This window comes from Burkholderia sp. Bp8992, assembly GCF_003853705.1.
Taxonomy (GTDB): domain Bacteria; phylum Pseudomonadota; class Gammaproteobacteria; order Burkholderiales; family Burkholderiaceae; genus Burkholderia.
This window is the reverse complement of the sequence record NZ_QTQI01000003.1, coordinates 172,325-228,831: the sequence shown is the minus strand read 5'-3', so window position 1 is coordinate 228,831 and position 56,507 is coordinate 172,325. Positions and strand designations below refer to the sequence as shown.

At 65.7% G+C, this 56,507-nt stretch carries 54 protein-coding genes and 1 pseudogene (1 of these 55 cut by a window edge); 27 read left to right on the top strand and 28 right to left on the bottom strand.

The window, feature by feature from the left end; all coding sequences use genetic code 11:
• Positions 1–223: 223 nt before the first annotated feature.
• From DIE03_RS06155 to DIE03_RS06145, 3 genes are all read right to left on the bottom strand, one after another.
• The gene (locus DIE03_RS06155; protein ID WP_124448494.1) at positions 224–961 is read right to left on the bottom strand and encodes a response regulator transcription factor; all 738 of its coding nucleotides are present in this window, start codon (positions 959–961) and stop codon (positions 224–226) included.
• 208 nt (positions 962–1,169) lie between these two features.
• A complete protein-coding gene (locus tag DIE03_RS38150; protein ID WP_185658111.1) occupies positions 1,170–1,484 on the bottom strand; it encodes a hypothetical protein in 315 nt (104 codons plus the stop codon).
• 59 nt (positions 1,485–1,543) lie between these two features.
• The gene (locus DIE03_RS06145; protein WP_034192021.1) at positions 1,544–1,732 is read right to left on the bottom strand and encodes a hypothetical protein; all 189 of its coding nucleotides are present in this window, start codon (positions 1,730–1,732) and stop codon (positions 1,544–1,546) included.
• Positions 1,733–1,885: 153 nt separating this feature from the next.
• On the opposite strand from DIE03_RS06145, the gene DIE03_RS06140 reads away from it, so the two are divergent.
• From DIE03_RS06140 to uvrA, 9 genes are all read left to right on the top strand, one after another.
• A complete protein-coding gene (locus DIE03_RS06140; RefSeq protein ID WP_124448490.1) occupies positions 1,886–2,101 on the top strand; it encodes a DUF3820 family protein in 216 nt (71 codons plus the stop codon).
• 96 nt (positions 2,102–2,197) lie between these two features.
• On the top strand, positions 2,198–2,707 hold the full coding sequence (locus DIE03_RS06135; protein ID WP_124448488.1) for a DUF1269 domain-containing protein: 510 nt from the start codon (positions 2,198–2,200) through the stop codon (positions 2,705–2,707).
• A 230-nt stretch (positions 2,708–2,937) separates the two neighbouring features.
• Positions 2,938–3,453, top strand: coding sequence for a hypothetical protein (locus tag DIE03_RS06130; RefSeq protein WP_124448486.1), 516 nt, complete (start codon positions 2,938–2,940; stop codon positions 3,451–3,453).
• A 310-nt stretch (positions 3,454–3,763) separates the two neighbouring features.
• Positions 3,764–4,912: a c-type cytochrome gene (locus DIE03_RS06125; protein WP_124448484.1), complete on the top strand. Its 1,149-nt coding sequence runs from the start codon at positions 3,764–3,766 to the stop codon at positions 4,910–4,912.
• Between the two features lie 13 nt (positions 4,913–4,925).
• Positions 4,926–6,683: a cytochrome c oxidase subunit I gene (ctaD, locus tag DIE03_RS06120; protein WP_124448482.1), complete on the top strand. Its 1,758-nt coding sequence runs from the start codon at positions 4,926–4,928 to the stop codon at positions 6,681–6,683.
• Positions 6,680–7,291, top strand: coding sequence for a cytochrome c oxidase subunit 3 (locus DIE03_RS06115; protein WP_124448480.1), 612 nt, complete (start codon positions 6,680–6,682; stop codon positions 7,289–7,291). The genes ctaD and DIE03_RS06115 overlap by 4 nt, the downstream gene beginning before the upstream one ends.
• A complete protein-coding gene (locus DIE03_RS06110) occupies positions 7,288–7,995 on the top strand; it encodes a heme-copper oxidase subunit III family protein (RefSeq protein ID WP_124448478.1) in 708 nt (235 codons plus the stop codon). The genes DIE03_RS06115 and DIE03_RS06110 overlap by 4 nt, the downstream gene beginning before the upstream one ends.
• Positions 7,996–8,003: 8 nt before the next feature.
• Positions 8,004–8,345, top strand: a complete 342-nt coding sequence (locus DIE03_RS06105) for a cytochrome C oxidase subunit IV family protein (protein WP_124448477.1) — start codon at positions 8,004–8,006, stop codon at positions 8,343–8,345.
• Between the two features lie 204 nt (positions 8,346–8,549).
• Positions 8,550–14,444 carry an excinuclease ABC subunit UvrA gene (gene uvrA / locus DIE03_RS06095; RefSeq protein WP_124448475.1) on the top strand — a complete coding sequence of 1,965 codons (5,895 nt, stop codon included), beginning with the start codon at positions 8,550–8,552 and terminating at the stop codon, positions 14,442–14,444.
• A gap of 79 nt (positions 14,445–14,523) precedes the next feature.
• Here the strand turns inward: uvrA and DIE03_RS06090 are convergent, their stop codons facing one another.
• Together DIE03_RS06090 and DIE03_RS38965 are read right to left on the bottom strand one after the other, a co-directional pair.
• Positions 14,524–15,258, bottom strand: a complete 735-nt coding sequence (locus DIE03_RS06090) for an ABC transporter substrate-binding protein (RefSeq protein ID WP_124448473.1) — start codon at positions 15,256–15,258, stop codon at positions 14,524–14,526.
• Positions 15,259–15,363: 105 nt separating this feature from the next.
• Positions 15,364–15,450: pseudogene (locus DIE03_RS38965) on the bottom strand (cupin); the annotation flags it as partial.
• A gap of 187 nt (positions 15,451–15,637) precedes the next feature.
• On the opposite strand from DIE03_RS38965, the gene DIE03_RS06080 reads away from it, so the two are divergent.
• From DIE03_RS06080 to DIE03_RS06070, 3 genes are all read left to right on the top strand, one after another.
• Entirely contained in the window at positions 15,638–15,868 is a 231-nt protein-coding gene (locus tag DIE03_RS06080; RefSeq protein ID WP_124448471.1) for a hypothetical protein, read from the top strand.
• Between the two features lie 290 nt (positions 15,869–16,158).
• Complete coding sequence (locus tag DIE03_RS06075; protein ID WP_124448469.1) at positions 16,159–17,121, top strand: chromate resistance protein ChrB domain-containing protein; 963 nt, start codon at positions 16,159–16,161, stop codon at positions 17,119–17,121.
• A 20-nt stretch (positions 17,122–17,141) separates the two neighbouring features.
• Positions 17,142–18,314, top strand: a complete 1,173-nt coding sequence (locus DIE03_RS06070; protein WP_124448467.1) for a chromate transporter — start codon at positions 17,142–17,144, stop codon at positions 18,312–18,314.
• Positions 18,315–18,395: 81 nt separating this feature from the next.
• Here DIE03_RS06070 and DIE03_RS06065 read toward each other — a convergent pair whose 3' ends face one another.
• The 4 genes from DIE03_RS06065 to DIE03_RS06050 all read right to left on the bottom strand — a co-directional run bounded on the left by DIE03_RS06065 (position 18,396) and on the right by DIE03_RS06050 (position 21,380).
• Positions 18,396–18,965, bottom strand: coding sequence for a YdeI family protein (locus tag DIE03_RS06065; RefSeq protein WP_124448465.1), 570 nt, complete (start codon positions 18,963–18,965; stop codon positions 18,396–18,398).
• Positions 18,966–19,240: 275 nt separating this feature from the next.
• Positions 19,241–19,837 (bottom strand): NADPH-dependent F420 reductase, encoded by a 597-nt coding sequence (locus DIE03_RS06060; protein ID WP_124448463.1) that lies wholly within the window; start codon positions 19,835–19,837, stop codon positions 19,241–19,243.
• A 27-nt stretch (positions 19,838–19,864) separates the two neighbouring features.
• A complete protein-coding gene (locus tag DIE03_RS06055; protein WP_124448461.1) occupies positions 19,865–20,632 on the bottom strand; it encodes an SDR family NAD(P)-dependent oxidoreductase in 768 nt (255 codons plus the stop codon).
• Positions 20,633–20,645: 13 nt separating this feature from the next.
• On the bottom strand, positions 20,646–21,380 hold the full coding sequence (locus tag DIE03_RS06050; RefSeq protein WP_124448459.1) for an SDR family NAD(P)-dependent oxidoreductase: 735 nt from the start codon (positions 21,378–21,380) through the stop codon (positions 20,646–20,648).
• A 106-nt stretch (positions 21,381–21,486) separates the two neighbouring features.
• Between DIE03_RS06050 and DIE03_RS06045 the strand changes: the two genes are divergently transcribed.
• Both DIE03_RS06045 and DIE03_RS06040 read left to right on the top strand, forming a co-directional pair.
• Positions 21,487–22,410: a LysR family transcriptional regulator gene (locus DIE03_RS06045; RefSeq protein WP_124448457.1), complete on the top strand. Its 924-nt coding sequence runs from the start codon at positions 21,487–21,489 to the stop codon at positions 22,408–22,410.
• Between the two features lie 154 nt (positions 22,411–22,564).
• A complete protein-coding gene (locus tag DIE03_RS06040; RefSeq protein WP_124448455.1) occupies positions 22,565–22,891 on the top strand; it encodes an EthD family reductase in 327 nt (108 codons plus the stop codon).
• Positions 22,892–23,110: 219 nt separating this feature from the next.
• Here DIE03_RS06040 and DIE03_RS06035 read toward each other — a convergent pair whose 3' ends face one another.
• Positions 23,111–23,419, bottom strand: a complete 309-nt coding sequence (locus DIE03_RS06035; protein ID WP_124448453.1) for a hypothetical protein — start codon at positions 23,417–23,419, stop codon at positions 23,111–23,113.
• Between the two features lie 442 nt (positions 23,420–23,861).
• Complete coding sequence (locus DIE03_RS06030) at positions 23,862–24,755, bottom strand: LysR family transcriptional regulator (RefSeq protein ID WP_124448451.1); 894 nt, start codon at positions 24,753–24,755, stop codon at positions 23,862–23,864.
• 107 nt (positions 24,756–24,862) lie between these two features.
• Here DIE03_RS06030 and DIE03_RS06025 point away from each other — a divergent pair, with 107 nt between their 5' ends.
• The 5 genes from DIE03_RS06025 to DIE03_RS06005 all read left to right on the top strand — a co-directional run bounded on the left by DIE03_RS06025 (position 24,863) and on the right by DIE03_RS06005 (position 29,962).
• Entirely contained in the window at positions 24,863–25,471 is a 609-nt protein-coding gene (locus tag DIE03_RS06025; protein WP_124448449.1) for a short chain dehydrogenase, read from the top strand.
• A 202-nt stretch (positions 25,472–25,673) separates the two neighbouring features.
• Entirely contained in the window at positions 25,674–26,111 is a 438-nt protein-coding gene (locus tag DIE03_RS06020; RefSeq protein ID WP_124448447.1) for a tol-pal system YbgF family protein, read from the top strand.
• Positions 26,112–26,150: 39 nt separating this feature from the next.
• Positions 26,151–26,600 (top strand): GNAT family N-acetyltransferase, encoded by a 450-nt coding sequence (locus DIE03_RS06015; protein WP_124448445.1) that lies wholly within the window; start codon positions 26,151–26,153, stop codon positions 26,598–26,600.
• Positions 26,601–26,711: 111 nt separating this feature from the next.
• Entirely contained in the window at positions 26,712–28,127 is a 1,416-nt protein-coding gene (locus tag DIE03_RS06010) for an HD domain-containing phosphohydrolase (RefSeq protein WP_124448443.1), read from the top strand.
• Between the two features lie 65 nt (positions 28,128–28,192).
• A complete protein-coding gene (locus DIE03_RS06005; protein WP_124448847.1) occupies positions 28,193–29,962 on the top strand; it encodes a histidine kinase in 1,770 nt (589 codons plus the stop codon).
• Between the two features lie 55 nt (positions 29,963–30,017).
• Here the strand turns inward: DIE03_RS06005 and DIE03_RS06000 are convergent, their stop codons facing one another.
• The 3 genes from DIE03_RS06000 to DIE03_RS05990 all read right to left on the bottom strand — a co-directional run bounded on the left by DIE03_RS06000 (position 30,018) and on the right by DIE03_RS05990 (position 34,282).
• Positions 30,018–31,124 carry a PHB depolymerase family esterase gene (locus tag DIE03_RS06000; RefSeq protein ID WP_124448845.1) on the bottom strand — a complete coding sequence of 369 codons (1,107 nt, stop codon included), beginning with the start codon at positions 31,122–31,124 and terminating at the stop codon, positions 30,018–30,020.
• Positions 31,125–31,368: 244 nt separating this feature from the next.
• On the bottom strand, positions 31,369–33,075 hold the full coding sequence (locus DIE03_RS05995) for a cobaltochelatase CobT-related protein (RefSeq protein WP_124448441.1): 1,707 nt from the start codon (positions 33,073–33,075) through the stop codon (positions 31,369–31,371).
• Positions 33,076–33,079: 4 nt separating this feature from the next.
• Positions 33,080–34,282, bottom strand: a complete 1,203-nt coding sequence (locus tag DIE03_RS05990) for an AAA family ATPase (RefSeq protein WP_124448439.1) — start codon at positions 34,280–34,282, stop codon at positions 33,080–33,082.
• A gap of 237 nt (positions 34,283–34,519) precedes the next feature.
• On the opposite strand from DIE03_RS05990, the gene DIE03_RS05985 reads away from it, so the two are divergent.
• Both DIE03_RS05985 and DIE03_RS05980 read left to right on the top strand, forming a co-directional pair.
• A complete protein-coding gene (locus tag DIE03_RS05985; RefSeq protein WP_124448437.1) occupies positions 34,520–35,044 on the top strand; it encodes a GNAT family N-acetyltransferase in 525 nt (174 codons plus the stop codon).
• Positions 35,045–35,107: 63 nt separating this feature from the next.
• A complete protein-coding gene (locus DIE03_RS05980) occupies positions 35,108–35,983 on the top strand; it encodes a S9 family peptidase (RefSeq protein ID WP_260434809.1) in 876 nt (291 codons plus the stop codon).
• Positions 35,984–36,288: 305 nt separating this feature from the next.
• On the opposite strand, the gene DIE03_RS05975 is transcribed toward DIE03_RS05980, so the two are convergent.
• The 4 genes from DIE03_RS05975 to DIE03_RS05960 all read right to left on the bottom strand — a co-directional run bounded on the left by DIE03_RS05975 (position 36,289) and on the right by DIE03_RS05960 (position 38,997).
• On the bottom strand, positions 36,289–37,485 hold the full coding sequence (locus DIE03_RS05975) for an MFS transporter (protein WP_124448435.1): 1,197 nt from the start codon (positions 37,483–37,485) through the stop codon (positions 36,289–36,291).
• Positions 37,431–37,724, bottom strand: a complete 294-nt coding sequence (locus tag DIE03_RS05970; protein ID WP_124448434.1) for a tautomerase family protein — start codon at positions 37,722–37,724, stop codon at positions 37,431–37,433. The genes DIE03_RS05975 and DIE03_RS05970 overlap by 55 nt, the downstream gene beginning before the upstream one ends.
• A 64-nt stretch (positions 37,725–37,788) precedes the next feature.
• On the bottom strand, positions 37,789–38,526 hold the full coding sequence (locus tag DIE03_RS05965; RefSeq protein ID WP_124448432.1) for an SDR family oxidoreductase: 738 nt from the start codon (positions 38,524–38,526) through the stop codon (positions 37,789–37,791).
• Positions 38,527–38,586: 60 nt separating this feature from the next.
• Complete coding sequence (locus tag DIE03_RS05960; RefSeq protein ID WP_124448430.1) at positions 38,587–38,997, bottom strand: cupin domain-containing protein; 411 nt, start codon at positions 38,995–38,997, stop codon at positions 38,587–38,589.
• Positions 38,998–39,104: 107 nt separating this feature from the next.
• On the opposite strand from DIE03_RS05960, the gene DIE03_RS05955 reads away from it, so the two are divergent.
• Complete coding sequence (locus DIE03_RS05955) at positions 39,105–40,010, top strand: LysR family transcriptional regulator (protein ID WP_124448428.1); 906 nt, start codon at positions 39,105–39,107, stop codon at positions 40,008–40,010.
• A 344-nt stretch (positions 40,011–40,354) separates the two neighbouring features.
• Positions 40,355–40,867 (top strand): chloramphenicol phosphotransferase CPT family protein, encoded by a 513-nt coding sequence (locus DIE03_RS05950; RefSeq protein WP_124448426.1) that lies wholly within the window; start codon positions 40,355–40,357, stop codon positions 40,865–40,867.
• A 69-nt stretch (positions 40,868–40,936) separates the two neighbouring features.
• Here the strand turns inward: DIE03_RS05950 and DIE03_RS05945 are convergent, their stop codons facing one another.
• Positions 40,937–42,190, bottom strand: coding sequence for an acetyl-CoA carboxylase biotin carboxylase subunit family protein (locus tag DIE03_RS05945; RefSeq protein ID WP_124448424.1), 1,254 nt, complete (start codon positions 42,188–42,190; stop codon positions 40,937–40,939).
• 37 nt (positions 42,191–42,227) lie between these two features.
• Entirely contained in the window at positions 42,228–43,172 is a 945-nt protein-coding gene (locus tag DIE03_RS05940; RefSeq protein WP_124448422.1) for a hypothetical protein, read from the bottom strand.
• A 165-nt stretch (positions 43,173–43,337) separates the two neighbouring features.
• Between DIE03_RS05940 and DIE03_RS05935 the strand changes: the two genes are divergently transcribed.
• A complete protein-coding gene (locus tag DIE03_RS05935) occupies positions 43,338–44,213 on the top strand; it encodes a LysR family transcriptional regulator (protein ID WP_124448420.1) in 876 nt (291 codons plus the stop codon).
• Here the strand turns inward: DIE03_RS05935 and DIE03_RS05930 are convergent.
• A complete protein-coding gene (locus DIE03_RS05930) occupies positions 44,210–45,478 on the bottom strand; it encodes an ATP-grasp domain-containing protein (protein WP_124448418.1) in 1,269 nt (422 codons plus the stop codon). The two genes, DIE03_RS05935 and DIE03_RS05930, sit on opposite strands and share 4 nt — an antisense overlap.
• A gap of 52 nt (positions 45,479–45,530) precedes the next feature.
• Positions 45,531–46,964: an MFS transporter gene (locus DIE03_RS05925; protein WP_124448416.1), complete on the bottom strand. Its 1,434-nt coding sequence runs from the start codon at positions 46,962–46,964 to the stop codon at positions 45,531–45,533.
• A gap of 447 nt (positions 46,965–47,411) precedes the next feature.
• Between DIE03_RS05925 and DIE03_RS05920 the strand changes: the two genes are divergently transcribed.
• Both DIE03_RS05920 and DIE03_RS05915 read left to right on the top strand, forming a co-directional pair.
• Positions 47,412–48,533: a TauD/TfdA family dioxygenase gene (locus DIE03_RS05920; protein WP_124448414.1), complete on the top strand. Its 1,122-nt coding sequence runs from the start codon at positions 47,412–47,414 to the stop codon at positions 48,531–48,533.
• Positions 48,534–48,626: 93 nt separating this feature from the next.
• Positions 48,627–49,565, top strand: coding sequence for an ABC transporter substrate-binding protein (locus tag DIE03_RS05915; protein ID WP_124448412.1), 939 nt, complete (start codon positions 48,627–48,629; stop codon positions 49,563–49,565).
• Between the two features lie 19 nt (positions 49,566–49,584).
• On the opposite strand, the gene DIE03_RS38665 is transcribed toward DIE03_RS05915, so the two are convergent.
• From DIE03_RS38665 to DIE03_RS05885, 6 genes are all read right to left on the bottom strand, one after another.
• Positions 49,585–50,475: an AidA/PixA family protein gene (locus DIE03_RS38665; protein ID WP_124448410.1), complete on the bottom strand. Its 891-nt coding sequence runs from the start codon at positions 50,473–50,475 to the stop codon at positions 49,585–49,587.
• Between the two features lie 65 nt (positions 50,476–50,540).
• Positions 50,541–51,044 carry an inclusion body family protein gene (locus DIE03_RS05905; protein WP_124448408.1) on the bottom strand — a complete coding sequence of 168 codons (504 nt, stop codon included), beginning with the start codon at positions 51,042–51,044 and terminating at the stop codon, positions 50,541–50,543.
• Between the two features lie 302 nt (positions 51,045–51,346).
• Complete coding sequence (locus DIE03_RS05900) at positions 51,347–51,730, bottom strand: GtrA family protein (RefSeq protein WP_124448406.1); 384 nt, start codon at positions 51,728–51,730, stop codon at positions 51,347–51,349.
• Positions 51,731–51,745: 15 nt separating this feature from the next.
• Positions 51,746–52,789: a glycosyltransferase family 2 protein gene (locus DIE03_RS05895; protein ID WP_124448405.1), complete on the bottom strand. Its 1,044-nt coding sequence runs from the start codon at positions 52,787–52,789 to the stop codon at positions 51,746–51,748.
• Between the two features lie 24 nt (positions 52,790–52,813).
• Entirely contained in the window at positions 52,814–54,193 is a 1,380-nt protein-coding gene (locus DIE03_RS05890) for a glycosyltransferase family 87 protein (protein WP_124448403.1), read from the bottom strand.
• Positions 54,190–55,428 carry a glycosyltransferase family 87 protein gene (locus DIE03_RS05885; RefSeq protein ID WP_124448401.1) on the bottom strand — a complete coding sequence of 413 codons (1,239 nt, stop codon included), beginning with the start codon at positions 55,426–55,428 and terminating at the stop codon, positions 54,190–54,192. Before DIE03_RS05885 ends, DIE03_RS05890 begins: the two co-directional genes overlap by 4 nt.
• Before the next feature lie 1,049 nt (positions 55,429–56,477).
• Here DIE03_RS05885 and DIE03_RS05880 point away from each other — a divergent pair.
• On the top strand, positions 56,478–56,507 hold the beginning of the coding sequence (locus DIE03_RS05880) for a Flp family type IVb pilin (protein WP_124448399.1). The gene runs 162 nt beyond the window's last position; 30 of the gene's 192 nt are visible here — the first part of the coding sequence; it begins with the start codon at positions 56,478–56,480; its stop codon lies off the right edge, out of view.

The window sequence follows — 56,507 nt, the reverse complement described above, 5'->3', positions numbered from 1 at the left end:
GGCGGCGAGCGCACGCCGATTGAACGGGCAGCCAAATCGACATCGACATCGGATTTCCGGATAGAAACAGAGGAGACCGTAATTTCTAAAGGACGGATGCGACTGGAGGCGACGGCGTCTTCGCACCGGGCGTGCCCGGATTTTCCGGGCAGGAGCAGATGCCTGGCCCCGTATGGGGCGATGCCTCGTGCCGTCGACGCGCCCTACGACATGCGACGCATGCTCAAGCCCGGTCTTCGACCAGCATGCCGGCGTCGCACGGCATGTCGACCGATGCCTTGATCTGATCCAGTCGGTAACCCAGCGTATAGATGGCCGACAGACGCAAGCCGTTCTCGACGCCGAGCTTCAATTTTTGCCGGATGCGATAGATATGCGTATCGAGCGAACGCGACTCCGTCCCGAGTTCGCGTCCCCAGGCTGTCGTTGCCAGCAACTCGCGGGACATGATCTTGCCGAGATTGTGAAACAGGCACGCGACGAGCTGAAATTCCTTCGTCGTCAATTCGATCGTGGTGTCACGAAGCCGAACGGCACGCTCCACCGGATCCAGCACGTATTGGCCTGCCCGGATCGGCTCGTCGCGCTTCACGTTCCGCGCGACCCGGCGCAACAACGCGTTGACTCGTGCGGCGAGTTCGTCGGCGCGGAACGGCTTGCTCAGATAATCGTCGGCGCCGGCCTCCAGCGCCCTGACGACATCGAGTTCGTCGACACGGCTGGTAAGGAACAGCACGCCGTATTCGACATCGGCGCGCGTGCGAATCCAGTTCAGGACTTCGATTCCCGTCACGCTGGGCAAGTGCCAGTCGAGCACGACTGCGTCGACCGATTCGGATCGCAGAAACCGCAACGCCTGTTCGCCATCGACGACGACCTTGATCGTATGGCGGAACGGCGCCAGTGCGTTTTGCACTTCCTCGACCTGAACGGGATCATCCTCCACAACCAATATGCGCATTCATGCACCCCAATTATCCTGGTTCCTCGACCGGCACCCGCAAACCTGCTTTTTGCGTGCGAGCAAACGTTTGCGTTTTGATTTATGGAACAAACGGTTAAGCAATATAAAGCAACGATAATGCACGCGATTGTGACATTTTGTGAATTCGTCGTATGAAATACAGCGCAGGTAAAAAGGGATGCAACAAGATGTCTCAAGGGAATTTTTACCTGCCGGCGTGATGCGTCGAAATGGAGCCGAAGACGACCAGCGAGGAGGGGCGCGAAGGGGTGCTTTGCCGGGAAGGTGGCGGCAGATACCGGCGAGGCGTCATGAATGACGACGGCGCGCGACGACGATCTACGCGGATCTCGTTGCGCGCACGCAGGCGGACGATCCGCGCGTTGTCGTCACGTTCCCGGTCGAACTGCCAGATGCAGTTCGATTCGGATAACCGCGTTGCCAATACGCGGTGGGACAAGCCGGGGTGCGAGGCGTTCGGCGGGAAGGGGGCGGCGAGCAAGGCAGGCTGATGCTGCATGACCGGCCTTCGGGCCGGGTTGAGGCGCCGATGACGTGGGTCCGTCGGCGCCCGCAGCGTCAGTGTCTGAGCACGCAAACGGCCACGATTTCGTATCCGGGATCGGCATGCACGTGCGCCGCCTTTTCCGCTTCTTCATACGAACGAAACGACGTGGCGTCTTCAACCGCCGGCGCCATGCCGATATCGCCATCCTCGGCGGTGCAGAGGAACTGCTCGCCGGTCTTCACGACGTAGACGGACAACATGATTCCCTCCATCGTTTGCAGGGGGGAATTCCAGTCTAGCAGGCCGGAAAAGGGGCTCAGGCGGTTTGCAGCGTCCTGTCCGCGAGGTTGTTGCCGGAGGCCGCGCATTGGCCCGGCGTGCGACAGCATCGGAAAGCCGTGCACAATACGCGCATGCAAACCCCGGACCTCGAACACCTCGTCACCGTCACCATGCCCTTTGGCAAGTACAAGGGCCGGCTCCTGGCCGACCTGCCCGGGCCTTACCTCAACTGGCTGGCCCGCGAAGGATTCCCGCGCGGCGAAATCGGCCGGCAACTGGCGCTGATGCACGAAATCGATCACAACGGCCTGAGGGACTTGCTGGCGCCGTTGCGCAAGCGCGGATAGCGTCAATCAGGGGCGAATGGCCCTGCGTGCACCTACCACGTCGCCGATGCTGACCTAGAATGGAGAGAGCAGTTCACGGCAAAAAGGGGTGCCAACATGAGACGCCTTTATTTCCTCGTACCTGATACGCAGATGGCGAAGGCGATCGTCGATGACTTGCTGCGCGCGCGAATCACCTGGCGTCATATCCATGTCCTCGCCAATCACAGCGTCACACTCGATCAGTTGCCCGAAGCATCGTTGCTGCAGAGCAGCGATGTCGTACATGCACTGGAGCGCGGCGTCGCGTTCGGCGGCGCGACGGGCGCGCTGATCGGCCTCGTCGCGTTGGTGTTTCCCCCTGCGGAGCTCGTGATCGCGGGCGGCGCTGTCGTGGCATTGACGGTAGTGGGGGCGGGCTTCGGTGCGTGGACGGCCGCGATGATCGGCATTGCCGAGCCGAACGCGCGACTCGAGCGATTTCGTGAAGCGATCAAGGACGGCCAGATCCTGATCATGGCCGATGTGCCGGCGTTGCGAGAGCAGGAAATCGAGCAGATGGTCGCCCAGCATTTTCCGCGGGCGGACCTGGAGGGGGGCGAGTCCACGACACCGATCTTTCCCTGACACGTGAATACCGGCATGCACGATGCCCGATCGCGTCGCCGCGTATCGCCGGGCGCATCGTCGCGTTGCCGTGACCAAGGCCTGCGTGACGCGCCGATGCCGAACCGGCGCAGCGTGCCCGCCGCCCCTTTATGCCCTGATGAAGCGCGCAACGGACGTGCATCCGATCCGACGCGCACGGCGCCTTCCGAACTCAAGCGCCGAGGTGGAACCGTCTGCAAGGAGGTCGTATGGAACTGCACATGCAATCACACCACTGGGAGCGGCGCACCCCCGACTGGCTTTGCGCTGCCGTGGCTGGCCTTGCGGGCGGCGCGCTGGTGATCGCGCTGGAATTCTTCTGGTCGACGCTGGTGATCGGTGAAAGCCCGTGGCAACCGACTCACAAGATCGCGGCGATGGTGATGGGCCGCAGCGCGCTCGGTCAGATGTCGCAATTCAACCTCGAGATCGTCGCGATGGCGCTGCTGCTGCACTACGTGCTCGGCGCGATCATGGGGATGATGCTCGCCGCGATCATGGCGCCGTTCCGCTTCGATTCGAGCGTGGGCATGGAGGCCGTCATCGGGCTGGCGTTCGGGATCGTCGCGTACGGCTGGAACTTCTACGTGATGACAGCCGTGTTCCCATGGTTCATCTCGGAACGCGGTTCCGGCCCCTTGCTGGCCAACCTGCTGTTCGGCGTGGTGGCCGCGGTCACTTACGGCATGCTGGAACGGCGACGCGAGCGGAACGCCGCGGACTGACGCGGCGCGCGCTTTCCGGTGCGCCGACCCTGAAGACCGGGCGCCCGTTTCGCATGGCATCGTCGCACGCGACGCAGCCATGCGACGCCGTCGTTCGCGCGGTTCGTCCAGGAGCGCGTGCCGTCGATGCACTGCCTTGCACGATACGGGGGAGCGATCTACCTTTTATTTAGGGCCGCTAACAACGCCGGGCGAATCGGGCCTGGCGCACTGCCGACGAAAACAATTCGAATGACGACAGGGCGGCGCGACGGCGCAGGAGCACGCGATTGCGGCTGGCTCCGGCGAGTGACATGCAGCGAGGCGGCCTGTGGCGCTTGCGATTGCCCTGATCCTGATCGTCATGCTGGCGGTGGGGTTTCACTTTGCCAGTCCCTGGTGGATCACGCCGATTGCATCGAACTGGGTGCGCATGGACGACATGCTGACGATCACGCTCGTCATTACCGGCGTGTTGTTCATCGCAATCAACCTGTTCATCGCGATCGCACTGGTGCGCTACCGCCATCGCAGCGGGCATCGCGCGGCCTACGAGCCGCACAACCGGCGGCTCGAATGGTGGCTGATCGGCCTGACCGCTGTCGGCGTGGCGGCGTTGCTGGCTCCCGGTCTCTTCGTCTACGCGGACTATGTCCGGCCGCCGCGCAACGTGCTGCAGATGGAGGTGCTCGGCCAGCAATGGCAATGGCGCTTCCGCTTCGCCGGGCCCGGCGGCAAGCTGGGCACGACGGACGTGCGCTTCATCGGCAACGACAACCCGTTCGGGCTGAACCCGGCCGATCCCGACGGCCGCGACAACTACCTGATCGAGACGCCCGAGGTGCACCTGCCGCTCAACCGGCCGATCCAGGTCCTGACGCGATCGCGCGACGTGCTGCACGACTTCTATGTCCCGCCGTTCCGGGCGCGCATGAACATGGTGCCCGGCATGGTGACCACCTTCTGGTTCACGCCGACCAAGGCAGGGCGCTACGACATCCTGTGCGCGCAGCTCTGCGGCATCGGGCACTCGAACATGCGTGGCGTGGTGGTGGTGGAAGACGAAGCGTCGTTCGCGCACTGGCTGGCGCAGCAGGCCACGTTCGCGCAGCGGCAGCAGGCGCGGGTGCAGGCAGCGCCGGCCGCCGCCGGCGGCAGCGCGCAGGCGCTTGCCGACCTCGGCAAGACGCTCGCGGCGGCCAAGGGCTGCGTCGCGTGCCATACCGTGGACGGCAGCCCGCGCGTGGGCCCGACCTGGAAGGGCCTGTACGGCAAGACCGAAACGATGGCCGACGGCAGCACCGCGAAGGTGGACGAAGCCTATCTGCGCGCGTTCATCCGCGACCCGACGGCCCGCGTCGTGAAGGGCTTCTCGCCGATCATGCCGCACTTCGACCTGAGCGACCAGGAGCTGGCCGCGCTGGTGGCCTATATCAAGGCGCAAGGCGGGCCGCCCGCCAACACTGCGGCCCAGCCCTGATGGAGCAGACGTCATGTCCTACGCACACAGCGACCACCTCCCGCACAGCTTCTGGACGCGCTATGTCTGGAGCCAGGACCACAAGGTCATCGCGGTGCAGTATGCGCTGACGGCCATCGCCATCGGCCTGGTCGGCCTCGTGTTGTCGGACCTGATGCGGCTGCAGCTCGGGTTTCCGGGCAAGTTCGACTTCATCGATGCCAACCACTACTACCAGTTCGTCACCATGCACGGGATGATCATGGTGATCTACCTGCTGACGGCGCTGTTCCTGGGCGGCTTCGGCAACTACCTGATTCCGCTGATGCTCGGCGCGCGCGACATGGTGTTCCCGTTTCTCAACATGTTGAGCTACTGGGTCTACCTGCTGGCCGTGCTGGTGCTGCTCGCGAGCTTCTTCGTGCCGGGCGGGCCGACCGGCGCGGGCTGGACGCTGTATCCGCCGCAGGCGATCCTGCCCGGCACGCCGGGCGTCGAGTGGGGCATCGTGCTGATGCTCGTGTCGCTGGCGATCTTCATCGTCGCGGCGACCATGGGCGGCCTGAACTACGTGACCACCACGCTGCAGGCACGCACGCGCGGCATGACGCTGATGCGCATGCCGCTCACGGTATGGGGCATCTTCATCGCGACCATCATGGCGCTGCTGGCGTTTCCGGCGCTGTTCGTGTCGGCGGTGATGATGCTGCTCGACCGGACGCTCGGCACCAGTTTCTTCGTACCGGCCGTGGTGTCGATGGGGCAGACGCTCAGGCACGCCGGCGGCAGCCCGCTGCTGTTCCAGCACCTGTTCTGGTTCTTCGGGCATCCGGAGGTCTACATCGTCGCTTTGCCGGCCTTCGGCATCGCGTCGGATCTCATCAGCACGCACGCGCGCAAGAGCATCTTCGGCTACCGGATGATGGTGTGGGCGATCGTGATCATCGGCGCGTTGAGCTTCGTGGTCTGGGCGCACCACATGTTCATCGCCGGCATGAATCCGTATTTCGGCTTCTTCTTCGCGACCACGACGCTGATCATCGCGGTGCCGACCGCCCTCAAGGTCTACAACTGGGTGCTGACGCTGTGGCGCGGCGACATCCACCTGACCGTGCCGATGCTGTTCGCCATCGGCTTCATCAGCACGTTCGTGCTGGGCGGGCTGACTGGGCTCTACCTCGGCAACGTGAGCGTCGACATTCCGCTGTCGAACACGTACTTCGTGGTCGCGCACTTCCATATGGTGATGGCCGTGTCGCCGATCCTGGTCGTGTTCGGCGGCCTCTACCACTGGTACCCGAAGGTGACGGGCCGCATGCTCGACGACACGCTCGGGCGCGCGCACTTCTGGATCACCTTCGTCGGGACCTATGCGATCTACTTCCCGATGCACTATCTCGGCATCCTGGGCATGCCGCGACGGTATTACGCGTATCAGGGCTACAGCTTCATCCCGCATTCGGCGCAGACGCTCAACACCTTCATCACCCTCGTTGCGCTGGTCGTCGCGGCGGCGCAGCTGCTGTTCCTGTTCAACCTGGCGTGGAGCCTCGTGCGCGGCAAGCGAGCCGACGGCAATCCGTGGCGCGCTACCACGCTGGAGTGGCAGACGCCGCAAACGCCGCCCGCGCACGGTAACTGGGGCGCCGCGCTGCCCGTGGTTTACCGCGGGGCATACGAATACAGCCCGCCGGGGCAGGGGGAAGACTTCGTCCCGCAAAATCTGCCGCCGCCCGCGGCGTCGCCCGAACCGGCCCACCCGACGCTTCAACCCGGCGAGGCGCGCGAATGACCACGCTGCCGCGCCCCCTCGTTCCCGATCCGCGACCTGGCGTGCAGAATGCGGGCCGTGTCGGCCTGATCGTCTTCATGGCGGTCGCCACGACGTTGTTTTCGCTGCTGCTGCTCGCCTATGCGATGCGCATGCGCGAACCCGACTGGCAGCCGGTTCCGCATCCGGCGCTGCTGGGGTGGAACACCGTCGCGCTGGCACTGGCGAGCGTCGCCATGCAGCGTGCCCGGCAGCCTGCTCCGCATCGCGTCGCGTGGCTGGTGTGCGGCGGCGTGCTGGCGGCCGTATTCGTGGCCGGGCAACTGACCGTCTGGCGCATGCTGTCGGCGGCCGGGCAGACCGTCATCGTCAATCCGTCCGACAGCTTCCTGTATCTGCTGACCGGCCTGCACGGGCTGCATGTGCTGGGCGGGCTGGCGGCATGGGCCATGACGCTCTCGATGCTCCGGCACGCCGACCCGTTCCGGGTCCAGCGCGCCGTCGCGCTATGCGCCCTCTACTGGCATTTCCTGCTGGCCGTCTGGCTCGTGCTGCTGGCGGCGATGTGGTGGCTGACCCCGGCGATCGTCGCCGCCCTCTGCGGGCCGTCGTATGGAGCCGCGCCGTGACCTCGCCCCCGCTCCCCACCGAATCCGCGCCGCCGCCGCCGGATGACGCCGGGCCTGACGGCTGGCGCGGCATCGTCACCGACTGGTCGGCCGACCGCGAAGCCTTCAAGGTGCCGTGGGGCAAGGCGATGATGTGGATCTTCCTGCTGTCGGATACCTTCGTCTTCAGCAACTTCCTGATCGGCTACATGACGGTGCGCATGTCGACCACGGCGCCGTGGCCCGACACGTCGAAGGTATTCGGGCTCACGGTGGGCGGCCTGGATGTGCCGTTGCTGCTGATCGCCATCATGACGTTCATCCTGATCACGAGCAGCGGCACCATGGCGATGGCCGTCAACTTCGGCTACCGGCGCAACGCGAGGCGCGCCGGCGCGCTGCTGCTCGCGACCGCGCTGCTGGGCGCGGCCTTCGTGTCGATGCAGGCCCTCGAATGGACCAAGCTGATCGTCCACGAAGGCATCCGGCCGTGGGGCAACCCGCTGGGCGCCGCGCAGTTCGGCGCGTGCTTCTTCGCCATCACCGGGTTTCACGGCTTTCACGTGACCTGCGGCGTGATCTACCTGCTGCTGGTCGCGCGCAAGATCCTGCAGCCGGGGTTCACCGGGCACGGCAACTTCCAGATCGTCGAGATCGCCGGCCTGTACTGGCACTTCGTCGACCTCGTATGGGTGTTCATCTTCGCGCTGTTCTATTTGTGGTGAGGCAGGCCATGGACCATCCCGATTCCGCCGGTCGACCCGGTGCCGCGCACGGCCAGCAGCATCCGATCGGCCTCTACGTGAAGATCTGGGGCCTGCTGTTCCTGCTGAGCACGATGTCCTACCTGGTCGATTACTTCCGCGTGCAGGGCGTGCTGCGCTGGGTGCTGATCGTCGTGCTCATGATCGCCAAGGCCGGGCTGATCGTGTCGATCTTCATGCACATGATGTGGGAGCGGCTGGCGCTGGTGTACGCGATCCTGATTCCGCCGCTGTGCCTGCTGGTGCTCATGGTGCTGATGGCCGCCGAAGCGCATCACACGTTCGGCATGCGGGAACTCTTCTTCCGCTGATTCCCCTGGCGGCCTTTCGCCGGCCGCCTGCCCATGACGTCCGCAGGGTCGTCATGGAAAACTGTATGAATATACAGTATAGTACCCGTCGAACTCGAGCCGCACAGGTGCAACCCTTGCGGCACGTGCGCCGCGCCTGCGGGTATCCGCCGCAGCGTTCCGGCACCGTGAATTCCGGCTAACTCATTCAGACGGGCAGGCAAATTGTCATCCAGCAATCTGATCCGCATTCGCGGAGCACGTCAGCACAACCTCAAGAATCTCGATCTCGACCTGCGCACCGGCGAAATGACGGTCGTCACCGGCCCGTCGGGCTCCGGCAAGTCGAGTCTCGTGTTCGACACGCTGTACGCGGAAGGGCAGCGGCGCTATGTCGAAACCTTCAGCGCGTACGCGCGCCAGTTCCTCGACCGGATGGACCGCCCGCAGGTCGAGCGCGTCGACGGCGTGCCGCCCGCGATCGCGATCGACCAGACCAACCCGGTGCGCAGTTCGCGCTCGACGGTCGGCACGATGACCGAGCTGAACGACCACCTGAAGCTGCTGTACGCGCGCGCGGCCGAGCTGTTCGACCGCCAGACCGCGCGCCAGGTGCGGCACGACACGCCGGAAACGATCTACGCGGATCTCGTCGCACGCACGCGAGCCGACGATCCGCGCGTCGTCGTCACGTTTCCGGTCGAGTTGCCGGAAGCGGTGTCCGACGAGGAAATCGCGCAGTGGCTGTCCGCGAGCGGGTACACGCGCGTGCAGGCGCAGCGCGAAGTCGCGTCGCCCACCGGGCCGCGCAAGGTGCTCGACGTGGTGGCCGACCGCTTCCGCGTGCAGCAGGCCGACAAGGTGCGCGTGGTCGAGGCGATCGAGGCGTCGCTGAAGCGCGGCGGCGGCCGCGTGAACGTGTACGTGCTGGCGCTGGAGGCGGAAAACGCGATCGCCGAGCCGTTGATCTGGCGCTTCTCCACCGGGCTCCACGATCCCGACAGCGACCTGCGCTACGCGGAGCCGCAGGCGGCGCTGTTCTCGTTCAACTCGGCGTACGGCGCGTGCGAAACCTGCCGCGGCTTCGGCCGCGTGATCGGCGTCGATCTCGGCCTCGTGATTCCGGACGCGCGCAAGACGCTGCGCGGCGGCGCGATCAAGCCGATGCAGACGCCCGCATGGAAAGAGTGCCAGGACGACCTGATGCGCTACGCGGCGAAGGCCGGCATCCGGCGCGACGTGGCGTGGTCCGAGCTGACGGACGCCGAGCGCGACTGGGTCGTCAACGGCTCGCCGGACTGGAACGGCAAGTGGCAGAGCCAGTGGTACGGCGTGAAGCGCTTCTTCGGCTACCTCGAATCGAAAGCGTACAAGATGCACATTCGCGTGCTGCTGTCGAAATACCGCAGCTACACGCCGTGTGACGTATGCGGCGGCGCGCGCCTGAAGACGGAATCGCTGCAATGGCGGCTCGGCTCGAAAGAGAACGCCGACGCCGTGCTCGCGCCGGCCGAGCGCTTCATGCCGCGCGGCGTCGAGTGGAGCCGCGCGCAGCTCGAAGCGTTGCCGGGCCTGACCGTTCACGACCTGATGCTGCTGCCGATCGAGCGCATCCGGCGCTTTTTCGACGGCATCAGCCTGCCGAGTGCGCTGCTCGACGATGCGCTGAAACTGCTGCTCGCCGAAGTGCGCACGCGCCTGAAGTACCTGTGCGACGTGGGGCTCGGCTACCTGACGCTCGACCGGCAGAGCCGCACGCTGTCGGGCGGCGAGGTGCAGCGGATCAACCTGACGACGGCGCTCGGCACGTCGCTGACCAAAACCCTGTTCGTCCTCGACGAACCGAGCATCGGGCTCCATCCGCGCGACCTGACGCGGATCGTCGAGGCAATGCAGCGGCTGCGCGACGCGGGTAATACGCTGGTCGTCGTCGAGCACGATCCGTCGGTGATGCTCGCGGCCGACCGGCTGATCGACATGGGGCCCGGCCCGGGCGAGCGCGGCGGCACGATCGTCTACGACGGCACGCCGTCCGACATCCGTTCGGCGCACACGCTGACGGGCGAGTACCTGGGCGGCCGCAAGCAGGTCGCGCATGCGTCGAACTGGGCGCGCCGCGTCGTCGACGCGAATACGCCGCGCATCGTGCTCGAAGGCGCGACTGAACACAACCTGCGCGACGTGACGGTCGAGATTCCGCTGCAGCGGCTCGTGTGCGTGACGGGCGTGTCGGGTTCCGGCAAATCGACGCTGCTGCAGGACGTGCTGTATCCGGCGATGGCGCGGCACCACGGCAAGGCGACCGAGTCGCCGGGCGCGTACCGCAGCCTCACGGGCGCCGACCAGGTCGGCGACGTCGTGTTCGTCGACCAGTCGCCGATCGGCAAGACCACGCGCTCGAACCCGGCGAGCTACGTCGGCGCGTTCGACGAGATCCGCAAGCTGTTCGCGAAGGCGCCGCTCGCGCTGCAGCGCGGCTACGGCGCCGGCACGTTCAGCTTCAACTCGGGCGACGGCCGTTGCCCGACCTGCGGCGGCTCGGGCTTCGAGCACATCGAGATGCAGTTCCTGAGCGACGTGTACCTGCGCTGCCCGGACTGCGACGGCAGCCGCTACCGCGCCGAGATCCTCGAAGTGCGCATCGAGCGCGACGGCCGCGCGCTGAACATCGCCGACGTGCTCGACCTGACCGTCAGCGAAGCGGCCGCGTTCTTCGCGACCGACGGCGAGGTGCTGCGCGTGCTGCAGCCGATCGTCGACGTCGGCCTCGAATACGTGAAGCTCGGCCAGCCGGTGCCGACGCTGTCGGGCGGCGAGGCGCAGCGCCTGAAGCTTGCCGGCTTCCTCGCCGAATCCGCGGCGGCGGCCAACGGGCGCCGGGTCGCGACGGAAGAGGCGCGCATCGCACGCGCGAAGCTGTTCATGTTCGACGAGCCGACCACCGGGCTGCACTTCGACGACATCGCGAAGCTGATGCAGGCGTTCGGCAAGCTGCTCGCGGCCGGCCATTCGCTGATCGTGATCGAGCACAACCTCGACGTGATCCGCGCGGCCGACTGGCTGATCGATCTCGGCCCGGAAGGCGGCGACGGCGGCGGCCTCGTGCTGTGCGCGGGCACGCCCGACGACGTGAAGGCCTGCGCCGGATCGCATACGGGCGTGGCGCTGCTGCAGTACGACCGCGCGATGGATGCCGAAGCGGCGCGCGCCGACGAAGGCGTGCCGCTGCAGGCCGTGGTGAACGCGGCGCGCGCGCGCCGTGCGATCGAGGGCGAGGACGTCGTGCGGATCGTCAACGCGCGCGAGCACAACCTGAAGGCGCTCGACGTCGATATCCCGCACGGCAAATTCAACGTGATCACCGGCGTGTCGGGGTCCGGCAAGTCGACGCTCGCGTTCGACATCCTGTTCCACGAAGGCCAGCGCCGCTACCTCGAATCGTTGAACGCATATGCGCGCTCGATCGTGCAGCCGGCCGGCCGCCCCGAGGTCGATGCGGTGTACGGCATTCCGCCGACCGTCGCGATCGAGCAGCGGCTGTCGCGCGGCGGGCGCAAGAGTACGGTCGCGACCACGTCCGAGGTGTGGCACTTCCTGCGGCTGCTGTATGTGAAGCTCGGCCTGCAGCATTGCATCCACGACGGTACGCCGGTCACGTCGCAGTCGGTCGAATCGATCGCCGCGCAGTTGCTGCGCGACCATCGCGGCGAACACGTCGGGCTGCTCGCGCCGCTCGTCGTGAACCGCAAGGGCGTGTACACGGATCTCGCGAAGTGGGCGAAGGCGCGCGGCAGCACGCATCTGCGCGTCGACGGCGAGTTCGTGCCGGTCGATCCGTGGCCGAAGCTCGACCGCTTCCGCGAGCATACGATCGAGCTGCCGGTCGCCGATCTCGTCGTGTCGCCGGACAACGAGGCCGAGTTGCGGCGCAGGCTCGACGAGACGCTCGAACTCGGCAAGGGCGTGATGCACCTGCTCGCGCCGCTCGACGGGCTGCACGATGCGATGCAGGGCGAACGGTCGACCGCGCGCGTCGGCACGGTCAAGGTGCTGTCGGTCAAGCGTGCCTGCCCGGTGTGCGGCACGAGCTATCCGGAGCTGGACCCGCGGATGTTCTCGTACAACAGCAAGCACGGCTGGTGCACGACCTGCGTCGGCACCGGCGTCACGCTCACGCGCGAACAGCGCGCCGCGTACGACGACACGGTGCTTGCCGAGGACGGCCGCGGCCGCGAGCAAACCTTGCCGTCGGACGAGCAGGAACCGGAAGGCGTCGGCAACGAGCCGTGCCCGGATTGCCACGGCACGCGGCTGAACCCGTCCGCGCGCGCGGTCACGTTCGATGCGCATCCGATCGTCGAGGTCGCGCAGTGGACGGTATCGGATACGCGCCGCTGGATCGACGCGCTCGAACTTACCGGGCGCGATGCGCAGATCGCACGCGACATCGTCAGCGAGATCGGCAGCCGCCTTGCGTTTCTCGAGGAAGTCGGGCTCGGCTACCTGAGCCTCGACCGCGCGGCGCCGAGCCTGTCGGGCGGCGAAGCGCAGCGCATCCGGCTCGCCGCGCAGCTCGGCAGCAACCTGCAGGGCGTGTGCTACGTGCTCGACGAGCCGACGATCGGCCTGCATCCACGCGACAACCAGATCCTGCTGGACGCGCTGCGCAAGCTCGGCGACAAGGGCAACACGCTCGTTGTCGTCGAGCATGACGAGGACACGATCCGCCGCGCCGATCACATCATCGACGTCGGCCCGGGCGCCGGCAAGCGCGGCGGCACGCTGGTCGCCGAGGGCGCGGTCGCCGATCTGGCCGCCCAGCCGGATTCGGTGACGGGGCGCCTGCTCGCGCAGCCGATGCTGCACCCGCTGCAGCCGCGCCGCAGCGTGAGCCTGCCGGGCAAGAAGGGCGGTGAGGCGGTGCCGGAAGCGTGGCTGACCGTGCACGGCGCACGGCTGCACAACCTGCGCGACGTCACGGTCGGCATTCCGCTCGCGCGGCTCGTCGCTGTGACGGGCGTCAGCGGCTCGGGTAAGTCGACGCTCGCGCGCGACGTGCTGATGACCAACCTGCTCGACGCGGTCGGCCGCTCGGTGCTGTCGTCGCCGGCCACGCGGCGCGCGCGCAAGGCCGCGCAGCAGGACGCGCCGGCGGCCAACCGCCGTTCGAGCGTGCTCGCGCGCAGCGCGCCGCGGCCGTCGCTGAACGTCACGCATGCGTGGCAGGGCTGCGAGTCGCTGAGTGGCTGGGAGCAGATCGATCGCGTGCTCGAGGTCGACCAGACGCCGATCGGCAAGACGCCGCGTTCGTGTCCGGCCACCTATATCGGCGTGTGGGACACGATCCGCAAGCTGTTCGCGGATACGCTGGAAGCGCGCGCACGCGGCTACACGGCGTCGCGGTTCTCGTTCAATACCGGCGACGGGCGCTGCCCCGCGTGCGAAGGGCAAGGCGTGCGCACGATCGGCATGAGCTTCCTGCCCGACGTGAAGGTGCCGTGCGACGTGTGCCACGGGCAGCGCTTCAACCCGGAGACGCTCGCCGTCACGTGGCGCGGCCGGAACATCGGCGACGTGCTGACGATGGAGATCGATGAGGCCGTGGAATTCTTCGCGCCGATCTCGAACATCGCGCATCCGCTGCAGCTGATGAAGGATGTCGGGCTCGGCTACCTGACGCTCGGCCAACCGTCGCCGACGTTGTCCGGCGGCGAGGCGCAGCGTATCAAGCTAGTCACCGAGCTGACGAAGGTGCGCGACGACATCACGCGGCGCGGGCAGAAGGCGCCGCACACGCTGTACGTGCTCGACGAACCGACGGTCGGCCTGCACATGGCGGACGTCGCGAAGCTGATCCGCGTGCTGCACCGGCTCGTCGATGCGGGGCATAGCGTCGTCGTGATCGAGCACGATCTCGACGTGATCGCGGAAGCCGACTGGATCATCGATCTCGGGCCGGAAGGCGGCGTGGGCGGCGGCACGATCGTCGCGGCGGCGCCGCCCGAAGCACTCGTGAAGGTGAACGCGAGCCATACGGGGCAGGCGTTGAAGCCGGTGCTGGCGCGTACGGGTTCGGATGAGGGTGAAGCCGAGCGCGAGGGACAAGCACGCGTCGGTTGAGCGCGCGGTTTCGTCCCGTCAACGGCCGCGGTGTCTGGCGAGACACCGCGGCTGTTTTATTTCGTCTAGCAGTGTTCGGTCAGGCGGCCGGTGCGACGGACGCGCCCGTGATGCCGTGCCGACGCAGCGAATCGGCGACGAAGCCCGACACCTTCATTTCCTCGACGAATGCGTTCAGCTCCGCTGCGGCAGCTTCGCCGCGGCTCTTCGGCACGCCCATCGCCTGCCGGATCACCATGAAGCGCTCGTCGAGCAGGCGCAGGCCGGTCGTTTTCGCGGCGTCGGCTTCGAGCTGCTGCCTCACGCCGGCGGCGACTTCCAGCGACTGTTCGAGAAACGTCGGCACGACGGCCGGCGACGTCGGCGCGCGCACGATCTCGGCTGATTTCAATTCGCGCGTGAGGAACAGGTCGTACGCGCTGCCCTTGCCGACGGCCACGCGGTTGTGCGGCTGGTCGACGTCGTCGTTGGTGCGGATCGGCGAAGCGTCGGGCACGAGATAGAAGCCTTCGATCAGCACATACGGGGCGGTGAACGCGACTGTTTCGCCGCGCAGCGGATCGATTGCGAAGAAGCCGAAATCGGCGCGCTCCTCGGTCAGCGCCTGCACCGATTTGCCGGCGGCGTCGAATACGACGAGTTCCAGTTCGGCCGACAGGCGCTCGGCGAATGCGCGCGCGAGGTCGATCGATACGCCGAACGGTTCGCCGGTCGCCGGATCGCGGTTCGCGAGGATCGGGTTGCCGAGGTTGATCGACGCGCGGAGCTTGCCGGTGGGCGTGAAGGCGGAGACGACGGACGGGGCGACGGGCATGACGGGCTCTCGTTGGGGACGTGGGCGGGCGGATGCGACTGCGTAACGCCCCGCAGCTTATCACCGGGTTCGGGCCGGCGTGCCGCGGACGAGGCGCTGCATGCATCAGCCCGGCATCCCGTCATGATCGCCGAGCGGCCTGTCGGGCCAGTCGACCCAGCGGTTCGCGCGGGTTAGTTCATACGCTTCGTCGTGAACGGGCGGGGATGGCATCAAGGAAATCGATGTCGCCTACGGAAACGTAAAATCGTCATCGATCGAACGAGTTGTGACTTTTTTTTCCCGGGCAATCAAAGCGGGGAAAATTTGGATTCGGCTCCGGGACTTGTATATGCTTATGGAGCTAAAAGACAAATACTCTTCCAGAGGGGCCAAAAATATGAATCTCCACACGGCGGGGTGGATTGCACGGGTAATCTTTGTCGTTGTCGGGTATGCGGCGCTGACACGTAACGCCCGCCGGGAACGGGAGCCTATCGCAGTCAGCGCGTTCGAACAGCGCATGATGGATATGGCCAAAGCCGTCGGGCAGGTCGTGTTGTTTTTCGTTGCGTTCAGTATGGTTGTTGAACTGGGCACGTTTGTCCTTTCATCGCTGCACGGAAAATAGGGCTTTGCTCAGTCGAGTAGCCAGCCGACGAATGGTCGTATTTCGTTTCTTTGGTGATTGCAGCGCATATCCTGGTTCGATTGGCTGACGGATATGTGTCGAACAAGTCGGCGTGACTCGCAGCGCCGCTTTTGAATTTGTGCGTCCTGACGACGTAGCGTTCCGACGTGAGGTTCGTCGAACTCACCGGCCGGCATTGCTCCCTGGTTCCTTCGTTCCGAAGTCGATCGCAAGTGTGTAGCGATCTCTACACACTTGCAGCGCTTGTGACGGATGGCTATGCTGCCGTCATGAACGCCGCCTTCACTACCTGGCTCCTGCTGATCGTCAGTCTGCCGACCTCCGGCGCGACGGCACGGATGCGCATCTGGCGTGCCGTCAAGGCACTCGGCTGTGGGGCATTGCGCGACGGCGCATATCTGTTGCCGGCGCATGCCGATCAGGCGGCGCAGTTGCGCGATCTGGCCGACGATGCGCGTAACGGCGACGGGCAAGCGTGGTTGTTGCAAGTCCGTTCGGAAAATTCGTCCGACGAGGACGCGTACCGGGCGCTGTTCGATCGCGCCGAGGAATACGTCGACTGGCTCGCCGAGCTTTCGGAGGACCGCAAGACACTGCCCGAGCTCGCCGCTGCCGATCTCAATCGCCTGCAACGTCGCCACGCTCGCACGTATGAGGCCATTCGCAGCATCGATTTCTTTCCCGGCGAAACCTCGCTGCGCGCAAGTGCGCAATGGCGGGATTTCACCGCCGCCATCGAAGCGCTTCGATCTCCCGGCGAGCCGCGTGCTGCCCGGGGCGGCATTCCACGCCGCGACACGGCTCGATATCAAGGCAGGTTGTGGGCGACGCGGCGGCACCTGTGGGTCGATCGCGTCGCCAGCGCATGGCTGATCCAGCGCTTCATCGATCCGCATGCACGCTTTGTCTGGCTGGACAACATCGCGGAATGTCCCGTTGATGCTGTCGGCTTCGATTTCGACGGCGCCTCGTTCACGCATGTGGGCGATCGCGTTTCATTCGAAGTCCTGATCGCCAGCTTCGGGCTGGACGACAACGAGGGACTCGTCCGGTTGGGTGCGATGGTGCATGCGCTGGACGTGGGCGGGTCGACCGTGCCGGAAGCCGGTGGATTCGAAGCCATTCTGGCCGGTGCCCGCAAGCGCCTTGTCGGCGACGACGCCTTGCTGGCGGAGATCGGGACCGTACTCGATTCGCTGTACGCCCATTTTCGCGGCAACCGGAAATCGTAACCCCGCTGCTCGGCCATCCTATGAACCCACATCGCGATCGCCCTGCCTATACGCTGTGGCAACTGATCATGTACTTCGCGTGGCTTGGCACGACGGGCTTCGGCGGCCCGGTTGCGCTCGCCGGCTACATGCATCGAGACCTCGTCGACACACGCAAATGGATCGCCGATGCGGACTACAAGGAAGGCCTCGCGCTCGCGCAGCTCGCTCCCGGCCCGCTGGCAGCGCAATTGGCGATATATCTCGGCTATGTGCACTATCGCATTCTCGGCGCGACGATGGTCGGGATCGCGTTCGTGCTGCCGTCGTTTCTGATGGTTGTGCTGCTTGGCTACGCGTACACCCGATTCGGCGGCCTGACGTGGATGCAGTCGGTGTTCTACGGTGTCGGCGCGGCGGTGATCGGCATCATCGCGATCAGCGCACGCAAGCTGACCGCCAAGAGCATCGGTCGGGACAAGCTGCTTTGGGCGATCTATCTGGGGCTGGTTGCCGTGACGGTGATCACCGAATCGGAAGTGGCGTGGCTGTTTCTCGCAGCCGGCCTGCTCGTCTGGTTCACGCGCTCGCCGCCCAGGTGGCTTCGCCAGCGGCGCGTCGATGCGATCGTCGCATTGCCGGTATCGGCTACCGGCGCATGGCTGGGGGGCGTCGACTGGCCGCAGCTTGCGCAACTTGCCGCCTTCTTTGCCAAGGCCGGCGCCTTCGTGTTCGGCTCGGGACTGGCGATCGTACCGTTCCTCTATGGGGGGGTGGTCACGGAGCACCAGTGGCTCAACGAGAAACAGTTCGTCGACGCCGTTGCGGTCGCGATGATCACGCCGGGGCCGGTCGTCATCACGGTGGGTTTCATCGGCTACCTGGTGGCGGGCCTGCCAGGCGCATGCGTGGCGGCAGCCGGCACGTTCCTGCCGTGCTACCTGTTCACGGTATTGCCGGCTCCGTACTTCAAGAAGTACGGCAAGCTGCCGGCCATTCTGGCGTTCGTCGACGGCGTAACGGCCGCAGCCGTGGGGGCCATCACGGGTTCGGTGATCGTTCTGGCCAGACGTTCGATCGTCGATGTGCCCACCGCATTGATGGCACTTGCGACGATCGTGCTGCTGGTCAGGTTCAGGAAGCTGTCGGAACCGGTGGTCGTGGCAGGCGCCGCCGTGATTGGCTTGATCGTGTATCCGCTGTTGCATCACTGACCGTGGCGGCTGTCATGCAGTGGATGATGCGACGAGCTGCCGGGATCGACAGGGGGTTCGAGTCTGCCGGACGCGCAAGCTCTATGGATGGAAGGTTTCGCCGCGGTTCAGCATGTCGATGAATTCGCCGATCTTGCGCGCCCGCGTTTCCGGCCTTTTGGCATTCTGTATCCGAAACAGAATGGCATAGCGGTTACGGCTGTTCAGCGTTGCAAAAAACCGCTTGGCCTTCGGATGCGCGTCCAAGGCCGCCTGCAGATCGTCCGGCACGACCGAGTTGGCGGGCGACGTATACGCAGCCTTCCAGCGGCCGTCTTTCCTGGCCTTCTCGATTTCAGCCATGCCGGGCGGCCGCATTCTGCCTGCGGCGATCAGCGCTTCAGCCCTGTCCGTGTTGAGCTTGGACCAGATGCTTTTTGCGGAGCGCGGGGTGAAGCGTTGTAACCAGAATGTCTCGCTCTCGGCCCGCTTTTGACCATCGATCCAGCCATGGCAGAGCGCGCTTTCCAGCGCCTGTTCGTAGGTGATGGTTGGTTGCCCGGCGCCTTTTTTCGCCAGACGCAGCCATGCTCCGGCCGAAGTGCTGCCGTTCTGCGTCAACCAGCTTTCCCATTCGGCCTGACTGGTAAACGTTAGCGCGCATTCGGTCATGTCGCTGTCCTGAATGGTTGAGCACAGGTACGGGGAAGGCGTCCGCAGTCTAACAGTGTTTATGCGGATATCAAGGTCCGTGGTTCGACTCGTGGTGAAATCGAAGGTGGGTCGTCGATGCGCGTTGAGTGTGTTGCCTCGTCACGATCGGTTGACCCATCCATAGCGGCGGTTGCCAGCCACGAGCACTCATTCCCGCTTGTTGCCGTCGGGACGTCGGCCGTGCCCGGCGACTGTCCACTCGAGCCGGCCGGATTTCCGAACACCGAAGTTCGTCAGTCAAACCTGATCAAGTCCTTGAAGATCAGGTGTCCCCAGCTTTTTCCGCGCGCGTGCACGAGCCATCCGCCTTCCGAAAGGCTGCCAAGCCGGATCGGCGCGAAACCGAGTTTTTCCGCAAGCGCACCCACGTCCGCGGCGGCATCGTCATCGTCGCTCGCCAGAAACACGACTCTCCTGCCGCCGTGGACGGCCGGGTCCTGGTCAAGGACGGCAGCGGCCAGATGGTTGAAGCCTTTCACCAGCCTGGCTCCGTTGAACGCCTTCGCGACGACGGCCGAGGACGGGAGGCCGCCCAGTTCGTCAAGCGGGGCCTGCGTGTTCATCGCGTCGATGACGGTCTTCCCCGTCCAGTCGGCCAGCGCCTTCGCGACAGCCGGGTGTGACTCGAAACGAACCGCCAGAAAGATGACGTCCGCCTTGACTGCTTCCGCCAGGGTCGTGGGAATGACAGTCGGTCCGATCGCTGCTGCATCCGGCGCAAAACTTGCCGGGGCGCGCGTGGTTGCAACGGCCACATCGATGCCGTTGCGGGCGAACGCCTTGGCAAGCGCTTGACCGATCTTGCCGAAGCCGATGATTGCGTAACTCATGTGTTCCTCCTTCGTTTCCCGGTGCGCTCAGAGCTTGTAGCCGCCGCTCGCCTCGATCGTCTGGCCGGTCACCCAATGACCGTCATCGGAAGCCAGAAACGCCACCACGGCGGCGATTTCCGCAGGCTCGCCGAAGCGCCCCAGCGCGATCTGGGCCTCGGCCGCCTTGACGAGTTCGGGATTCTCGCGAAGGGCGGCGTTCGCATCCGTTCGCGTGAAGCCCGGCGCTACCGCGTTCGCGGTGATGCCGCGCGGCCCCAGCTCGATGGCGAGCGTATGGGTCAGCGTGTTGATGGCCGCTTTCGCCATCGAGTAGACGGGCGCCGCCGTGACGGGCTTCGTCGCGGCAGCGGAAGTAATGTTGACGATGCGCCCGCCATCGGCGAGGCAATCCAGCGCGGCCTGGATGATGAAGAAGGGCGCGCGGGCGTAGACCGCCATCAGCGTGTCCCAACTCTCCGGTGTCGCGTCCTTGAAGCCGACCCAGCCGGAATTGCCGGCGTTGTTGACCAGGATGTCGAGGGCCTTGCTGCCGTTCCGCCTGGTGAACTCGTCGTCGAGTCGTTCGAACAAGGCCGGGACGCTCGCCGGATCGACGAGATCGGCATGGACGGCAAACGCGGCGCCTCCCGCTTTCTCGATGGCCGCGATGGCCTCGTCCGCGCCGGCTTTGCTGGCGTTGTAGGTCAGTGCGACTGTCGCCCCGTCGTTGGCGAGACGTTCGGCGATGGCGCGGCCAATGCCTCTTGACGCGCCGGTCACGAGTGCGGTCTTGCCCTTTAGCGATTGGGTCATGGGGTACTTCTCCTCAGAGTTGCGCCAGGCCGCCGTCGACGGCGACCTCGCTGGCGGTCATGAAGCTGCTGTCCGGCGACGCAAGAAAGGCGGCCACGGCCCCGATCTCTGCCGGATCGGCCATTCGCTGGAGCGGCGTCATCGCACCGTAGGCCTTCTGGCCCTCTTCGCCCTGCGCTTCCTTGGCCAGTTCGGTCGCCGTCGCCCCGGGCGACAGCACGTTCACGCGGATGCCGGTGCCCTTGAGGTCCTCGGCCCAAGTCCGGGCGAGGTTGCGCACGGCGGCCTTGCTCGCGCTGTAGGCCGTGAATCCGGGGGCGCCGGTGGTACCGGCGCTCGATCCGGTCAGGATGATCGAACCGCCCGGGCCCATCAGCGGCAGCGCCTTCTGGACCGTCAAGATCGTCCCCTTCACATTGGTGTCGAAGGTGTCGTCGATGTGCTCGACGGTGATCTGGCCGAGCGGAAGCGGGCTTCCCGTGCCGGCGTTGGCGAAGACGATGTCGAGGGTTCCGCGCTCCGCCTTCACCGCCGCGTAGAGCCGGTCGAGATCGGCCGGTTCGGAGACCGAGCCTTTCACCGCGCGGGCATGGGGCCCAAGGTCGGCCACCGCGGCGTCGAGTGGCGCCTGGCGGCGGCCGAAGAGGAAGACGAAAGCGCCTTCCTCGATGAAGCGTTTTGCGGCGGCGCGACCGATGCCGGTTGCGCCGCCCGTGATCACGGCGGTCTTTCCATTCAGTCTGTTCATGTCGTGCATCCTTCGAAACAAGAGCGGAAAACCCGATTCTGGGACGCTTGATTCATGAAGACAATTGACTGAATATCTATAGATTCCATCTATTTTTTAGATACATATGCTGGACAACGTCACCATCAATCAGCTTCGGGCGTTCGTCGCCGTGTGTGACCAGGGGAGCTTTTCGGGGGCTGCACGCGAGTTGAGGCGTGCACAGTCGGCGATCAGTCACGCGATCAGCGCGCTCGAGAGTGCCTTCGACGTGGTGCTGTTCGAGCGCAACACGCGCAAGGCGACGCTCACGGCCGCGGGCCGCAGCCTCCTGCCCGATGCGCGCGGCGTGATCTCGCGCACCGAGGAAATGAAGATGCGCGCGGTTGCGATTGCGGAAACCGGCGTCCCGCAGGTGTCGATCGCCGTGGACACCTATTTTCCGCGTGCGCACCTGATTGCATGCCTTCGCACGCTGCAGGCGGACTTTCCGACGGTCGCGATCAATCTGCGCATGACAACCATGCAGGGCGGCGAGCGTCTGGTTCTCCAAGGCACGTGCGCATTGGCGGTGACGATCACGGACGTGCCCGAGCTGAGCCCCGGCACCGTGGAACGGCATCATTTACTCGATGCACAAATGGTGACCGTTTGTGGGCCATTGCATCCACTGGCTGCAATGGCGAAGCCGATCCCGCGGGAGGAGTTCGGACGGCACATCCAGCTCGTCGTCACCGACAATCAGCCCGATGCGGAAAAGACGCAGCAAGGGGTCGCCAGCGAACGCCAGTGGTGGGTGAATGATCTCGGCGCGAAGCACGACCTGCTCAGGGGGAGCCTGTGCTGGGGGCACATGCCGCGCCATATGGTCGAGGAAGACCTCGCGAAGGGAACACTCGTCGAGCTACAACGGCGCGCATGGCACATGCGGCCCCTTACGTTCATGATCTCGCAGCGGCGCGGGTACGCGTTTTCCGGATGCGAGACACGGCTGGTCGAGCTTCTCGGCAATTGTCCTTCGCAAAGGGTGCGCAGAGCGAAGTCGACATGACGTGCGGCCGCTTTCGAAGGCGGCAGGTTCGCCAGAGTGCTTACAATCAGAAGAGTGACGATGCCGATTCCGCAGCAAGCGCTTCGCCACGCCTCATGTCGGCGGCCTCGATGTCGGTGGCGCCTCGATTACCGTGCAGCAACAGGAGAACCCGATGATCAAGGTCAGTGTCATGTATCCCTACGCCGCAGGCGCGCGATTCGATCATGTCTACTATCGCGAGAGACATATGCCGATGGTGAAACAGCGGCTCGGCGCTGCGTGTCTGTACTACACGATAGACAAGGGTATCGCAGGCGGTGCGCCGGGCACCGATCCTGTTTACGTGGCCAAATGCGACTTCGTCTGCACTTCCGTCGAAGCTTTCGAGGCAGCCCGCGACCCGCACGCGCAGGAGATCATGGCCGACATCGCCAATTACACGGATATACGCCCCGTGCTGCAAATCAGTGAGGTGGTCGTGGAGCGTTCGGAAGACTGACCAAGGTTTGCACATCGCCACGCGCCGCATCCGCGTGTGGCGTATCTGAGCGGCCAGTGGCGCCAAGGTGCAAGGGCGACGAGCACCAGCTCGACTGCTGAGCCTCGTCAGACAAGACGCAGGTACTGCTGCAGGTATCGCCGTGGGTTGCGTGCTCATGTAACCGTGAAAAGTTGCTTTGGCAGCCAGATTACCAGTGAGCCCACATGGGGCATCTGTTTAACGGTGATGCGTAAATATTCCTAGGTAATTCGGTACAACCAAAACGAGCGCTGAACATGCCGCAATGCCCCACATGCAGTACAGATACACCTTACCACCGCGGCTCTTGATTACGTGGCGCGCGGCATTGCTATTGCGACTGATCCGGCTAAGTAAAATGCCGCAACCGGCCGTAAGGAGACCAACGATTAGAATCGGCGCAAACCTAAACAAAATAATCGATACCAGCAGACAGAGCGCAAGAAAAACATGGAGAACGAGTAGGCTGATTACGATCTTGGTTTGATCTGCCGCAATTTTTTCCATCTTGCACCTCCTGTTGGAAGGCTTCGAAAGCGGTGATGGTGTGTGCACGACGGGGCGAAGAATGTCGCGGATGCGCCTATCATGTGTCTCGTCCATTCATCATCGGATATGGGATGCAGTATTGCAACTGGATGCGGACGGCGAGTGCATAGACAACGAAAAGCCCGCTGGGAGCGGGCTTTTCTGGGCGCAACGACTTTGCTGTAGCAGTGGCCGAATGCCGCCGTCATTCCATCTCCTGACTGACGGGGTGGCGTAGGTCTTGGCGTAGCTTTGCGTATCTAGCCTTGTCAGATAACGCGCAGGTACTGCCGCATCATCGGCGTGATATTGGCAGAAGTGTCGGTAGGCGGGCTTTCACGTGACCGCGTATCCCGCGTCCTGCCGCAGACCGAAGCGAACACCCCCGTTCTCGCGCATACCCTCAAGCGGAAACCGCACGCTACGACGCTTCACGCGCCGTCACATGCTCGAGCAAATGCGCAACAAAGCGGGTGAGCTTCGGTAGCGGGCGCCGGTCGTGCCGATACACGACATGGACGGGATGCGCCTTCGGTGAATAGTCGTGCAGCACCTGCACCAACGCGCCGCTTGCCAGATCGTGGCTCACGAGAACTTCCGGTTGCAGCAGCAATCCTGCCCCTGCGATCGCGGCCATCCGCAAGCCGTTGCCGTCATTGCATGTGAACACCGATTCCGCCGAAAAGTGCGGGCTGTCATCGTCCCCGAGCTTCCAGCCGTTGCGGCGGTTCCACACCGTGTGAGACAGGCAATGATGCGCGCCCAGATCCTGCGGCGTCTCCGGCCGTCCGTACTGGGCGAGATAGCCCGGCGACGCACAGATCACCATGCGATACAGCGTCAACGGTTTTGCAACGAGATCGGCGTCGCCCAGGTCGCCAATACGGATCGCCAGGTCAAAGCCCTCGTCGATCAGGTCGACGTTGCGATTGCTCAGTTCCAGCTCGACACGCACGTGCGGAAACATCTGCCGGAACGTCGCGGCCAGCGGCGCGACGACGCAGGCGCCAAAGGTGATCGGCGCGCTGATTCGCAACGTACCGGACGGTGACGCGCGCAGCCGTTCGACCGACGTTTCGGCGATACGCATGTGTTCGAGCGCACGCTTGGCGTCTTCGTAAAACCCGCGGCCGGCATCGGTCAGGCTCTGGCGCCGGGTGGTGCGCTCCAGCAGGCGCGCACCGAGACGCTCCTCCAGTTCGCGCACATATTTGCCGACCATGACCGCCGAGATTTCCAGCCGCTGCGCGGCCTCGGTGAAGTTGCCGCCTTCCACGACGGCAACGAAGGTTTCCATGGCACGCAGTCGGTCCATATTGCGAACTGGGGGTTAGTAGTGTCGGAAATTAGAGCACATTTATGGGCTCGTCGGTTCGGTGAAGAATGGCGGCGTCTCAACCTGAACGCGAAAAGGAGTGTTCGATGAAGATCGTCGTAATCGGTGCCGGCGGGGACGTCGGCCGTGCCGCGGCAGACGAGTTGGCGCGTGACGGCACGCACGAAATCATTCGTGTCGGCCGCACCCGTGGTGACCGTCTGGCCGACATTACCCGCGACGACAGCGTGGGGTCGCTGTTCGAGCAGATCGGGCGCGTCGACGCCATCGTCGTCGCTGCAGGCAACGTCATTCTGGCGCCCATCGAAAGGATGACGGCGGCCGAGTTCCATCAAGGCCTGCAGGACAAACTGCTCGGGCAGGTACGCGTCGCGCTGATTGGCCAGCATTACCTGAGCGACCGCGGCTCGATCACGCTGACGTCCGGCATCGCGGTCGACGATCCGATTGCGCAGGGTGCCCATGCCGCGGCGTCGAATGCCGCGATCGAAGGGTTCGTGCGTGCCGCGGCTTGCGATTTTCCGCGCGGTCTGCGCATCAATGCCGTGAGCCCGACCGTGCTGACGGAGTCCATGGACCGGTTCGGGCCGTTCTTTCCCGGCTACGAGGGCGTGCCGGCGGCACGTGTGGCAATGGCTTATCGACGCAGTGTGGAGGGGGTACATAGCGGCCGCGTCTATCGGGTCGGTCATTGAAGTAACACGCCCGCCGGCACGCGTCGAGCCAGTCCATCGGAAAGCGATGCGCAAGCGTCACGGCGCTCGGGTATGCTGCGTCACTGTTGGCTAGCGTGGCGAACCCATCAAGCACGGCGCTGCAGGGTGCGGTCGATACCGCATTTGCAACGCCTCGTTCGCCGCCCGACGCCCCTTCCATTTCCAGAAAAAAGGACCCCTCATGGCAGAACTGGACAACGCACTTTACGAGCAGATCGGCGCGCTGAGCGAGGCGGGCGACGCGTTGGCGGAAGACGAGGATTTCGAAGGCGCACTCGCGAAATACTGGGAAGCGTTCGACCTGCTTCCCGAGCCCAAGACCAACTGGGAGGCCGGCACCTGGCTCATGGCCGCGATCGGCGACGCGAATTTCTTTCAGGAAGACTACGCGGCCGGCCGCGACAATCTCGGCCACGCGATGCATTTCCCCAATGCAGTCGGCAACCCGTTCCTGCATCTGAGGCTCGGCCAGTGCCAGTTCGAACTCGGCAATCTCGACCGCGCGGCGGACGAACTGATGCGCGCCTACATGGGCGGCGGGCCGGAGCTATTCGAAGACGAGGACGGCAAGTTCCTGCGATTCCTGGCCACGCGGGCCGACGGGATCCAGGCGCCCTGACGGGCACGCGTTTCGTCCGTATCACTCCAGTCCCGATCAATGAACCTGACCTTCGTCCCGACTTCGCAATCCGACGCGGAAACCCTGGTCGCGATCCGCATCGCCGCGATGCGCGACAGCCTCGAGCGCATCGGCCGTTTCGATCCGCAGCGTGCACGCGACCGGTTTCTTGCGTCGTTCGATCCGGCGCTCTGCCGTTTCATCGAAGCCGATGGCGCACGCGCGGGCTTTTACATGGTCCGGCCGAACGCAGATCACTGGCTGCTCGATCACCTGTACATCGTGCCCGCGCATCAGGGCAAGGGGATCGGCGCGGCCGTGCTGCGCGAGATCTTCGCGCGGGCCGATGCGCAACGCATCACGGTGCGCGTCGGCGCGTTGCGCGACAGCGCGTCGAACCGCTTCTACGAACGGCACGGCTTCGTGCAGACCGACGAAGCGGAATGGGACATCTACTACGTGCGCGAACCGGGTTCGACCACGGCGTAGCGCCCGTTCATTGAAATCGGCGCGCACGTATTAGCGTTTTCACCAATATGGGAAAACGCGAGGCCGGCCGATGTTGCAGAGAGGATGTGAATAATTGAACCGAGGCCAATTATGCCGACATCTGCAACGAACGACGTGAATGGCGTGCCATCCGAAATTCCCGACGCAACCGCGGCATCCGGCGACGCGGGCCGCGCACCGTCGATCCTGCTGGTCGACGACGAGCCGAATGTGTTGTCGGCGCTCAGGCGCGTATTGCGGCCCACCGGCTACGAGATCCTGACCGCCGGCAGCGGCGAGGCCGCACTCGGGATCCTGGCGTCGACGGAGATCGACCTGATCGTGTCCGACATGCGGATGCCGCACATGAGCGGCGCGGAATTCCTGGCACGCGCACGGGCGCTGTATCCGGACACGATGCGCATCCTGCTGACCGGTTATGCGGAGATCGCGTCGGTCGTGCAGGCCGTCAACGAAGGCGGCGTGTATCGCTACCTGAACAAGCCGTGGGACGATCACGACCTGCTGCTGACCATCGAGCAGGCGCTGGAGCAGCGCCGTTTGCGCCGCGAAGCAGCCCGGCTGGCTGCGCTGACGGAAGCGCAGAACGACGCGCTGCGGCTGTTCAACACGGAACTTGAAACGCAGGTGCGGGCGCGCACCGAAGAACTCGGCCAGACCGTGATGTTCCTCGAGGCCGCGCAACGCGACCTGAAACGCAGCTTCACGGCGATGGTGCAGGTTTGCGCGAGCATGATCGAGCTGCGTTGCGGGGCCGCCAGCGGGCACTCGATGCGGGTCGGCGAGATCGCGCGTCGGCTCGCGCTGGCGGCAGAAATGAGCGAGCTGCACGCGCAGGATGTCTATTTCGCGGGGCTGTTGCACGGCATCGGCAAGCTGTCGCTGCCGGATGAATTGCTGCACAAGCCGCTCACGCGGATGACGACGGACGAGCAGCGGCTGTTCCACGAACATCCGCTGCGTGCGCAGATGGTGCTGACGCCTGTCGCGCAATTGCACAAGGTCGCGTCGATCGTGCTGCACCAGTACGAGCGTTTCAACGGGCGCGGCACGCCGGACGGGCTGATCGGCGACGCGATCCCGCCCGGCTCGCGGATCGTTGCGATCGCACGCGATTTCGAAGGGCTGCGCCACGGCGAGATCGGTGCGCCGCATTCGATCGAACAGGCGATCGACGTGTTGCGCTCGCAGGCCGGCGTGCGTTACGACCCGCAGCTGGTCGAGCGCTTCACCGAGCTGATGCGCGATCCCGCGAGTCTCGGCATCGCGGCGTCCGTCACCGAGATCCGGTCGGCGCAACTGCGCGAAGGGATGCGGCTCGCCGACGATCTGCGCACGCATCGCGGCGTGCTGCTGATGACGAAGGGCAGCGTGATGTCGGCCCACCAGATCGAACTGGTGCGGCGCTTCGAGACGCGGGAAGGAACACCGTTCGACATCCTCGTGCTGGCCGGCCCGGCGGCGGCGTCGGCGCAGGCGCCCGGCGCAGGCGCGCCGCTGGCCTGACGGCCGCGGTGCGCGATCGATCGCGCACCGCGCCGATGCCTTCACCCAGCCAGGGGCGCTCGATCATGCATGGCACCTACAACGTCTCCCTCGTCCTGCTGTCGCTCGCGATCGCGACGCTCGCCTCCTATACGACGCTCGACCTCGCGGCCTTCATTTCGCTGCTCGACGATCCGAAGCTGAAGCGGGCGTGGCTGGGCGGCGGCGCGGCGGCAATGGGCACCGGCATCTGGTCGATGCATTTCGTCGGGATGCTCGCATTCTCGCTGCCGATCCCGCTCGGCTATGCGTGGCAGGGCACCGGGATCTCGCTGGCGATCGCCGTGCTCGTGTCGTATTTCGCGCTCAACGTCGTCACGCGCGCGCGGCTGGGCTGGCGGCGGCTATGCGCGGGCGGCGTGCTGATGGGCGGCGGGATCGCCGGCATGCATTACACGGGCATGGCCGCGATGCACATGCAGCCGGCCATTCGTTACGATGCCGTGCTGTTTGCCGCATCGATCGGCATCGCGGTGATCGCATCGACGGCCGCGCTATGGATTGCACAGGCGCTGCGCGCGCAGCAGGCACGCCATGCGACCGCGCAACGCGTCGGCGCGGCCTTCATCATGGGGATTGCGATTACCGGGATGCATTACACGGCGATGGCGGCCGCCCATTTCGCGCCGGATGCGCGATGCGGCGCCGCACGAGGCGTCGACGCACCGTGGCTCGCGACGACGGTTGCGCTGTTTACGATGGCGACGCTGGTCGTCACGCTGATGCTGTGCCGTTTCGATGCGCGCACCACGTTCCTGCGCGGGATGACCGACACGCTCGAACGGCTCGTGCGGTTGCGAACCGACGAGCTCGAACGCGCGCTGCGACGCTACGAGCAGACGACGCAGATGCTGCAACGCACGCGCGAAAACATGGCGGCCGAGATCGACGAACGCAAGGCCGCGCACGTGCTGCTCGAACAGGAAAAGGACGAACAGCGGCGCCTGCTGCATGCGCTCGCGGAAACGCACGAGCAGTTGCTGCAGTCGGAAAAGCTCGCGTCGATCGGCCAGCTCGCGGCCGGCGTCGCGCACGAGATCAACAATCCGATCGGCTTCGTCAGCGCGAACCTCAATACGTTGAAGACGTGGGTGCGCAGCCTGCTCGACGTGGTCGCCGCACATGAAGCCGCGCTGCCGCAGCACGACCCGGCCGCACGCGACGCGTTGACAGCGGTGCGCCGCGCGGCGGATCTCGACTACGTCCGCGACGAGATCGTGACGCTGATCGACGAATCGATCGACGGCGCGCTGCGCGTGCGGCGCATCGTGCAGGACCTGCGCGATTTCTCGCGACCGGCGAGCGACGAATGGCACGTCGTCGATCTGCATGCGGGCCTCGAGAGCACGCTCAACGTCGTCCACAACGAACTCAAGTACAAGGCCGACGTCGTGCGCGACTACGGCGATGTCCCGCAGGTCGAATGCTTGCCGTCGCAACTGAACCAGGTATTCATGAACCTGCTGGTCAACGCGGCGCAGGCGATTCCCGAACATGGCGTGATCACGATCCGCACGTCGAGCGACGGCGACCAGGTGTCGATCGCGATCAGCGATACCGGCGCGGGCATGACGCCCGACGTCGTCCGGCGGATCTTCGATCCGTTCTTCACGACGAAACCGGTCGGGCAGGGCACGGGGCTCGGGTTGTCGGTGTCGCACGGCATCGTCGAGCGCCATCGCGGTGCGATCGACGTGACCAGCGAGCCGGGGCGCGGTACCACCTTCCGCGTGAGGCTGCCGGTCCGGCAGGCAGGCGACCGCGCGAGCGCGGCCGCACTCGCGCAACGTGCATGACGCCGTGACGCCATGACGACGGCCGCTCGCGCGAAACCGGCGCGGGTGCCGCACGTCATCGCGTTCGCTTGCGGCGCTGGCGACGAAAGAAATGCCAGAACATGGCGGAGGCGTCCGGCCCGGTGGCGGAATGGAACGGCTCGCGCGGGTCTCCGCCGCTCCATGCATGCTGCAGCCGGCTGACGAGGCAGACCCTGACGACGAGCCGGCCGCCCTTGAGATAGTCGGTGAAGCCCGAACCGTCGCGCGCGTAGGTGCGTTGCTCGCCGACGCGTATCGCGCCGTGTTCGTCGACGAGCCAGTTGAGCCGCGCGAACGCGACGCCGAGTTGCGTCGCGTTCCGGTCGGTCACGACCGTATCCAGTTCGCCATGGATGACGAGGGCCGGCATGCCGGGATAGGCCGCGATGTCGGCGCAGGCATCGATCGCGCGTACCGGATCGTCGCGGAGGCCGCGACGCATCAGGCTCATGGCGGCCATCGTCGACAGCGGCGGCGCGATGGCCGGCCCGGAGTGCAGGCCGACGGCCGCGAAGCGGTCGGGAAACCGGATCGCCAGTGCCGCGGCGAGCCCGGCGCCGGCGGACATGCCGGCGACGTAGATCCGGTCGCGGTCGAAGCCGTGCTGCTGCACGACGGCGTCGATCAGCGAAGCGACCGCCGCGGCTTCGGACTGGGTCGCGTCGCCATGCCAGTGCCAGCAGCGGTGCGGATGGGTTGTCTTGGCCTGCTCGGGAAACAGCACGGCAAACCCCGATCGTTCCGCGAGTTCGAACATGCGTGTACCCGCGGCAAACGACTCGGCGGTCTGCTTGCAGCCGTGCAGCATGACGACGGTCGGCATGCCCGCCGTCGTCACCGGTGCGGCGGGAAGATACAGCGCGTACGCAAGATGGTTGACGAGCCGGCCGGCACTCGGGCCGGCGGAGTGAAATGCGCGGCGCCACGTGCCGGGTGCCTTGTTCGACGGCGTGCGGGCGGCATGCACCGCGCCGGTGCGTCGGGCGGCACGGGCGGGGGCGGCAGGTCGGGGCACCGGCTTGCTCGCCCGCTTGGCCGCCGGCCGCGGTTGGGTGGCCGGTTTCTTCGGGCGGGCCCCGGTCGCAACGGAAAACAGTTCGAGCGGCCGCAACCAGATGCTGGACTTCTTTTTCCTGGGCATGAGCAGTGTCGTGCGGGCGGCCGTGGCAGGACGATACGGCCGAATCCACCTTCGGGTGAAAATCGTAAGATGCCGAGCAAGATTCGTGCTGCCCGACACACGCGCATCGGAACCGTTGGCCGATCGAATGCGGTGGAAGGCTGCATCCTGCGGGCAGCTGCGATTCGCGTCGGACGACAACGAGGCTAGTCGTCCGATGTGACGCGACTGCGAAGCGACGTGCGCTGGGTCCCGTCGCCGACGGCTAGCGCCGATCCAGCAGCGTATCGCTCAACACGCTGAACGCCGCGCCCGGCAGCTCGTTCAGGTGTTCGACCACGCTGCTGACCGGATAGAACGACTCGACCGAATCGTCGAGAATCCCGACGCCGATCAGCTCGACGCGTTGCGCGCGCAGCGCATCGACGCGGGCACTCAGGTCGGTGCGCAGGATCGCCGGGTTGCCGTCGCCGGTGGCCGGATAGCCGTCCGACAGCACCATCAGGATTCGCCGGCGCGCACGTTTCGACAGGAGCCGCCCGGCGGCCCAGCTCAAGGCCTCGCCATCGGGATTCTCGTGTCCGCATTCGATGCACGCGAGGCCGCTCGGGTTGTCGGAATCGAACCGCTTGTAGACGCGCAGATCGAGCCGTTCGACGAACCGGTTGTAGCCGAACGTGCGGCGGCCGTCGTCGATCCAGCGCTGGTAGTGCGCACGCATCGCGGCATCCTCGACCGAGCTGTAGCCGAGCACTTCGCAGGCGAAGCCGAGTTGCATCAGCGCGTCGCACAGTGCGGCCGCGCAGAGTCTGGCGAGTTCGATTTTCCTGCCGGCCATCGAGCCGCTGCAGTCGATCAGCAGGCTGACGGCCGCGTCGCGTCCCGGTGCCGCGCGCGGGGTGCGGAACGGCGTGCGATAGCCCGGTGTGGTCGCCAGGCGCACGAGTGACGTCCGGTCGAGCGCGCCGCGCTCCTGTTCGCGCTTCCAGCGCGTCTGCTCGTCCACTTTCAACGCACGTTCGAGCCGACGCTTGAGCGGTTCGGTCTGCGCGCGGGCCGCACCGCGCAGACGATGCCAGCCGGCCGCGTCACCCTGGCCGGTGAAGTCCATTACCGTGTCGAACGCGGTCGTCAGCGGGACGGAAAGCAACGGTCGGTTCTCCGCGGACAGGCGAATCGTGCCGGGCGACGCGTCGCCCGGCGTTGGGGTGTCCGTTGATGACGCCATGTCCGCGATCGCACTGGCGGCGGATTCGGCTGAAACCGGTGCGCGTGCGTCGTCCTCCGACGCACCGTGTTCGTCCGATTCGAATTCGGCGGCGATGGCCGTGCCGTCGATCGTGCCGTCAGGATCGGCCGTGAACATCATGTTGTTCGCGCCGGCCGATGCCAGCATGCGCACGCGTTCGACGATCCGTCGCGCGGCGCGGATGCTGTCGGCCGTCGACGTCGACGCGCGCGCTTCGTCGACGAGATCGTCGGCCGCGGCGAGCGTGGCGTCGAGCGACGGAACGCGTTCCATCGACGAAGGCGGCTCGTCCCACAGCGCGCGTTCGATCCGCCACAGCAGCTTGTCGCGCCACGCCATGCGCGGCCAGCGGCGCAGCGTGTCGGCGGCCGACACCGCGCGCATCCGGCGCAGGAACGTGTTCGCGCCGGGATAGATCGCGACAAGGCAACCGGATGCGCGGCGGTCGTCGATCGCTTGCGCAATGGCCTGCACACCGGGCGATGCGAGCGCGGCAACGTCATCGATCGCGCCAAAGCGCAACCTTGCCGCATGGAGATCGACGAAGCCGGTGATCGCATCGTCGTCGATCTCGCCGGCGAGCAGCGTATCGGGCAACACCAGCACGTCGCGCTGCACGGCCGGCCCGTGGCGCGCGAACCGCACGTCGATGCCGTGCCGTTGCGTGAGCGTGCGGGCCAGCCGTGTCAGGTGCTGCGACCGCGCGTCGTCGTCCCGGTCCATCGCGTCAGGCCTCGACGTCGATGTAGTGGCGGATGATGCTGCGGATCAGGTCGGCGTCTTCCGTGCTGACCTTCGCGTAGAGGGTCGGGCCGGCGGCCGATTCGGGGTCGCCGGTGCGCAGCATCAGTTCGGCCCAGTCGAGCAGGCGGCGCGTCGAGAACGCGCTGGCCAGATCCTCGCGGACGAACGCGGCGCGGCAGTCGGCGGCGATCGCCGCGAGCGTGTCGGCCATTGCCGCCGACATCGCCGCACCGAAGGTCCGTTGCAGCACGCGCGCCTCGTCGGCCGGCGGCAGGTAGTCGAGGTGGTACACGCGCCAGCGATCGAGGAACGCCTCGTTCATCACGTTGGCGCCCTGGTACAGGTGGCGGAACCGGCCCATCGCACCCACTGCATTGGCGGTCGCGAACAGCCGGAACGACGGATGCGGGACCACGATCTCGTTGCCCTTCTCCTTCAGCAGCAGGCGGCCGCCCGGTTCGAGCACGGCGGTCAGCACCGCGAGGATCGCCGGTTCCGCGAAGTCGATCTCGTCGACGATGAGCCACAGCCCTTCGCGCATCGCGGTCGGCAGCACGCCGTCGACCCAGATCGTCTCGCCGCCCTTGACGGTCCAGAAGCCGACGAAGTCGCCGACCGTCGTCTGCCCGTTCATGTTCGAGCGCAGCACGCCGTGGCCTGCTTGCGCGGCGGCCTGTTCGACGAGGCTCGTCTTCCCCGTGCCCGTATGACCGATCAGCAGGATGCGGCGGTTCTCGACGATGTCTTCGAGCACGTTCGTCGTGCGCGCGGTGAACAGGTAGGCCGGATTCGGCGGCGGCACGAGCGGCCCGCCCGGCCCGCGCGGCATCGGCACGCCGCCTACGTGCACGATGTGCGGCGCGTCGATGGCCGCCGCCGGTCGCGATGCGTGCGCGCGCCGCAGGTCCTGCATGAACCCGGCGCGATGGGCCGGCGCTGCGCGGTCGCCGGCTTCGCGCCGGACGAAGCCTTCCTGCAGCCACTTGTGCAGCTTTGCGTCGAGGTTGTCCGCATCGACGACCGTGTCGACCGACGTGCTGCCGTCGGGCCGGTGATGCTGGATCCGGTACATGTGCGCCCGTTCGGAACGGCTGACGACCCATTGTCCGGCGGACGGGGCGGCCAGTTGCCGGTAGACGCCGAGCACTGACGGGCCGGAGGAGGAGGGAGCAGCGGGTGCGTTCATGGCGGCAGACGAGATGGGCGGCTGGCACTTCATGTCATCGATGCATCGCGTCGATTGTATAGTTTTGCCGCAACGGGCGACATGGGCACGTCGTGGGCCGCCATGCCTTGATCAAACGGGTCGAATTTCAGTACCGTAGCAGGCTGGATCGCCTGGCCTTCATCGCTCGTCCGCGGGCGGCCCGGCGTTGCCAACAATCGTGTGCCGGTCGTCGAATCCGGCGAAGGAGCGTGGAACGTGACGGTGACAGGAACCGACGAACGGGTGATACGCCGAGCCGGCGCGCCGGATGTGCCCGCGGTGCTGGCGATCTTCGACGAGGTGATCGCCTGGTTCGCCGCCATCGGCAACGAGGGGCAATGGGGCCGCGAGCCTTGGTCGACGTCGCCGAAGCGGATTGCGCTCGTGACCGACGCCTGTGCGCTGCCCGAAGCGTGGGTGGCGGAAGGGCCGGGCGGCCGCATCCTGGGCGCATTGATCCTGGGCGAGGCGATGCCCTACGTGCCTGCCGCGACCGAGCCGGAAATCTACGTGAGAGTGCTGGTTGCGTCGCGCGACGCACGGGCCCGCGGTGTCGGCCGGCGCCTGATGGCCTTTGCGGACGACCGCGCCCGGGCAGCCGGGGTGACCCGCTTGCGCGTGGACTGCTACGGCGGCGGGACAGGGGCGCTGGTGCGTTTCTACGAATCCTGCGGGTATGAGCGAATTTCAACCTTCGACGTGGACGGTTGGCCGGGGCAATTGCTCGGGCGCCGTTTGTGACGGCGCGCGTCACGCTTCGGTTATGGCGATGCTGAATCCCTCCTTGCTCGATATGTAGGCCTTATGACAACGACCCGAAGCCTGCTTTGGATGTGCCTTGCGCTCGTGATCCCCGGCGCCCATGCCGAACGGCTCAGGACGGACCTCCACGAATCCGTGTCGACGATCGACGTGACCGTCAAGGATCTTTACGGGACGGAACAAACGGGCAAGGTTGCGATCACGCAATTCCTCCCGGATGGCGATGGGCCGTTTCCGATCCTGATTCTCAATCATGGCCGCAGCCCGACGGATCGCGGTACGCCGCCGCGCTTTCGTTTCACCCGGCAAGTCGCCTTTTTCGTGAAACGGGGCTTCGCCGTATTCGAGCCGACGCGCATCGGCTACGGTCAGTTCGGCACACAGTTCGACCCGGAATACAGCGGCAAATGTCGTCAGAAGGACTACGCACCGATGATCGCGGCGGCGCGCACGGAAGAGCTTGCCGTACTGGACTACTCGAGGCGGCAGCCCCATGTCGACCCGCATCGCATCGTCATCGTCGGGCAATCGGTCGGCGGCTTCGTCACGACGGCCATGGCGGCCGACAATCCGGACGGCGTGGTCGGGGCGATCAACTTCGCCGGCGGGTCCGGCGGCGATCCGGTCGAGCATCCCGGCGTGCCTTGTCAGGGCGAACGCCTGGAAGCCATGTATTCGCGCTTCGGAGAAACGGCGCGTGTCCCGATGCTGTGGATCTATACCGAAAACGATCAGTACTTCGCACCGACATACAGCAGCGCGTGGCACGATGCATTCGTTCGCGCGGGCGGCCATGCCGACTATCGGCTGCTTCCGCCATTCGAGAATAACGGGCACCTGCTGTTCGCGCGCGGTACCGACGTATGGGAGCCCGTGGTATCCGAGGTTCTCGAGCGTTGGGGGTTTCCCGTTCGTTGATTATTCGGAGCGGGGGATTGAGCGTACCCGTCATACAGGGCCGACAACGCTGAATTCGACATCTTTCGAGCAAAGCCGATGACACATGACCCGTCTCATGAACCGCGTGGGTGCGATCGATCGAGTCGGGCTGCATCCGGCCAGTTGCGGCCGCTCGCCTGATACTCGACGCTGTCATTCGAACGGCTGCTTCGCAACTGGAAGGTGTCAGCGATCGTTTGCTGGAAACCAGTGGCCGGAGGAACGCTACCGGCAAATGCGATCCACTTGTGACAGCCCAGACAGGCAGCAGCGAAGCCGTTGAGTCACACAGCGACGCGATGCTTCCGGAGCAGTTGGAACGCCACGCCTGCCGTGCAAGCAGCAACGACGGCACTGACCAGAAACACGGCACGCAGGCCGGCGTGTCCGCCAACCCATCCCAGAGCGGGACTGCCGACGGCCATCGCAACGTCGAGAAAGGCCGTGTAGATGCCCATCGCCGTGCCTCGGTTCTTTGGCGTTATCCCCCTGACTGCTTCAACGCCCAGCCCCGGATACACAAGCGAATAGCCGAAGCCGGCAAGAGCGGCCCCCGCCGATGCAAGCAACGAAGTCTTGGCCAGCCAGACGAGCAGCAGGCCCGCGGCTTGAACGATGACGAATATCGCCGCGACTTTCGCCCCGCCAAGCTGGTCTGGAAGGTGCCCGACAACTGTGCGCGCGGCGATCAGTGCGACACCAAATGCGGTGAAGGCCATCCATACCGGCCGCCAGTGCATGTCTGTGAAGAAAAGCGAACTGAATGCCAGGATTGCGCAGTAGCCGATACTGGCGAGCGCTGCGCCGAGACCGGGTAGCCAGACAGCCTGCATGATCGTGTTGAAGGAGGCATGCTCTCCATGTGCGTGGGGCGCGACTGCTGGCATTCGGATCAGATAACCCAGCACCATCAAGGGCACGAGACCTGTTATAAGTGCGATCGCCGAAAATCCGAATGTCGTGTAAATGATGGACCCGATGGGTCCGCCGAGCGCCATCGCAGCGAACATCGCGGTTCCGACCCATGCAATCACTTTCCCGGCATGTTGTCTGTCTACCAGGCAGAGCCCCCAGGCGACCGCTCCTGTGATGATGAAGCTCTCAGCTCCTCCGAGCACCGCGCGACCTGCTAGCAGGATGGCAACGGACAGCGCGGGCACATTGAGCAAGGCAAGCGAAAGTAAATACAGCAGCCCCGCCACCACAGCAGCAATGAGACCGGCGAGGACGGCGCTTTTCGTACCCCGCCTGTCGGAAAAGGACCCCGCCCATACGCGCGAAAACAACGATGCGGCGAACTGCGCTCCTGCGACGAGACCGACCACGAACGGACCGAAGCCAAGATCGTTGCTGACATGCAAAGGCAGTACCGGAAGTGCGGCGCCAATGATGATGAAACCGGCGAGCACCGAGGCCATCACCGGCATCAGTGGCGCAACGACGGACTGCGCGGCAGTTGCTGCCGCAGGTGACTTGTGCATGAGGCCTGCCCATACATTCTGTATCCGGGTTTTTTGTAAAGCGTTTGAGAACGTTCCTCGATGTCCGGCCGATAGACTTCCTCCATCCATCGATCAGGTGGGATTTCTTCAAAGCCGACTGAAACGGATTCCTCGCCGTAGCCAAGGATCTGCATCACATCACGGGTGATGGCCTCGGCCAGACGTCGCTTCTGCTCCTCCGTCTTTCCGGGCCATGCTTTAACGATGACATGGGGCATTGCGTCTTTCTCCTGTAGTTGACAAGACCAGGCAGGTGAAATCGCGCGCCCGGTTGAATAGCGCTCAATACGCTTGCGTGGTGGGGCGGAAAAGCACTTCGTTGATGTCCACGTCTTCGGGCTGGCTGATGGCGAAGGCCACGACCCGTGCAAACGAGCTGGCCGGGATGGCGTTCTCGTACGTTTTCGCCATTCCCGTTGCGATGTCCTGATCGGTGATCGTGTCGATCAACTCGGTCGCGACTGCCCCCGGCGAAACGATGGTCGTCCGGATGTTCCAGGGCTTGACCTCCTGGCGCAGTCCTTCCGAGATGGCACGCACTGCCCACTTCGTGCCGGCATACACTGCGCCACCGGGACCAACCTTGTGGCCCGCGACGGACGAAACATTGATGATCTGGCCGCTCTTCTGCGACTGCATGTGGGGCAGCGTGGCCGCAATGCCGTACAACACACCCTTGATATTGACGTCGATCATCCGGTCCCACTCGTCGATCTTGAGTTTGTCGAGCATCGAGCTCGGCATGAGACCAGCATTGTTTAGCATCACATCGATGCGACCGTACAATTCCACCGCACGATCAACCAGCGTCTTGACCTGGCTACGATCGGTGACGTCGGTCTGCACAATTGCTTTCGCATCAAGTCCCAATTCGTTTGCAAGCGCTTCCAGCCGGTCAAGGCGACGCGCACCAAGGACAACTTTGGCACCCTGATTTGCGAGGTGGCGTGCGGTCTCCGCACCCAGGCCGCTGCTGGCGCCCGTAATGACGACGACTTTGCCGCTAATGTTTTCGCTCATGACTTCCCTCATCGGTATGAATCTGTACCCGAGCGTGCCGGCGCAGCACCCTGGATCGCATTACGCCTGCTCGCCACTGCCGAGATACTGCGCGTCCGTGACCCTTTCCAGCCATTCGACGTTCTTGCCGTCGAGCGCTTCCTGAATGGCGATATGCGTCATCGCGGTCGTCAAAGTCGCACCATGCCAGTGCTTGTGGCCCGGCGAGCACCAGATCACGTCGCCGGCGCGGATTTCGACGCGCAGCTCACCTTCGCATTGGGTCCAGCCACAGCCGGCCGTAACGATCAGGGTTTGACCAAGCGGATGGGTGTGCCAGTTGGTCCGCGCGCCTGGTTCAAAGGTGACGCTGGCACACGAGACGCGGGCCGGCGGGGGCGGAGCGTTCAGTGGGTCGAGCCGCACAGTGCCCGTGAACCATTCTTCAGGGCCTTTCTTCGAGGGCTGAGAGCCCGCACGTTTCAATTCCATGACTATTCCTCGTCGATGGCGATATGCCACTGCCAGCTAATTTAACTCCTGGCAATTGATGCGACTAGATGGCAATATTGGCATGCCCTTATGCTGTGGAGCATTAATTGAAAGAGGATTTCAACGACCTCGTCGGCTTCATGAACGTCGCGCGTGAGCGCAATTTCACGCGGGCGGCCGCCCAGCTGGGAGTCTCGCAGTCGGCCTTGAGCCGTACGGTTGCCGGCCTCGAAAAGCGGATGGGCCTTCAGTTGTTGACGCGCACTACCCGCAGCGTCTCGTTGACGGATGCTGGCGAACGGCTACTGACGGCGATTGCACCCCGTTTCCAGGAAATCGAAGCGGAGGTCGAGTCTTTGCGCGCGATGACAAGCAGTCCAGGCGGAACCGTCCGCATCACGGCCACGGACTACGCCGCAAACTCGTACGTTTGGCCGCGTCTGCAAACGTTGCTACGCCAGTACCCGAACCTCAAGATCGAATTGGTCAATGACTACGGGTTAGCGGATATCGTCGCGGATCGTTACGATGTTGGCGTGCGGCTAGGCGATCAAGTTGCCAAAGACATGGTTGCGATGCGGATCGCGCCGGACATGACTATGGCAATCGTGGGCTCCCCAGGGTACCTGCAATCGACCGCACTCGCGAAGACTCCGCAGGATCTGACGATGCACAACTGCATCAATCTGAGATTGCCAACGCGAGATTCACTGCTTCCCTGGGAGCTACGGAAGGGGCGACGAGAACTGCAGGTGCGGGTCGACGGTCAGCTCACGTTCAACAATGTCTACCAGATGTTGGACGCGGCGCTTGAAGGATTTGGGCTTGCATACGTCCCCAAAGACCTGGCCGAGAAACATGTCCGGGATGGACGTCTGCGTTGGGTGCTGGAGGACTGGTTCCCTACGTTCGTCGGGCATCACGTCTACTACCCCAGTCGCAGAAAATCATCCCGCGCAGTGGAGCTTGTAGTCGAGGCATTGAAGAGCGGCTATAAGAGTCGAGCGCGGTGACCGGCGAACGGCACCTCAGCTCATATGCGATCCGCTGAATGTGGCGTAAGCGAGCAAGCAATTCATCGTTGCAGGCCCGATGTGCCGCACGTCGATACCGTCGAGTGGCCGATGTCAATTGCTAATGAGACGAACTGTCGTGGAGGTGCCGAATGACAGAGAAGGGATCGATAGCTGTCGATCCACAAAACCGTGGAAGTAGGCGACGATGAAACAGGTTCTTCGCGCCGGACTGAAACTCGCCTGCGACGTCCGATCGCCATACGACCGTTCGACGAACCGATTGTCAGCCGCTGCGGTACCACGCCCACAGCACCTGCCCACCCATACCACCGCCATTCGACATGAACCCGATCGCGATCGTATTGCATGGCCCGACCAGCGCGGGAAAGAGCAGCCTGGCGAGGGCGCTCCAGGACAGTGCCGACATACCCATGTTTCACATTTCGCTGGACGCGTTCGTCGAAATGTCGCGCAGGCGTGACATGCGGTCGGCCGAGGAACTCGACGAGGCGCTCAGGCTTCATCATCTGAACCTGCAGTCGACGCTCAGCCGCGTCGCGGCCAGTCATTTCGACATCGTCCTCGATCTCGTACTTCGGGATACGTCCGCGCTGGACGCGTGCATCGCTGCACTATCTCCTCGTCGCGCCATCGTCGTGGGCGTTTCGTGTCCGTTGGCCGTCCTCGAGCAGCGCGAACGTGCGAGGCCGGACCGAGGCGAGGGAATGGCCAGATCCCAGTTCGGGCATCCCGCCTATTCACGGCCGTACGCGATGCGCATCGATACGTCGACATGCAGCCCGGAGGAAGGCGCCCGTCGTATCCGTGCGCACATCGACGAACAGCGCGCGTGACTGCGCGTGAAGTGCGACGCGGATGCGCTCAAGCACCGTCGCAGCCATTCCGGAACACCCTATGACGTATCAGCCAACCTTTCCGGTTGAAGGCTCCAGATCAGAAGATGCCGCAGCCTGCGTCGGCTGTACGACCTCACCGCGCTCGGCCGACGATTCCGCGTGTTCCGCCGAACCGTGCGCAGCCGGCAACGCAACCCGTACATAAAGAAACGCGCGCCGTTCGCGATCGGGCAGCACTTGAGGCCCGTAACTGAGCGTGACCGCGCCGTCGTTCAGTTCGCCGGCCTGCGCGAAGCGCCACGCGCTCGGATCGCTGTCGAGCAGGAATTCGGCGCGTGCATACGCGTGCGGCTCGAACAGCTCGGGGATCGTCACCGCACGCCCGTCGAGCTTGTCGAGCAGTGCTTCGACGACGTTGAAGCCGTACCCGTCGCGCACGATGTCGCAGATGAAGCTGCCCGCGATGCGCGGATTCAGCTCGATCACGTGCGGCACGCCGTCGTGCACGATGCAGTCGAGGTGCACGGGCCCCCACGTGAGCCCGGCCGCCGCGGTCGCGCGCGTGCCGACGTCGATCAGCGCGCGCAGCGTGTCGCCATCGAGATCGAGTTCGGACGTATAGCCGCGTTCGAGAAAACCGGCGCCATGCCGCTTCAGCTTGCGCAGCGCGCCGACATAGCGGCCGTCGAAATACTCGACGCAGTATTCGCTGCCGCTCAGGAATTCCTCGATCACGACGCGTTCGTTTGCGAGCGACTGCGCGTCGGCTTGCGCGGCCGCGACCGCGAGCGCGTCGAGCTGCGCTCGTACGTCGGCGATGTCCTCGCAGCGCCGCACACCATCGCTCGCCGAGCCTTCCGACGGCTTGACGACGACCGGAAGGCGCAGCGGATCGGCCGCGGCCGCAAGCGCTGCCGGCGCGGCCAGCGTGCCCGTGACGAACCGGGCGGCCGGGATGCCGTGCGCGGCGAGCAGCGCCTTCTGGTTCGATTTCGATACCGCGTGCGCGACGTGCCGCGCGTCGGGGCCGGGCAGGCCGAGCGCGTCGGCAACCCACGCGGCGGTGCGCGCATAGGTGTCGTGGGCGGTCGTCACGCGCAGCGTATCGAGTTCGCCGGGAAAGCGCGTGCGCAGCCAGCCGGCGAGCCGGCCGGCATCGGGCTCGAGGTTGACGGTCTCGACGGCGTCGGGAAACACGCCGTCGAGACGATGGCCGGGCGCGGTGATGACGGTGACGGCCAGCTGGCGTGCCAGCGCGGCGCGGACCAGCGCAACGCTGCTGCCGGTGGCGCGCGCGCCGATCACGATGAGTCGCTTCATGTCGGGTCCTTGATCGGGAACGGAGGAGTAGGGCCGGTCAGCGCGCGCGCCGGCGCAGGCGCTGCGCTTCGAGGCGCGGCAGCAGGTGCTGGACGACGCGCGGCAGCGTATAGATCGGCAACTGCGCGCACGTGAACACGAGTGCCATGGTCGGCGTCGCGGCCAGCCCGAGCGCGGCCCACATCAGGCCGACGTTGCGATTGGCGACGATCAGCGCGACGTTGAGCCGCGTGCGGACGTCGCCGGGCGTGAGCCCGTACGCGAGGACCTGGAAGCCGGCATTGACCGCGAACGCGAGCACGATCGCGCTCAGCGCGCGGTGCGGCGCATCGATGATCGATTGCTGCATGCCGGCCATCGTGCCGAGCGCGAACACCAGCAGCGCGACCACGACGGTCGCGTCGATCGGCGTCGCATGGCGGTCGAGTCGCGAACCGGCAAAGCGTCGCACGAGCAGCGCGACACCCTCGGCACTGCCGATCAGCAGCGCGAGCCGCAACGCGAGACTCAATGGCGAGATCGACACCGCGGCATCGTGGCTGAACCAGGCCGTCAGCAGCGGCGCGGTGAGCGGCACGAACACCATCGACGCGAGGGTCGCGACGAGGGCGACGCTCGCGTCGAGCGACAACATCCGCGCGATCGTCGACGTGCCGCTCGACGGCGGCGCGCAGTACGCGATCACCAGCGCGACGACCCAGTCGTACGGCATGCCGGCGAGCCGCGCGGCGATACCGAGCGCGACCGGGCACACGATCATCGTCGCGGCCGGCAGCAGCAGCGACACGGCCGGCCGGCGCGCAACCGCGCGCACGGCGCTGGGCTCGACGCGCAGCAGCGTGCCGAGCACGAACAGGAACACGGTGACAGGCATCAACGGCCGCGCGAGACCCGCGAGCGGCGGCACCAGCAGCCCGAGGACGACGCCGCACGCGAGCACGGTAGGCCCGCGCCGCACCGTCGCGGCGATCAGTGCGCGCACGGGCGAACCTCGGGCCGGCGGCGAACGTTGGTGAAGCCGGAGCAGACAGCGGATGGCATGCGGATTCCTCGGAAAGAGCGGCCGGCACCGAATATCCGCTAGGCTAATCCGGATGATTGGCGAAGTAAAATGATATAAACTGAATCGGTAACAAGAGAAAATGATATGAACATCCCTCTGCTCGAAACCTTTCGTGCCGTTGTTCAGGAAGGCAGCGCGTTGCGCGCGGCCGAGCGGCTCGGCTGCACGCAATCGAACGTCACCGCGAGGCTGCGCCAGCTCGAAGAGTCGCTCGACGCGCCGCTGTTCGACCGGCACGGCAAGCGGCTGGTGCTGAACGATGCGGGACGCCGGCTGATGCCGTATTGCGACCGCATCCTGCGCCTTGTCGACGAAGCGACGCAGGTGGTGCGCGATACGCCGGTCGCACGCAGCTTCCGGCTCGGTTCGATGGAAAGCACGGCGGCCACGCGGCTGCCGGCGCTGGCCGCCGCGTTGAAGGAGCGCGAGCCGGCGCTCGGTCTCGCGGTCCAGATCGGCAGCGAGCCGGAGCTGGCCGACGCACTGCTGCGCGGCCGGATCGATACCGCGCTCACCGCGCGCGCGGTCGTCCGGCCAGGGTTGCGTTACGAGCCCGCGTTTGCCGAAGAGATGGTGCTGGTCGGCGCGGCCACGGTCACGCGCCGGCAACTGCTGGCCGACAACTCGGTGCGGCTGCTCGCGTTTCACGACGGCTGCCCGTACCGCGCGGTCGCGGAGCACTGGCTGAAGGCGCGCGGCGTCGCGATCGAATCGGTGTCGTCGTTCGGCACGTTCGGCGCGATCCTCGGCTGCGTGGCGGCCGGGATGGGCGTCGCGATCCTGCCGAAGCGGATCACGACCGAGTACGTCGCGCGCAAGGAATTGCGCGCGCATGCATTCGACGACCTCGACAGCGTGACGACCTACCTCGTCACGCCCGACGAAGCGCCCGCGCTGCCCGAACTCGATGCGCTGCGCGCGGTGCTCGGCCGGCAGGCGGGTGCGCTGCTCGCGCGCTAGGCCGGCACAACCGCGCGTTCGTCCGCGAAGAAATCGGCTTCGATCTCGCGGATGCGCCGGCAATCCTCGAGCAGCCGCTCGAACGTCGGACTGTAGAGGCCGACGGTGCCGAGCGCCGTCTGCAGGTCGGTGGTCACGCGCAGCGTATCGCCTACCTTGATCCACTGCTTGAGCCCGACGAACGACGGCAGCGCCTGGATCGCCTGCCACGTGAAGTCCTGCCGCAGCACGCCGTTACGTGACGACAGCAGCAGCACGTGCCCGCAATAGCCGCGGAAATCCGTCGGCGCGGCCGCTTCGCCGAACAGCCGCTCCGGATGCAGCACGGCTTCGACGGCGGCCGATACGTGATTCTCGCCGCTGACCGCACTCGTCAGGCGCGGGTCCAGGCTACCGTGCAGTCGCGCGTTCAGCTCGACGATCGTCGGGCCGTCAGCCGTATCGAACAGCTCGAGGTGGGTCGGCCCGAAGCGCACGTCGAGCGCGTCGAGTACGTCGGCCGCGTAGTCGAGCAGCGGCGCGTAGCGCGGGTCCGCGTGATTCAGCACCAGCATCTTGTCGAGCCGCGGCGCGTGCGTACGGTCGCGATGCACTTCCCACAGGCTGACCACGCGATGACGGCCCTCGAACGACACCGAATCGACGATGTATTCCTGCCCCTCGGAATAGCTCTGGATCACGATGTCGTCGTTCGGCTGGTTGTACAGCGAACGGGTGGCCAGCACGTCGCGCGCGGCAGCCTCGACCTGCGCGAGCGTCCGGCAGATCTTCACGCCGGTGACGCCCGCGCTGCGCGCCGGCTTCACGACGAGCGGCAGCGTGCGCTGCGCGCGCGCCCATTCGAGCGCTTCATCGACCGACGTGCTGTGAAAGTGTGCCGGTGCGCGCAGGCCGGCCTGGCGGATGCGTTCGTTCATCGCGAACTTGTCGCGCCGCGCGGCCGACGTCGCGAGCGGGTTGCGGTAAGGCACGTCGAGCCGCTCGGCCAGCGTGTCGGCCAGCTCCAGCGCCGCATCGAGGCCGTGCAGCACCGCGCCGATCCGCAGGTCGCCCAGCTGCGCGAGCGTCGCGTCGATGTCGCCGCGGTGCTGGACCTGGCGGATGTAGTCGGACGCCACGAACTGGTTCCGGTAGATTTCCGGCAGGTCGGGATCGCTGATCACGTGCGCGCAACGGATGCCGTACGCACGAAACGCGGGCGCCAGGTAGGCGGCGGTCGACGCGCCGTCGACGATCAGGACGGTATCGATGAAGCGATGCTGCATGGGTTCCTCGCTCGGCTGTGGGATCGGTTGAAGGGTGTCGGTCGGCGACGGCTCAGGCCCGCGCGCCGGTATCGGGTGCGTCGCCGGGCCAGCGCAAGGCCACCACGATGCAGACCGCGACGAGCACGGCCGCGACGGCGAACGCGTGCGCCGCGCCGGCCACGATCGCCGCGCCCTGGCCCGCGACCAGCGCGCCGAGTGCCGCGACGCCGATCGCGGCGCCCACCTGGCGCGCGGTATTGAGGATCGCGGAAGCTGTTGCCGAGCGGCCGGCCTCGACGCTGCCGAGCATCGTCGACGTCAGCGCGGGAATCGCGATGCCGCCGCCGATCGCCATCGCCGCGAGCCCCGGCGCCAGCAGGACGTACGGCGTATGCGCGGCGAGCGTGCGCCACAGCCACAGGTAGCCCGCGAGCGTCACGGCGAGGCCGATGACGACGGTCGCGCGGAATCCGTACCGTACCGCGAGCCGCGCGCTCGCGATGTTGGCGAGCATGATGATCGTGAGCGGCGCGAGCGCGAGCCCCGATTCGGTCGCCGTGAAGCCGCGCGCGTTCTGGAAATAGAGGCTGAGCGAGAAGATCAGCCCGTAGAACGCGGCGTTCGTGACCGCGCCGATCGCCAGCACGCCCGGCACGCGCGCGATCCGGAAGAACGCAAGCTGCAGCATCGGCGCGGCCACGCGCCGTTCGATCGCGACGAACAGCGTGCCGAGCACGGCCGACGCGATCAGCGCGCCGGCCGCATACGGATCGCCGACACCTTGCGCGCCCGCCCGGATGATCCCGCCCGTCAGCAGACCGAGTACCAGCACCGCGACGATCTGGCCGGCCGGATCGAACAGCCGCGTGCGCGCGGCAGCCGAATCCTGCACGTGGCGCAGCGTGAGCCACAGCCCGATCGCGCAGATCGGCAGGTTGATGAAGAAGATCGCGCGCCAGCCGAGCGAATCGATCAGCAGGCCGCCGAGCGTCGGCCCGGCCGCGCTGATCGCACCGCCGGTCGCGCTCCACCACGCGACGGCTTTCACGCGCGCGGCAGTGTCGTTCGCGCACGCATGCGTGATGAGCGCGAGCGACGTGGGCAGGATCATCGCGGCGCCGACGCCTTGTGCGACCCGCGCGGCGATCAGCGCGACGAGCGACGGCGCGAGCGCGCAGCCGAGCGACGCGAGCAGGAACAGCGCGAGGCCGTATGCGAACAGCCGGCGGCTGCCGAAGCGGTCGGCCAGCGTGCCGGACGTCAGCAGCAACGCGGCGAACGACAGTGTGTACGCATCGACGATCCACTGCAGCCCGTGAACGCGCGAGCCGAAGGAGTGGCCGAGGCTCGGAATGGCGACGTTGACGACGGTCACGTCGAGCTGGACGATCGCGAAGCCGAGGCTCGCGGCCGCGACGGTCGGGAGGATCGCACGCAGCGACGTGCGCGATGCCGGCGCGGCGGCGGCCGGTGCGCTGTCGAGCGCCGCGGCACGGTCGCTCATTGCGGCTCCCTGGCCGGATGGTCGGGGCGGCGGTACACCGGCAACGTCACGTCGTATCCGGCGTCCTCGAAGAAGCAGCAGCGCGGCAGGCGGCATCGATTCATCTGGCGGGTTCCCGTAGGGCGGATGAGGGGAGGCGGCTGCGCGTCGGGCGCCGGCCGCGTCGTCGAATCCGACAGAAAACTAGCATCGACCCGCTAGCGAATACAAATAATAACCAGCGATTTTTTAACAAGTATTCGTGTTAAAGGCCGGCTCGATCGGTGCGGCCGAGCGCGGCTGCGTTGCTGAACTTATATCGATAATTTTTGTTTGCAATCGAATTAATATCATTTCGCAATGCAATGACGGTCTCCTAGTCTTGTCGAGCGCTTCGCACCGAGGACGGCCGAGCGCGGCGGTGGTGCGCTACCGCTCTTCGACCCAGAATCTTTATACGAGAGACCTATGACCTATCTCGCAGATGAACGCGTCGCCTTGACGGCAGTGGAATCCGCTCACATCCGCAGGACACTCGGCGCGCTGGCCTACGATCCGGCCGGCGGCGCCGGCTATATCAGTGCGGTGCGCAAGCTCGCGTACAACGCGTTTCCCGACCGCATCGTCGACGCGTTCGACCGCGCGAAGGCGCCGACCGCGGACGCGCACGGTTCGATCGAGATCGACAACCTGCCGATCGACGACGACGTGAAGGGCAGCCCACGGTTCGAGGAAACCGGCCGCTCGTTCAAGGCCGGCGTGCTGAGCGAGAACGTGCTGGTCGCGCTGAGCACGCTGGCCGGCGAGCCGTATTCGATCGCGCACGAAGGCCGCGAGCTCGTGAACAACCTGACGCCGCACAAGGCAACCGCACGCGAGTACACGGGCCTCGGCTCCGAGGTCGAGCTGGATTTCCATATCGAGAACGCCGCGCAGGCGCACATGCCGGAAGGCGATACGTCACCGTTCGCGCTGCTGCTGCTCGGCGTACGCAGCGAAGCCGGCGGCGGCCCGTACACGCGGCTCGCCGATGCGCGCCGCGCGCTGGAACGGCTGTCGCCGGACGACATCGCGCAACTGTACGGCGAGCACTACATCATCCGTGTGCCGTACCGGTGGCGCGGGGCCGCGCCGACGCCGCGCGACAACACCGACCTGAGCGCCGTGCTGTCGGGGCCGCTCGACGCGCCGCGCGTGACGGTCGCGTTCTATCCGGACATGGTGCTGGCCGTCAACACGCGCGCGCAGGAGGCGCTGGCGAACCTGTACCGCGCGGTGCGCGAGGTGTCGTTCGGCGTCCAGGTGTCGCCGGGCAAGCTGGTGCTGATCAACAACCATTTCACGCTGCATTCGCGCGACCGTTTCGATCCGCAGTACGACGAGAACGATCGTGCATACCGCTGGGTGCAGCGCGTGTTCGTCGCGCGCAGCCTGTGGAATTTCCGCTCGTTCACGCCGCTGCAGGCGCGCGTGTTCGATCCGAAAGCGCTGTACGCGGGTGACCCGGCGCAAGCGAGGCAGCCGTCGCGCGTCGTGCAGCCGGCGCCGCAGCGCGCGGCCGCGGCCGAACTCGAGGCGACGCCCGCGTGAAAGACCGGACGAGGCGGCGACACGCGCGACACGTCGCCTGCCCCACTCGAGAATGCCCGACACATCGTCGAATTACAAAGGATTGCAAAAGACATGAGAAGAACGACTTTCCCCGTTGCGCGCATCGCTCGCATGCTGGCCGCGATCGCGATCGGCGGCAGTGTCGCCGCGCAGGCCGCGACGTTCGACCTGAGCCCCGAGCAGCCGGGCCGGCAGCGCGGCACCGTGAACCCGGCGGTCGAGCGGGCGGTGCCGGGCGGCTTCAAGTTTGCCGAAGCGGACACGCTGACGATCGGCATCGCGCCGAACCTGCCGCCGCTCAGCACGTATGCGACGGATGCGCGGACGGTGGTCGGCTTCGATCCCGATCTCGCGCAACTGATCGCGGACAGTATCGGCCGCAAGTTGAAGATCGTGGCGCTCGCGTGGGCCGACTGGCCGCTCGCGCTGCAGTCCGGCAAGGTCGACGCGGTGATCTCGAACGTGACGGTCACCGAGCAGCGCAAGGAGAAGTTCGACTTCTCGACCTACCGGAAGGATCAGGTCGGCTTCTACGTGAAGAACGGCAGCAAGCTTGCCGCGATCCGCGAACCGAAGGATGTCGCCGGGCTGCGCGTCGTGACCGATTCGGGCACGAACCAGGAAAAGATCCTGCTCGAATGGAATCGCCAGAATGTCGCACGCGGCCTCGCGCCGGTCGAGATCCAGTACTACCCCGACGCGGCGGAGCGCTGGGTCGCGCTGCAGTCGGGCCGCGTCGACACGATCTTCAGCGTGAACTCGATGCTCGCGTACCAGGCGTCGCTGCGCGGCGACGCGAAGCTGATCGGCACCGTGAGCGGAGGCTGGCCGCGTACCGCGGACATCGCGATCACGACGCGCAAGGGCAGCGGGCTCGCCGATCCGCTGACGCTCGCGATCAATGCGCTGATCGCGAACGGCAGCTACCGGAAGGTGCTTGGACGCTGGAGCCTCGATGCCGAAGCGATCGACCAGTCGCAGACCAATCCACCGGGATTGCCGCGCACCTGAGTGCCGCACGCGGCGCCGCTCACGTGATCGGCCACTGCAGGATCACGATCCCGTCGTTGTAGTCGCGGTCGGCGCCGTCTTCGGCGCCGAGCCAGCCGAGCCAGACCGTATCGCCGGCGGACAGCGGCGCGAGCCGCGCATCGGTCGCGGATGGTTTGCCATTGGCCGACGCGTCGATCCGGATCCTGCCGCCCCGCGAGTTCAGCGTGAACTGCCTGACGCCGTCGTCGCCGTTGCCGGCGAACGACGCGGCCGGTTCCGTCGCGTCGTCGATGAACAGCTTCAGGTCCTGCCGGTCGGCGGCATTCGCGTAGAAGGTCGCTTTGAAATCGGTATTCGGCGGCAGCGTGAAGTGGCCGTTGCGGTCGGACGACGGCTTGAAACCGGGCTGCTTCGTGTCCGGATGGCTGCCGGCGATCTCGATGGTCGTTTCCCAGCGGAAGTAGCCCGACACGGCGCCGTCGCGGTCGAGCACCGCGAAATCGGCCGTGCAGGCGGTGGTGCCGGCAGCGAGCACCTCGCTGCGCCAGAAATGGTCTTTCATCGGCCGGCACGACGGCTGAAGCAGGTCGTCGCCGTCCGGCACCGGCGTGGCGGCATCGCGGACTTCCGCTTCGATCGGCGCGACGATGCCGGCGTCCTTCAAGACGAACCGGACGAACAGCACGCTCACCTCGGCGCGCAGCGCCAGTGCGGTCTCGCGCAGGTGAAGCTGGTCGCCCGGCGACAAGCCGGCAAACAACCGGTTGTCGTTGTGGCCGACCTGCCCGGCGTCGCCGGGGCTCAGCACGTAGATGTGCCGGCCGTCGATCACGGTCGGCGCATCGGCGTCCCGGCTTGCATCGGGGTAGGTCGACAGCAGCGTGACGGCGTCGATGACTGCGAGCACATCGCAACGAAGACCAGACATGGGCACCTCCTCCGCAACAAGGGGGCGGCGCGGACGGCCGTCGCGCGGCCGCCCGCCTGCCGCGATCAGTTATGGATCGAGATGAACGGATCCCACGAGAAGCAGCCCTGGCTCTGACAGTTGCGATCGATGATCTGGAACTGGAAGTGGTAGGTCACGCGGCCGACCTTCAGGCATTCCGACGACCAGTAGTAGTTCGCGACTTTCTGGCACGTCGGCACTTCCGGCTTGCTGGTGTTCGGCACCGGGATCGACGCTTCCGCGACGCGCGGCGTCGGCGTCGAGATCAGGTCGTTGCCGACGTTGCCGATGAACTTGTAGAACACCACCTGGTTCTCGAAGCCCAGCGACAGGCTCGTTTCGCGCCAGCGGATCAGGTCGCCGACCTGCGCTTTCAGATCGAGCTCGCCGCCCGCCTGCCCGGAGATCACGTTGTCCTGGTTGGTCACCATATAGACGTAATGCCAGTCGATCAGCGTCGGTGCGGCCGGGTTCCTGCTGGGATTCGGATATTTTTTGAGAATGGTTTCGGTATCGAACGAAACGAGCACATCGGTAACGCGTGACATAGAAGCTCCCGTTTTAAGTAATGGGACTTATCGTTGCGCGAATTGCTTCGTGCGGCCGCCATCGCCTTGTGCCGCAAGGCTTCGCTGCGGAATCGGCAGGTGCTGAAGCGACGGCGAATGCAGGTTATCCCGTTTGGTTAATCGTGGAAGCTGTAAAAGTAAACAGGTCGCCAATATTATCTGTATTATTAATTTTGAAATCGGAATCAATCGAATCGATACGCTACATAAATATAGCGACATTGAATCTGTTAATCGATTGGCCGATTATCTGCGGGGGAGAGGAAAGGCGGGGAAGCCGCTTACCGGTACGTCCACAGCCGGTGCAGCACGAACGTCGTCGGCGGGATCAGCAGCGCGATCGCGGCGATGCTCGTCCCGCGCGACAGGTCGAGCGCTTCGGCGCCGCGCGCCAGCAGCATCGTCTCGACGAAGCCGGCCAGCGTGACCGCGAGAAAGCGCACCACGTTGCGCGTGTGCACCGTCGACGAGAAGCTCCACAGCGTGTTCGCGAGATACGAGAACGCCGTCGCGCACAGGAAGGCGACCGCGTTCGCGGTCACCAGCGTCGCATCGAACAGCGTGAACAGCGCCGCGGCGACCAGCGTGTGGATCGCGGTCGAGAAAAGTCCGGACACGCCGAAGCGCACGAGCCGCGTGCGTTCGGCGCAGAGCAGGTCGATCATGGCGGCACGTGTGCGTCAGCGGGCGCCGATCCGCGCGCGGGTCGGCTGCGCGCGGCGGCGGGGGGCCAGGCGGCGCGCATCGCGCGCAACCGGAAGCTCGATCACCTTGCCGTGCGCCTGGTAGCGGCGGCGAATCAGGTAGACGGGCCGTTGCTTCGACTCGTCGTAGATTCGTCCGACGTATTCGCCGACGACACCGATCCCGATCAGCTCGATGCCGCCGATGAACAGCGTGACCGAGATCAGCGACGCGTAGCCGAGCACCGGATTGCCGAACAGCAGCGTGCGGAAGATGATGAACGAGCCGTACAGGAACGCGAGCGCGGCGATGCCGAGGCCGATGTAGGTCCAGCTGCGCAGCGGCACGGTGCTGAAGCTGGTGATGCCTTCCAGCGCGAAATTCCACAGCTTCCAGCCGGAGAACTTCGAGTGCCCGGCGCTGCGCGGATCGCGCTGGTATTCGACGATCACGGTCTTGTAGCCGACCCACGCGAACAACCCCTTCATGAAGCGGTGCCGCTCGGGCAGGCTGCGCAGCGCATTCACGACCTTGCGGTCCATCAACCGGAAATCGCCGACGTTCTCCGGCAGCTTCACGTCCGACAGGATGTTGTGCACGCGGTAGTAGATCGCGGCGGCGGTGCGCTTCGCGAACGAATCGCACGCGCGGCTGCTGCGTTTCGCGGCCACGACTTCCGCACCGTCGCGCCAGTGTTCGATCATCACGGGGATCAGGCTCGGCGGATCCTGCAGGTCGGCGTCGAGCGGAATCACCGCGTCGCCGGACGCTTCGTCGAGGCCGGCCGTCAGCGCCGCTTCCTTGCCGAAGTTGCGCGTAAGGTCGATCACGCGCACGCGCCGTTCGGCGGCGCTGATCCGGACCAGGCGCTCGAGCGTGTCGTCGCGGCTGCCGTCGTTCACGCAGACGATCTCGAAGCGGATCGCGTCGATGGCCGTCAGCAACGGAATCACGACGTCGAAGAAGCGCTCGACGGCCTCGCCTTCGTTGTAGAACGGCACGACCAGCGAAACGAGCGGTGTATAGAGTGGTTCCCGCATGATGATTCCCCTTGTAATGACGCGTCACCGGTCGGCGCCGATGGTCGGGCGGCCGGTGCGGCGCATTCCGTACGCCGGGCGGTGGTGCGGCCGGACCGGATGAGCAAACCCGGTGTCGGTCGAGTGGTCGCGCGCGTCGGGCATCGACGGCACGTCGTGTCTTTCCTGCGCGATCCGGCTGACGAGCAGCGCGAGCGACGCCAGCGTGACGAGCGGCATGAACTGGAACGGCAGGTGCGGCATGACCGTGAGGCCGGCGAGCGGCATCAGCCACAGCAGCATCAGCCATTCGCGATCGAAGCGCCGCCAGCCGTGGGTCCATGCATAGCGGGCGTACCACGCGATCACGAGGCCGTACCAGGTCAGGTCGTAGTCGTACAGGTACGGGCTGACGAGCAGGCATGCGCATGCGAGGGTTGCGGCGCGTAGAGCGTAGGAGCACGCGCCGCGCCACGCGTAGACGGTGGCGAATGCGGCGGCGGTGGCGGACAGCAGTTGCAGGACGTGGGCAACGAGCACGGGCCAGCCGGCCATCGTCGCGAACGCGAACACGGACGGCATGCGCGAGAGCTTCGCGTGCCCGGTGCCGACGGCCGCGTAGACGTTGCCTATCACATGCGCGAACGTGACCCACGGGCCGACGCCGAACGCGAGCGTCGCGAGCGCGGCGCTACCGGCGATCGTCGCGGCCCACGCGGCCAGCGCGCGCCACTGGCCCGCGCACAGCAGCGCGAGCGGGAACAGCACCGCGAGTTGCGGCTTCATCGTCAGCAAGCCGAAGCAGATGCCTGCGACGACGGGGCGGCGGTTCAGCGCGAGCAGGCCGGCGCCGGCGAGCATCGCAGTGAAAAGGCTGCTCTGGCCGACGATCACGGTCAGGAATGCGCCAGGGAACGCGAGTGCGCACAGCCAGGCGGTATCGCGTTGCACCGTCGCGCGGATCGTCACGGCGAACAGCGCGTATGAGGTGGCGAGCCACAGCACGAGCGCCAGCGTGTACGGCAGCCAGCCGAGCGGCAGCACGAGCAGCAGCATCGTCGGCGGATAGAGCCAGGGCTGCGTGCCGTCCGTGAGCGTCATCGTCGGGACAGCAAGCTTCTGGACCGCGAACAGCGTGGGGAAATGCCACGCGTCGGCGCCGTGACCGTGCGCGGCGAGCCACGCGGCGCTCCAGATCGGCGAGAAATCCGGCGACAGCGGCTCCGGCGCGCCGTGGTTCGACAGGATCACGCGGATCAAGTAAATGCCGATGAACAGCAGCTCGGTCAGCAGCGCGGCGGCCGCATAGAGGCGTACGCGGTCGCGATTGAGCCAGTGCGGGTAGCGGCGCGGGCCCGCGATCGGGAGTTCCGGATGTGCGTCGATGGCGGAATGCGCATGGCGGGCGAACGAAGGCGCTTTCATTGCGCGCTCCGTGACGTCAGTGCCGTGCGACGCACCACGACGAACAGCACCGCGAGCAGCACGACCGGCCCGATCTGCGGCAGCTTCGCCAACCGGTTGAACATCTCGAAGAGCGGCAGCAGCCACGCGAGCACGAGGATGCCCTGGTCGCCGGGAAGCCAGCCTTCGTCGAGACCGTGCGCAATCAGGCAGAAGACCGCGATGCCGAGCCACGTCAGTTCGTAGTGCCACAGATACGGCGTCGTCAGCAGCGTGGCGACCGCCAGCACCGCGCCGCGCAGGCGCATGTCGTTCGTGCGGCGCCACACGCTGACGGCCGCGGCGATCGCGAGCAGCGCGACCGCCGCCTGTGCGGCCAGCGCGGCGGCAACCGGTGCGCCCGCGAGCCGCAACGCGGCGAACGGCGTCGGCGACGCGAGCCAGTACGACGCGAGCATGAAATGCTGCGCGCGTACTGTCGACATTGCGTGAGTCAACCCGTGCAGCGCGGCCGGGCCGGTCAGTGCGACACCGGCTGCCGCGAACAGCGTCGCGCTGATCGCCGCCGCCGCGAACGTACGCCACGCACGCGTGGCAACCAGGACGATCGGGAACAGCACGGCCAGTTGCGGCTTGATCGCGAGCAGGCCGATCAGCACGCCGGCCACGACGGGGCGCTTGCCAAGCAGATGCAGCGCAAGCGCGGCGAGGCCGGCGGTCAGGATGCTGTTCTGCCCGAACAGCGCGGACATGCACACGCCCGAGTACGCGACCACGACGAGCGCCGCGGCGCGCGGCACGGGAAGATGCGCACGCAATCCCGACAACCGCGAGACGGCGAGCGCGTAGCATAAAAGACTGCCCGCGAAAAAGAGGAAATAAGCGGGCAGGAAAGGCACGAGGGCAACCGGCGCGATGAGCAGCAGCATCGTCGGCGGATAGAGCCAGGGAAGCGGCCGGTGTTGCAGAAACGCACCGAAGTGCGCGAACTCGGCCTGCGTGAATGACGAAGTGTCGTAGGCCGATGCGGCATGGCCTTGCAACACGAGATGCGATGCAGTCCAGAAGACCGAGAAGTCGGTGCCTGGACGGGCAGTGGCGTTCGACGTGAAGCCGTCGGTCACGACGCCCCACACGACCACCAGTGCGACGAAGAGCATCAGCATGATGCAGCTGTACGGAATGATCCGGTCCGCTGTCAGCCATTGAGCACAGCGTATGGCGCGATCGCGCGTTTCACGATTGGCTGTGTACATGATGCCCCGTCTGTCGTAGTGGCTGCGTGGTCTGTCACAGCCGTTTGATGTGGTCGTGCCCGCGGATCGAATCGCGTTGAAACGGCGTTGTCCGGTGAATTCATTGTTGAAGAAAAAATCGCGTGATGCAAATCACGCACTGGCTGCCGGAATTTCGATCGCCGAGTGACGGCCTTGAAAACCGTGTTTTCAAGTATGAAAAATCGAGGTAATCGGGTTTCGTGTTTCTGGCTTGAAACATTCGGTGAATTTCGCCGGGTTCGCACGCCGCCGAACGCGCGGCACGCGACCGGCGTTGCGCATCCGGGAAAGTCCCGACGAAATTTTTTCTGCCCTTTGTGCAGCGCGGCGGCGGGCATTCGGGCGGGCCGCGCCGGCCGCCGCGGGTCGTTCAAGTTTGAAACATTTCGGGCATCGCGCCGTGGGCCGGGGAGGGGGGAAATCGCCGGAACCCTTGATACGCAGAGATTCCACTCGGGATGGCCTGCTCTTTGCGTAAGCGTTGGCACGGCAGTCGGGCGACGTGACGACCGGGCGGTTCCGAAAAGACACACGGAACCGGCTGCGGAGTCACCTGCGGAAGAGATGACCGGAGCGCGTCGGGGAACACGCAGCGCCAGGTCGACGAACCGCGAAACGTGTCGTCGATCGACCCAGCAGACCCGGAATCTTCAGGGCAATAAGAATTCGGCATGGCAGCACATGGGGAATAAAAATGAAAGACCACAGCACATCGCGGATCGCAAGCCGCGTTAAAGACACATTGCGGATGTGCCGGGAGCTCGTCTCCCGTTCAACTGGATTCCATGCGTCGAGCGGCCGTCGTGCCGTTCCGGTCGGTCGGCATGCCCGGTTCGTCCGGCTGGTCGCCCCGTATACGCCTCTCTCGCGTTCCGCTTCACTGATACCCGTTCGCACGGACAGGGGTGTGCATCCCCGTTCCCGCAGCTGAACGTCGCGTTCCGTTTTTTCGTGTAGTGCCGGTGGTGCCCACCCCGACGTCTTGATCGACGAAGGGTATTTAATAGCAGTCCGAAAGGAGAGTGCTCATGTCGAGAATCATCGAAAAGATCGCCTGG

Excerpts from the sequence above, each read along its gene's own strand:
- DIE03_RS06155 (WP_124448494.1), bottom strand. The coding sequence starts at position 961 with ATGCGCATATTGGTTGTGGAGGATGATCCCGTTCAGGTCGAGGAAGTG.
- DIE03_RS38150 (WP_185658111.1), bottom strand. The coding sequence starts at position 1,484 with ATGCAGCATCAGCCTGCCTTGCTCGCCGCCCCCTTCCCGCCGAACGCC.
- DIE03_RS06145 (WP_034192021.1), bottom strand. The coding sequence starts at position 1,732 with ATGTTGTCCGTCTACGTCGTGAAGACCGGCGAGCAGTTCCTCTGCACC.
- DIE03_RS06140 (WP_124448490.1), top strand. The coding sequence starts at position 1,886 with ATGCAAACCCCGGACCTCGAACACCTCGTCACCGTCACCATGCCCTTT.
- DIE03_RS06135 (WP_124448488.1), top strand. The coding sequence starts at position 2,198 with ATGAGACGCCTTTATTTCCTCGTACCTGATACGCAGATGGCGAAGGCG.
- DIE03_RS06130 (WP_124448486.1), top strand. The coding sequence starts at position 2,938 with ATGGAACTGCACATGCAATCACACCACTGGGAGCGGCGCACCCCCGAC.
- ctaD (WP_124448482.1), top strand. The coding sequence starts at position 4,926 with ATGTCCTACGCACACAGCGACCACCTCCCGCACAGCTTCTGGACGCGC.
- DIE03_RS06115 (WP_124448480.1), top strand. The coding sequence starts at position 6,680 with ATGACCACGCTGCCGCGCCCCCTCGTTCCCGATCCGCGACCTGGCGTG.
- DIE03_RS06105 (WP_124448477.1), top strand. The coding sequence starts at position 8,004 with ATGGACCATCCCGATTCCGCCGGTCGACCCGGTGCCGCGCACGGCCAG.
- DIE03_RS06090 (WP_124448473.1), bottom strand. The coding sequence starts at position 15,258 with ATGCCCGTCGCCCCGTCCGTCGTCTCCGCCTTCACGCCCACCGGCAAG.
- DIE03_RS06080 (WP_124448471.1), top strand. The coding sequence starts at position 15,638 with ATGAATCTCCACACGGCGGGGTGGATTGCACGGGTAATCTTTGTCGTT.
- DIE03_RS06075 (WP_124448469.1), top strand. The coding sequence starts at position 16,159 with ATGAACGCCGCCTTCACTACCTGGCTCCTGCTGATCGTCAGTCTGCCG.
- DIE03_RS06070 (WP_124448467.1), top strand. The coding sequence starts at position 17,142 with ATGAACCCACATCGCGATCGCCCTGCCTATACGCTGTGGCAACTGATC.
- DIE03_RS06065 (WP_124448465.1), bottom strand. The coding sequence starts at position 18,965 with ATGACCGAATGCGCGCTAACGTTTACCAGTCAGGCCGAATGGGAAAGC.
- DIE03_RS06060 (WP_124448463.1), bottom strand. The coding sequence starts at position 19,837 with ATGAGTTACGCAATCATCGGCTTCGGCAAGATCGGTCAAGCGCTTGCC.
- DIE03_RS06055 (WP_124448461.1), bottom strand. The coding sequence starts at position 20,632 with ATGACCCAATCGCTAAAGGGCAAGACCGCACTCGTGACCGGCGCGTCA.
- DIE03_RS06050 (WP_124448459.1), bottom strand. The coding sequence starts at position 21,380 with ATGAACAGACTGAATGGAAAGACCGCCGTGATCACGGGCGGCGCAACC.
- DIE03_RS06045 (WP_124448457.1), top strand. The coding sequence starts at position 21,487 with ATGCTGGACAACGTCACCATCAATCAGCTTCGGGCGTTCGTCGCCGTG.
- DIE03_RS06040 (WP_124448455.1), top strand. The coding sequence starts at position 22,565 with ATGATCAAGGTCAGTGTCATGTATCCCTACGCCGCAGGCGCGCGATTC.
- DIE03_RS06035 (WP_124448453.1), bottom strand. The coding sequence starts at position 23,419 with ATGGAAAAAATTGCGGCAGATCAAACCAAGATCGTAATCAGCCTACTC.
- DIE03_RS06030 (WP_124448451.1), bottom strand. The coding sequence starts at position 24,755 with ATGGACCGACTGCGTGCCATGGAAACCTTCGTTGCCGTCGTGGAAGGC.
- DIE03_RS06025 (WP_124448449.1), top strand. The coding sequence starts at position 24,863 with ATGAAGATCGTCGTAATCGGTGCCGGCGGGGACGTCGGCCGTGCCGCG.
- DIE03_RS06020 (WP_124448447.1), top strand. The coding sequence starts at position 25,674 with ATGGCAGAACTGGACAACGCACTTTACGAGCAGATCGGCGCGCTGAGC.
- DIE03_RS06015 (WP_124448445.1), top strand. The coding sequence starts at position 26,151 with ATGAACCTGACCTTCGTCCCGACTTCGCAATCCGACGCGGAAACCCTG.
- DIE03_RS06010 (WP_124448443.1), top strand. The coding sequence starts at position 26,712 with ATGCCGACATCTGCAACGAACGACGTGAATGGCGTGCCATCCGAAATT.
- DIE03_RS06005 (WP_124448847.1), top strand. The coding sequence starts at position 28,193 with ATGCATGGCACCTACAACGTCTCCCTCGTCCTGCTGTCGCTCGCGATC.
- DIE03_RS06000 (WP_124448845.1), bottom strand. The coding sequence starts at position 31,124 with ATGCCCAGGAAAAAGAAGTCCAGCATCTGGTTGCGGCCGCTCGAACTG.
- DIE03_RS05995 (WP_124448441.1), bottom strand. The coding sequence starts at position 33,075 with ATGGACCGGGACGACGACGCGCGGTCGCAGCACCTGACACGGCTGGCC.
- DIE03_RS05990 (WP_124448439.1), bottom strand. The coding sequence starts at position 34,282 with ATGAACGCACCCGCTGCTCCCTCCTCCTCCGGCCCGTCAGTGCTCGGC.
- DIE03_RS05980 (WP_260434809.1), top strand. The coding sequence starts at position 35,108 with ATGACAACGACCCGAAGCCTGCTTTGGATGTGCCTTGCGCTCGTGATC.
- DIE03_RS05975 (WP_124448435.1), bottom strand. The coding sequence starts at position 37,485 with ATGCACAAGTCACCTGCGGCAGCAACTGCCGCGCAGTCCGTCGTTGCG.
- DIE03_RS05970 (WP_124448434.1), bottom strand. The coding sequence starts at position 37,724 with ATGCCCCATGTCATCGTTAAAGCATGGCCCGGAAAGACGGAGGAGCAG.
- DIE03_RS05965 (WP_124448432.1), bottom strand. The coding sequence starts at position 38,526 with ATGAGCGAAAACATTAGCGGCAAAGTCGTCGTCATTACGGGCGCCAGC.
- DIE03_RS05960 (WP_124448430.1), bottom strand. The coding sequence starts at position 38,997 with ATGGAATTGAAACGTGCGGGCTCTCAGCCCTCGAAGAAAGGCCCTGAA.
- DIE03_RS05950 (WP_124448426.1), top strand. The coding sequence starts at position 40,355 with ATGAACCCGATCGCGATCGTATTGCATGGCCCGACCAGCGCGGGAAAG.
- DIE03_RS05945 (WP_124448424.1), bottom strand. The coding sequence starts at position 42,190 with ATGAAGCGACTCATCGTGATCGGCGCGCGCGCCACCGGCAGCAGCGTT.
- DIE03_RS05935 (WP_124448420.1), top strand. The coding sequence starts at position 43,338 with ATGAACATCCCTCTGCTCGAAACCTTTCGTGCCGTTGTTCAGGAAGGC.
- DIE03_RS05930 (WP_124448418.1), bottom strand. The coding sequence starts at position 45,478 with ATGCAGCATCGCTTCATCGATACCGTCCTGATCGTCGACGGCGCGTCG.
- DIE03_RS05925 (WP_124448416.1), bottom strand. The coding sequence starts at position 46,964 with ATGAGCGACCGTGCCGCGGCGCTCGACAGCGCACCGGCCGCCGCCGCG.
- DIE03_RS05920 (WP_124448414.1), top strand. The coding sequence starts at position 47,412 with ATGACCTATCTCGCAGATGAACGCGTCGCCTTGACGGCAGTGGAATCC.
- DIE03_RS05915 (WP_124448412.1), top strand. The coding sequence starts at position 48,627 with ATGAGAAGAACGACTTTCCCCGTTGCGCGCATCGCTCGCATGCTGGCC.
- DIE03_RS38665 (WP_124448410.1), bottom strand. The coding sequence starts at position 50,475 with ATGTCTGGTCTTCGTTGCGATGTGCTCGCAGTCATCGACGCCGTCACG.
- DIE03_RS05905 (WP_124448408.1), bottom strand. The coding sequence starts at position 51,044 with ATGTCACGCGTTACCGATGTGCTCGTTTCGTTCGATACCGAAACCATT.
- DIE03_RS05900 (WP_124448406.1), bottom strand. The coding sequence starts at position 51,730 with ATGATCGACCTGCTCTGCGCCGAACGCACGCGGCTCGTGCGCTTCGGC.
- DIE03_RS05895 (WP_124448405.1), bottom strand. The coding sequence starts at position 52,789 with ATGCGGGAACCACTCTATACACCGCTCGTTTCGCTGGTCGTGCCGTTC.
- DIE03_RS05890 (WP_124448403.1), bottom strand. The coding sequence starts at position 54,193 with ATGAAAGCGCCTTCGTTCGCCCGCCATGCGCATTCCGCCATCGACGCA.
- DIE03_RS05885 (WP_124448401.1), bottom strand. The coding sequence starts at position 55,428 with ATGTACACAGCCAATCGTGAAACGCGCGATCGCGCCATACGCTGTGCT.